At 68.3% G+C, this 55,737-nt stretch carries 55 protein-coding genes and 1 pseudogene (2 of these 56 running past the window's edge); 28 read left to right on the forward strand and 28 right to left on the reverse strand.

All coding sequences use genetic code 11. The annotated features are described in order from the left end of the window. The 3 genes in view from D472_RS0109020 to D472_RS0109030 are tightly spaced (at most 39 nt apart) and all read left to right on the forward strand, a layout consistent with a single transcriptional unit that may run on beyond the window. Nucleotides 1-1,353 carry the final stretch of a DEAD/DEAH box helicase gene (locus tag D472_RS0109020; RefSeq protein ID WP_026117518.1) on the forward strand. Its footprint begins 1,518 nt before the window's first position, so 1,353 of the gene's 2,871 nt are visible here — the last part of the coding sequence; its start codon lies off the left edge, out of view; the stop codon is at nucleotides 1,351-1,353. After that, nucleotides 1,350-2,594 (forward strand): SWIM zinc finger family protein, encoded by a 1,245-nt coding sequence (locus D472_RS0109025; protein ID WP_017604155.1) that lies wholly within the window; start codon nucleotides 1,350-1,352, stop codon nucleotides 2,592-2,594. The genes D472_RS0109020 and D472_RS0109025 overlap by 4 nt, the downstream gene beginning before the upstream one ends. A gap of 39 nt (nucleotides 2,595-2,633) precedes the next feature. Continuing rightward, entirely contained in the window at nucleotides 2,634-3,506 is an 873-nt protein-coding gene (locus D472_RS0109030; protein WP_017604156.1) for a TetR/AcrR family transcriptional regulator, read from the forward strand. On the opposite strand, the gene D472_RS0109035 is transcribed toward D472_RS0109030, so the two are convergent. Then, nucleotides 3,453-4,487, reverse strand: coding sequence for an alpha-ketoacid dehydrogenase subunit beta (locus D472_RS0109035; protein WP_017604157.1), 1,035 nt, complete (start codon nucleotides 4,485-4,487; stop codon nucleotides 3,453-3,455). The two genes, D472_RS0109030 and D472_RS0109035, sit on opposite strands and share 54 nt — an antisense overlap. A 16-nt stretch (nucleotides 4,488-4,503) precedes the next feature. Continuing rightward, entirely contained in the window at nucleotides 4,504-5,469 is a 966-nt protein-coding gene (locus tag D472_RS0109040; protein WP_017604158.1) for a thiamine pyrophosphate-dependent dehydrogenase E1 component subunit alpha, read from the reverse strand. 178 nt (nucleotides 5,470-5,647) lie between these two features. Here D472_RS0109040 and D472_RS0109045 point away from each other — a divergent pair, with 178 nt between their 5' ends. From D472_RS0109045 to D472_RS0109060, 4 genes are read left to right on the forward strand one after another with little or no spacing between them, the layout of a single operon-like run. Next, nucleotides 5,648-6,571, forward strand: coding sequence for a DMT family transporter (locus D472_RS0109045; RefSeq protein WP_239642939.1), 924 nt, complete (start codon nucleotides 5,648-5,650; stop codon nucleotides 6,569-6,571). A gap of 33 nt (nucleotides 6,572-6,604) precedes the next feature. Further along, nucleotides 6,605-7,786, forward strand: coding sequence for a cytochrome P450 family protein (locus D472_RS0109050; RefSeq protein WP_017604160.1), 1,182 nt, complete (start codon nucleotides 6,605-6,607; stop codon nucleotides 7,784-7,786). An 8-nt stretch (nucleotides 7,787-7,794) separates the two neighbouring features. After that, nucleotides 7,795-9,090, forward strand: a complete 1,296-nt coding sequence (locus tag D472_RS0109055; protein ID WP_017604161.1) for an activator-dependent family glycosyltransferase — start codon at nucleotides 7,795-7,797, stop codon at nucleotides 9,088-9,090. Continuing rightward, nucleotides 9,087-10,532 (forward strand): NDP-hexose 2,3-dehydratase family protein, encoded by a 1,446-nt coding sequence (locus D472_RS0109060; protein WP_017604162.1) that lies wholly within the window; start codon nucleotides 9,087-9,089, stop codon nucleotides 10,530-10,532. The genes D472_RS0109055 and D472_RS0109060 overlap by 4 nt, the downstream gene beginning before the upstream one ends. Here the strand turns inward: D472_RS0109060 and D472_RS0109065 are convergent. Then, complete coding sequence (locus D472_RS0109065) at nucleotides 10,495-11,571, reverse strand: Gfo/Idh/MocA family protein (RefSeq protein WP_017604163.1); 1,077 nt, start codon at nucleotides 11,569-11,571, stop codon at nucleotides 10,495-10,497. The two genes, D472_RS0109060 and D472_RS0109065, sit on opposite strands and share 38 nt — an antisense overlap. A gap of 146 nt (nucleotides 11,572-11,717) precedes the next feature. Here D472_RS0109065 and D472_RS0109070 point away from each other — a divergent pair, with 146 nt between their 5' ends. Next, complete coding sequence (locus D472_RS0109070) at nucleotides 11,718-12,314, forward strand: dTDP-4-dehydrorhamnose 3,5-epimerase family protein (protein ID WP_193373443.1); 597 nt, start codon at nucleotides 11,718-11,720, stop codon at nucleotides 12,312-12,314. Between the two features lie 41 nt (nucleotides 12,315-12,355). Here the strand turns inward: D472_RS0109070 and rfbB are convergent, their stop codons facing one another. Together rfbB and D472_RS0109080 are read right to left on the reverse strand one after the other, a co-directional pair. Further along, on the reverse strand, nucleotides 12,356-13,336 hold the full coding sequence (rfbB, locus tag D472_RS0109075) for a dTDP-glucose 4,6-dehydratase (RefSeq protein ID WP_017604165.1): 981 nt from the start codon (nucleotides 13,334-13,336) through the stop codon (nucleotides 12,356-12,358). After that, nucleotides 13,333-14,397: a glucose-1-phosphate thymidylyltransferase gene (locus D472_RS0109080; RefSeq protein ID WP_017604166.1), complete on the reverse strand. Its 1,065-nt coding sequence runs from the start codon at nucleotides 14,395-14,397 to the stop codon at nucleotides 13,333-13,335. The genes rfbB and D472_RS0109080 overlap by 4 nt, the downstream gene beginning before the upstream one ends. Before the next feature lie 206 nt (nucleotides 14,398-14,603). Between D472_RS0109080 and D472_RS25130 the strand changes: the two genes are divergently transcribed. The 12 genes from D472_RS25130 to D472_RS0109140 all read left to right on the forward strand — a co-directional run bounded on the left by D472_RS25130 (nucleotide 14,604) and on the right by D472_RS0109140 (nucleotide 24,491). Then, the gene (locus D472_RS25130; protein WP_017604167.1) at nucleotides 14,604-16,109 is read left to right on the forward strand and encodes an AMP-binding protein; all 1,506 of its coding nucleotides are present in this window, start codon (nucleotides 14,604-14,606) and stop codon (nucleotides 16,107-16,109) included. After that, on the forward strand, nucleotides 16,106-16,369 hold the full coding sequence (locus D472_RS0109090) for an acyl carrier protein (protein ID WP_017604168.1): 264 nt from the start codon (nucleotides 16,106-16,108) through the stop codon (nucleotides 16,367-16,369). The genes D472_RS25130 and D472_RS0109090 overlap by 4 nt, the downstream gene beginning before the upstream one ends. A gap of 3 nt (nucleotides 16,370-16,372) precedes the next feature. Then, on the forward strand, nucleotides 16,373-17,422 hold the full coding sequence (locus D472_RS0109095; RefSeq protein WP_017604169.1) for a hypothetical protein: 1,050 nt from the start codon (nucleotides 16,373-16,375) through the stop codon (nucleotides 17,420-17,422). Continuing rightward, nucleotides 17,419-18,285, forward strand: a complete 867-nt coding sequence (gene trpA, locus D472_RS0109100) for a tryptophan synthase subunit alpha (protein WP_017604170.1) — start codon at nucleotides 17,419-17,421, stop codon at nucleotides 18,283-18,285. The genes D472_RS0109095 and trpA overlap by 4 nt, the downstream gene beginning before the upstream one ends. Beyond that, nucleotides 18,272-18,646 (forward strand): ectoine synthase, encoded by a 375-nt coding sequence (locus D472_RS0109105; RefSeq protein WP_017604171.1) that lies wholly within the window; start codon nucleotides 18,272-18,274, stop codon nucleotides 18,644-18,646. Before trpA ends, D472_RS0109105 begins: the two co-directional genes overlap by 14 nt. Before the next feature lie 24 nt (nucleotides 18,647-18,670). After that, a complete protein-coding gene (locus tag D472_RS25135; protein ID WP_017604172.1) occupies nucleotides 18,671-19,894 on the forward strand; it encodes an acyl-CoA dehydrogenase family protein in 1,224 nt (407 codons plus the stop codon). Further along, nucleotides 19,891-20,598 carry a transglutaminase-like domain-containing protein gene (locus D472_RS0109115; protein ID WP_017604173.1) on the forward strand — a complete coding sequence of 236 codons (708 nt, stop codon included), beginning with the start codon at nucleotides 19,891-19,893 and terminating at the stop codon, nucleotides 20,596-20,598. The genes D472_RS25135 and D472_RS0109115 overlap by 4 nt, the downstream gene beginning before the upstream one ends. After that, a complete protein-coding gene (locus D472_RS0109120) occupies nucleotides 20,595-21,278 on the forward strand; it encodes a phosphoribosylanthranilate isomerase (RefSeq protein ID WP_017604174.1) in 684 nt (227 codons plus the stop codon). The genes D472_RS0109115 and D472_RS0109120 overlap by 4 nt, the downstream gene beginning before the upstream one ends. Continuing rightward, nucleotides 21,275-22,057: a beta/alpha barrel domain-containing protein gene (locus D472_RS0109125; RefSeq protein ID WP_017604175.1), complete on the forward strand. Its 783-nt coding sequence runs from the start codon at nucleotides 21,275-21,277 to the stop codon at nucleotides 22,055-22,057. The genes D472_RS0109120 and D472_RS0109125 overlap by 4 nt, the downstream gene beginning before the upstream one ends. Further along, on the forward strand, nucleotides 22,054-22,890 hold the full coding sequence (locus tag D472_RS0109130) for an NmrA family NAD(P)-binding protein (RefSeq protein WP_017604176.1): 837 nt from the start codon (nucleotides 22,054-22,056) through the stop codon (nucleotides 22,888-22,890). The genes D472_RS0109125 and D472_RS0109130 overlap by 4 nt, the downstream gene beginning before the upstream one ends. Before the next feature lie 42 nt (nucleotides 22,891-22,932). Further along, entirely contained in the window at nucleotides 22,933-23,985 is a 1,053-nt protein-coding gene (locus tag D472_RS0109135) for a zinc-binding dehydrogenase (protein WP_017604177.1), read from the forward strand. Between the two features lie 65 nt (nucleotides 23,986-24,050). After that, nucleotides 24,051-24,491 carry an ester cyclase gene (locus D472_RS0109140; RefSeq protein WP_017604178.1) on the forward strand — a complete coding sequence of 147 codons (441 nt, stop codon included), beginning with the start codon at nucleotides 24,051-24,053 and terminating at the stop codon, nucleotides 24,489-24,491. An 88-nt stretch (nucleotides 24,492-24,579) separates the two neighbouring features. On the opposite strand, the gene D472_RS0109145 is transcribed toward D472_RS0109140, so the two are convergent. After that, complete coding sequence (locus D472_RS0109145) at nucleotides 24,580-25,401, reverse strand: AfsR/SARP family transcriptional regulator (RefSeq protein ID WP_026117520.1); 822 nt, start codon at nucleotides 25,399-25,401, stop codon at nucleotides 24,580-24,582. Nucleotides 25,402-25,653: 252 nt separating this feature from the next. On the opposite strand from D472_RS0109145, the gene D472_RS29285 reads away from it, so the two are divergent. Together D472_RS29285 and D472_RS0109155 are read left to right on the forward strand one after the other, a co-directional pair. Further along, nucleotides 25,654-25,779 carry a hypothetical protein gene (locus D472_RS29285; RefSeq protein ID WP_017604180.1) on the forward strand — a complete coding sequence of 42 codons (126 nt, stop codon included), beginning with the start codon at nucleotides 25,654-25,656 and terminating at the stop codon, nucleotides 25,777-25,779. A gap of 104 nt (nucleotides 25,780-25,883) precedes the next feature. Next, nucleotides 25,884-28,175 (forward strand): TOMM precursor leader peptide-binding protein, encoded by a 2,292-nt coding sequence (locus D472_RS0109155; RefSeq protein ID WP_017604181.1) that lies wholly within the window; start codon nucleotides 25,884-25,886, stop codon nucleotides 28,173-28,175. 62 nt (nucleotides 28,176-28,237) lie between these two features. Here the strand turns inward: D472_RS0109155 and D472_RS0109160 are convergent, their stop codons facing one another. The 3 genes from D472_RS0109160 to D472_RS0109170 all read right to left on the reverse strand — a co-directional run bounded on the left by D472_RS0109160 (nucleotide 28,238) and on the right by D472_RS0109170 (nucleotide 30,599). Beyond that, nucleotides 28,238-29,125, reverse strand: coding sequence for an NmrA/HSCARG family protein (locus D472_RS0109160; RefSeq protein ID WP_017604182.1), 888 nt, complete (start codon nucleotides 29,123-29,125; stop codon nucleotides 28,238-28,240). A 111-nt stretch (nucleotides 29,126-29,236) separates the two neighbouring features. After that, nucleotides 29,237-30,094 carry an SDR family oxidoreductase gene (locus D472_RS0109165; protein ID WP_017604183.1) on the reverse strand — a complete coding sequence of 286 codons (858 nt, stop codon included), beginning with the start codon at nucleotides 30,092-30,094 and terminating at the stop codon, nucleotides 29,237-29,239. 70 nt (nucleotides 30,095-30,164) lie between these two features. Next, nucleotides 30,165-30,599, reverse strand: a complete 435-nt coding sequence (locus tag D472_RS0109170) for an ester cyclase (protein WP_017604184.1) — start codon at nucleotides 30,597-30,599, stop codon at nucleotides 30,165-30,167. Nucleotides 30,600-30,847: 248 nt separating this feature from the next. Between D472_RS0109170 and D472_RS0109175 the strand changes: the two genes are divergently transcribed. Next, nucleotides 30,848-31,708, forward strand: coding sequence for a class I SAM-dependent methyltransferase (locus D472_RS0109175; protein ID WP_017604185.1), 861 nt, complete (start codon nucleotides 30,848-30,850; stop codon nucleotides 31,706-31,708). A gap of 172 nt (nucleotides 31,709-31,880) precedes the next feature. On the opposite strand, the gene D472_RS0109180 is transcribed toward D472_RS0109175, so the two are convergent. Beyond that, complete coding sequence (locus tag D472_RS0109180; RefSeq protein WP_239642940.1) at nucleotides 31,881-32,957, reverse strand: serine hydrolase domain-containing protein; 1,077 nt, start codon at nucleotides 32,955-32,957, stop codon at nucleotides 31,881-31,883. A gap of 226 nt (nucleotides 32,958-33,183) precedes the next feature. On the opposite strand from D472_RS0109180, the gene D472_RS0109185 reads away from it, so the two are divergent. From D472_RS0109185 to D472_RS0109195, 3 genes are all read left to right on the forward strand, one after another. Beyond that, a complete protein-coding gene (locus D472_RS0109185; RefSeq protein WP_017604187.1) occupies nucleotides 33,184-33,915 on the forward strand; it encodes an SDR family NAD(P)-dependent oxidoreductase in 732 nt (243 codons plus the stop codon). A 285-nt stretch (nucleotides 33,916-34,200) separates the two neighbouring features. Next, complete coding sequence (locus D472_RS25140) at nucleotides 34,201-35,418, forward strand: sensor histidine kinase (protein ID WP_017604188.1); 1,218 nt, start codon at nucleotides 34,201-34,203, stop codon at nucleotides 35,416-35,418. Nucleotides 35,419-35,485: 67 nt separating this feature from the next. Further along, a complete protein-coding gene (locus tag D472_RS0109195) occupies nucleotides 35,486-35,797 on the forward strand; it encodes an antibiotic biosynthesis monooxygenase family protein (RefSeq protein ID WP_017604189.1) in 312 nt (103 codons plus the stop codon). 65 nt (nucleotides 35,798-35,862) lie between these two features. Here the strand turns inward: D472_RS0109195 and D472_RS0109200 are convergent, their stop codons facing one another. From D472_RS0109200 to D472_RS0109240, 9 genes are all read right to left on the reverse strand, one after another. Further along, the gene (locus tag D472_RS0109200) at nucleotides 35,863-36,837 is read right to left on the reverse strand and encodes an aromatase/cyclase (RefSeq protein ID WP_026117521.1); all 975 of its coding nucleotides are present in this window, start codon (nucleotides 36,835-36,837) and stop codon (nucleotides 35,863-35,865) included. 26 nt (nucleotides 36,838-36,863) lie between these two features. Further along, entirely contained in the window at nucleotides 36,864-37,649 is a 786-nt protein-coding gene (fabG, locus tag D472_RS0109205) for a 3-oxoacyl-ACP reductase FabG (RefSeq protein ID WP_017604191.1), read from the reverse strand. Between the two features lie 63 nt (nucleotides 37,650-37,712). Further along, a complete protein-coding gene (locus tag D472_RS0109210; RefSeq protein WP_017604192.1) occupies nucleotides 37,713-37,973 on the reverse strand; it encodes an acyl carrier protein in 261 nt (86 codons plus the stop codon). 68 nt (nucleotides 37,974-38,041) lie between these two features. Then, entirely contained in the window at nucleotides 38,042-39,298 is a 1,257-nt protein-coding gene (locus D472_RS0109215; protein ID WP_017604193.1) for a ketosynthase chain-length factor, read from the reverse strand. Between the two features lie 20 nt (nucleotides 39,299-39,318). Beyond that, complete coding sequence (locus tag D472_RS0109220) at nucleotides 39,319-40,581, reverse strand: beta-ketoacyl-[acyl-carrier-protein] synthase family protein (protein ID WP_017604194.1); 1,263 nt, start codon at nucleotides 40,579-40,581, stop codon at nucleotides 39,319-39,321. Continuing rightward, nucleotides 40,578-41,366, reverse strand: a complete 789-nt coding sequence (locus D472_RS0109225; protein WP_017604195.1) for a thioesterase II family protein — start codon at nucleotides 41,364-41,366, stop codon at nucleotides 40,578-40,580. The genes D472_RS0109220 and D472_RS0109225 overlap by 4 nt, the downstream gene beginning before the upstream one ends. Beyond that, a complete protein-coding gene (locus D472_RS0109230; RefSeq protein WP_017604196.1) occupies nucleotides 41,363-42,136 on the reverse strand; it encodes a cyclase family protein in 774 nt (257 codons plus the stop codon). The genes D472_RS0109225 and D472_RS0109230 overlap by 4 nt, the downstream gene beginning before the upstream one ends. Nucleotides 42,137-42,153: 17 nt before the next feature. Continuing rightward, a complete protein-coding gene (locus D472_RS0109235; protein WP_017604197.1) occupies nucleotides 42,154-43,716 on the reverse strand; it encodes an FAD-binding oxidoreductase in 1,563 nt (520 codons plus the stop codon). Beyond that, nucleotides 43,709-44,185, reverse strand: coding sequence for a nuclear transport factor 2 family protein (locus tag D472_RS0109240; protein WP_239642941.1), 477 nt, complete (start codon nucleotides 44,183-44,185; stop codon nucleotides 43,709-43,711). Before D472_RS0109240 ends, D472_RS0109235 begins: the two co-directional genes overlap by 8 nt. 432 nt (nucleotides 44,186-44,617) lie before the next feature. On the opposite strand from D472_RS0109240, the gene D472_RS0109245 reads away from it, so the two are divergent. Both D472_RS0109245 and D472_RS0109250 read left to right on the forward strand, forming a co-directional pair. Further along, nucleotides 44,618-45,223 (forward strand): response regulator transcription factor, encoded by a 606-nt coding sequence (locus tag D472_RS0109245; RefSeq protein WP_017604199.1) that lies wholly within the window; start codon nucleotides 44,618-44,620, stop codon nucleotides 45,221-45,223. 833 nt (nucleotides 45,224-46,056) lie between these two features. After that, entirely contained in the window at nucleotides 46,057-46,482 is a 426-nt protein-coding gene (locus D472_RS0109250) for an aminotransferase class I/II-fold pyridoxal phosphate-dependent enzyme (RefSeq protein ID WP_017604200.1), read from the forward strand. 104 nt (nucleotides 46,483-46,586) lie between these two features. Here D472_RS0109250 and D472_RS0109255 read toward each other — a convergent pair whose 3' ends face one another. From D472_RS0109255 to D472_RS0109290, 9 genes and pseudogenes are all read right to left on the reverse strand, one after another. Continuing rightward, nucleotides 46,587-47,852: a hypothetical protein gene (locus D472_RS0109255; protein WP_026117523.1), complete on the reverse strand. Its 1,266-nt coding sequence runs from the start codon at nucleotides 47,850-47,852 to the stop codon at nucleotides 46,587-46,589. A gap of 247 nt (nucleotides 47,853-48,099) precedes the next feature. Further along, entirely contained in the window at nucleotides 48,100-49,395 is a 1,296-nt protein-coding gene (gene murA / locus D472_RS0109260) for a UDP-N-acetylglucosamine 1-carboxyvinyltransferase (protein ID WP_017604202.1), read from the reverse strand. 354 nt (nucleotides 49,396-49,749) lie between these two features. Continuing rightward, nucleotides 49,750-49,949: pseudogene (locus D472_RS29025) on the reverse strand (phosphoribosylaminoimidazolesuccinocarboxamide synthase); the annotation flags it as partial. Nucleotides 49,950-50,012: 63 nt separating this feature from the next. Continuing rightward, complete coding sequence (purD, locus tag D472_RS0109265; protein WP_017604203.1) at nucleotides 50,013-51,263, reverse strand: phosphoribosylamine--glycine ligase; 1,251 nt, start codon at nucleotides 51,261-51,263, stop codon at nucleotides 50,013-50,015. A gap of 53 nt (nucleotides 51,264-51,316) precedes the next feature. Beyond that, entirely contained in the window at nucleotides 51,317-52,576 is a 1,260-nt protein-coding gene (locus D472_RS0109270) for an adenylosuccinate synthase (protein WP_017604204.1), read from the reverse strand. 217 nt (nucleotides 52,577-52,793) lie between these two features. Then, complete coding sequence (locus tag D472_RS0109275; RefSeq protein WP_026117524.1) at nucleotides 52,794-53,210, reverse strand: DUF3151 domain-containing protein; 417 nt, start codon at nucleotides 53,208-53,210, stop codon at nucleotides 52,794-52,796. A gap of 47 nt (nucleotides 53,211-53,257) precedes the next feature. After that, complete coding sequence (locus D472_RS0109280; protein WP_239642943.1) at nucleotides 53,258-53,914, reverse strand: hypothetical protein; 657 nt, start codon at nucleotides 53,912-53,914, stop codon at nucleotides 53,258-53,260. After that, entirely contained in the window at nucleotides 53,905-55,200 is a 1,296-nt protein-coding gene (locus tag D472_RS0109285) for an ABC transporter permease (RefSeq protein ID WP_017604207.1), read from the reverse strand. The genes D472_RS0109280 and D472_RS0109285 overlap by 10 nt, the downstream gene beginning before the upstream one ends. A 17-nt stretch (nucleotides 55,201-55,217) precedes the next feature. After that, nucleotides 55,218-55,737 carry the 3' portion of an ATP-binding cassette domain-containing protein gene (locus D472_RS0109290; RefSeq protein WP_017604208.1) on the reverse strand. Its footprint extends 242 nt past the window's final position, so only the last 520 of its 762 coding nucleotides appear in the window; the start codon falls outside the window, past its right edge; it ends in the stop codon at nucleotides 55,218-55,220.

A 55,737-nucleotide genomic window follows, 5' to 3' on the forward strand; every position in this document is an offset into this window, starting at 1 on the left:
TCGCTCGGGCTGAACGGCTGCCTGGCGGACGACATGGGCCTCGGCAAGACCATCACGCTCATCGCCCTGTACCTGAAACGGAGTCGCGGCTCGGCGCACGCGCCACCGACCCTGGTGGTGTGCCCCGCGTCGCTCCTGGGCAACTGGGAGCGCGAGATCGCGCGGTTCGCCCCCGGGACACCGGTCAGCAGGTTCCACGGTCCCGGCCGGACCCTGGAGGAAGCCACCGAAGGGTTCGTCCTCACCACCTACGGAACCATGCGCCTGGACGCCGAGCGCCTGGACGGGGTCGGGTGGGATCTGGTCGTGGCCGACGAGGCCCAGCACGTCAAGAACCCGCTGTCCGCCACGGCCAAGGCGTTGCGCGGGATACCCGCCGCCGCCAGAGTGGCCCTCACCGGTACCCCGGTGGAGAATAACCTGTCCGAGCTGTGGGCGATCCTGGACTGGACCACCCCGGGGTTGCTCGGCCCGCTGGCCGAGTTCCGTGCGCGCTGGGCGCGTCCGGTGGAGGAGGAAGGCGACGCCGGTACGGCGGAGCGACTCTCCCGCATGGTCGGACCCTTCCTGCTGCGTCGGCGCAAGACCGACCCGAACATCGTGCCCGAGTTGCCGCCCAAGGTCGAGACCGACCGTCCGGTGGGTCTGACCTCCGAACAGGTCCACCTCTACGAGAGCACGGTCAGTTCGGTCATGGCCGAGATCGCCGGCAGCGAGGGGATCGCTCGCCGGGGCCGCGTCCTGAAGCTGCTCACGGGGCTCAAACAGATCTGCAACCACCCGGCCCAGTACCTCAAGGAGGAACAGCCTCGGCTGCGCGGGCGCTCCGGGAAGCTCGAACTCCTGGAGGAGCTCCTGGAGACGATCGTTGCCGAGAACGACGCGGTGCTGGTGTTCACACAGTATGTGGCGATGGCCCGGCTCATCGAGGCCAGGCTCCGGGAACGCGGCCTACCAGCACAGCTGCTGCACGGCGGAACCCCGGTGTCGAAGAGGGAGGGGATGGTCCGGCGCTTCCAGGAGGGTGAGGTCCCCGTGTTCCTGCTGTCCCTCAAGGCCGCGGGCACCGGGCTCAACCTCACCCGTGCCGGGCACGTGGTGCACTTCGACCGCTGGTGGAACCCGGCGGTGGAGGAACAGGCCACTGACCGCGCCTACCGGATCGGCCAGACCCGGTCGGTCCAGGTGCACAGGATCATCGCCGAGGGGACCTTGGAGGACCGTATCGCCTCGATGCTCCGTTCCAAGCGACACCTGGCCGACGCGGTGCTGTCCTCGGGTGAGGCGGCGCTGAGTGAGCTGTCCGACACGGAGCTGGCCGGGCTCGTGAAACTGGAGGATCACACGCGATGAGCACGGAGTACGACGAACGAGCGAAGTCCTTTCCGCCCAAACCCGCTTACAAGAAGGGGAAGCGCTTCGCGCAGAGCTGGTGGGGCAACGCGTGGATCAAGGCCATGGTCGACACCGCCCTGGATCCGGTTCCGCTGAAGAAAGGGCGCCGATACGCCGCCGCCGGGCACGTCGGCACCGTCACGGTCAGCCCTGGGCGCGCGGCGGCGACGGTGTTCGACGAGGAGGGCGCACAGGAGGCCGTGGTCCTGCTGGACCAGTTCTCCGAGGACGAGTGGGGCCGCTTCCTCGAAAAGGTCGCGGTCAAGGCCGGGCACACCGCCGATCTTCTGGAACGAAAGATGCCGAAGGAGGTGGCGGAGGACGCGGAGGAAGCCGACGTACGGCTGCTCCCGGGCGTGGGCGACCTCGACCCGGAGTGCACGTGCCTCGACTTCGAACTGCCCTGTAAGCACGCCGCGGCGCTCAGCTACCAGCTGGCGCGTCTCCTGGACGAGGACCCGTTCGTTCTGCTGCTCCTGCGCGGCCGGACCGAGGACGAACTCGTCGAGGAGATCAGTCAGCTGAACGCCGCCGAGGAGGAGGGTGCCGCCGCGGATGAGAGCGTGCCCGCCGAGGACGCTTTCGCGGTGGGCGTTCCCGCCCTGCCGGAGCCGCCGCCACGACCGGAGGCGACCGCTGTCGGGACGTTCCCGTCCTACCACGGGTACGAAACGGAGGAGGCCGAACCGGCCAGGCTGGACTGGTTGGTCTTCGACACGTCGGCCCGCGCGTTCGAGGCCGTCGCCGCAGTCGACGGCATGACCTTCGAGCGGGAGCTGGACGAGTGGCGAGACGCCGTGCGGATGGTCGCCGCGAATGATGATCCGGCTCTCGCGGAACGGTTGGGAAAGAGGTTCCCAGGGGACATCGCGACGGCCGCGTCGGCGTGGCGGTACGGCGGAGGCGATGGTTTGGACGCTCTGGAGACGTCTTGGACCCCGGACCGGTGGGAAGTGGCCCGTGCGCGTACGGAAATGGAGCAGGCCTGGGATGACGGGGTCCCTGAGGAACAGCCGGACATCCAGGTCTGGCGTAACCGGTGGACGGTGAAGAACCGGGGAGTGCAGCTGCGCTACGGCCGGGACCTGAAGTGGTACCCGTACCGGCAGGAGGGCAAGGCCTGGTTCCCGGCCGGACCGCCGGACACGGACCCCGCGGCTGTCTTGGCGGAACTGCTGGCCGAGGACGGTCTCCAATGACGCGCACAGGCGACCTTCGGCGGACGGGAGGGTAAGGGTATGACGGGAAGTCCGAGGCGGGCGGCGGATCCGGCGCGCAGCCTGGCGCTCCTGTGGCGCACCGGGGAACAGGTGAACAGCAGGGGCAAACCGGGGCTGAGCATCGACCGCATCGTCGACGCGGCCGTCGGTATCGCTGATCACGAGGGCCTGGAGGCGCTTTCCATGCGAAAGGTCGCCATGAAACTGGGCGTGGGGACCATGTCCCTGTACACCTATGTCCCCGGAAAGAGCGAGCTGGTCGACGTCATGCTCGACTCGGTCCACGGCGGACTCGAAGCCCCCGAGCCGCATGTGCGGGGGTGGCGGGCCCGCCTGCACACGACCGCGCACCGGACCTGGGACCTGTATCGGCATCATGTGTGGATCCTGGAGGTGACCAGGGGGCGCCCGGTCCTCGGGCCCAATCTCGTCGCGAAGTACGAGCGAGAGCTACGGGAACTGGAGGGTATCGGGCTCAACGAGATCGAGATGGACTCGGTCGTCGGCCTCATCAACGGGTACGTCGAAGGGGCCGTCGCACGTGCGGTCGCCGGTGAGGAGACCGAACGCCGCACCGGCATCACCGACGAGCAGTGGTGGAGGGCGCACGCCCCCGCCCTGAGCAGGATCGCGGATGTCGAACTCTTTCCCACGGCCGCACGGGTGGGAGCCATCGCGGGTGCTGCGCACGGGTCCGCCTACGATCCGCTGCACGGGTTCGAGTTCGGACTGGCCCGTGTCCTGGACGGGATCGACGTACTCGTGCGCTCGCGGGCGAAGGAGGAGGAGCGGGGTGGACCGGTCGAACCGGTTCCCCCCGCCCGGGGAGACGAAGGGTCAGAACGGCCCGCTGAACCCGGCGGTGATCGGGCGCGGTGTCCGGAACTCTGAGGCATCCAGCCTGAGGGCCGTGAGGCACGCGCGGGCGATCCGTTCCGCGTCGGGGTGGAACGCCTCCTCCAGAGGGAACGACACCGGCGCGGGACAGTCCGGCGGGGTCACCCGTACCACGGGGGAACGCAGAGCGCCGGGAACGTTCTCCGCCACGATCGCCGCCACCTCCGCGGAGAACCCGAACGGCGCCCAACTGGTGTCCGCGACGACCAGGTGCCCGGTCCTGGCCACAGACGACATGATGAGGCCGCCATCCAAGGGGCGCACGCTCCGGGGGTCGAGTACCTCGGCGCTCACCCCCACGTCAGCGAGCAGGTCGGCGGCGCGCTCGGCCTCGTGTGCCATGAGTGAGGCCGCCACGATGGTGACGTCGTCGCCCCGCCGGGCCACGCGTCCCCTCCCGAAGGGGACGGGCACCGCTTCCTCGGGAACCTCGCCCTTCAACGAGTAGAGTCCGCGGTTCTCCAGCAGTACCACCGGGTCCCGGCCCTGGAGGGCGCTGATGATCAGCCCTTTGGCGTCGGCCGGGGTCGCGGGAGTGGCCACACGCAGTCCGGGGAAGTGGCCGAACACCGACTGGAGGCTCTGGGAGTGTGTCGCACCCTGCCCCCAGCCGCGTCCCACCACGCCCCGCATGACCAGCGGGACCCCGGCGGGGTCACCGTAGACGTACCGCCATTTCGAGGCCAGGTTGATCACGGAGTCCATCGCGAGGAGCATGAAGTCGGCTCTGGTGTGTACGACCAGGGGGCGCATGCCCGCCGCGGCCGTGCCCAGGGCGATGCCCGCGAAAGCGTTCTCCGCGTTGGGGACGTCGATGACGCGGGAAGGCCCGAAGGCCTCGAAGGCCTCACGCGTGGTGCCGTGTGTCCCCTTTTCGTCATCGACGTTCTGGCCCGCCACGAACACGCTCGGGTCGGCGGCCATGCACTGGACTGTGGCCTCGCTGATCGCTTGGGCGTAGGTGAGCTCGCGCATGTGAACATGTCCTTCCTCAGCTGTGGTGAACGCCGTCGAGCAGGGTCGAGGTAGAGGGGAAAGGGGCGGCTCTGGCCGCTTCCACCGCCAGACGGACCTCCTGTTCGGCCTCCTGCCTCCAGCGGTCGACGACCCGGTCAGGGGATTCGCAGCCGAGGTCCGCGGAACGGAGCGCGTTCGAGGCACGGACGACGGGGCACGAGCGTGTCCGCACGTCGGTCTCCGCGCCGTGCTCGGCGTCGCGGTCCGGATGGGGGCCCACGTGTTCGAGGAGGCGGCGCGTCGTCAGCTCCAGCAGGTAGGGTCCGCGACCACGCCGACACAGGCGTACCGCCTCGACCGCGGCGTCGTGCACCGCCTCGACATCGTTGCCGTCCACCAGCGCGGAGGACACCCCGTAGCCACGCGCACGTTCCCAGACGGTGGTGCCCCGCGGTTGGCGCGCGGTCAGCGGTGAAGTGATGGAGTAGCCGTTGTTCTCGCACACGAGAAGCACCGGAAGGTTGTGCAGCGCAGCGAAGTTGAGGGACTCGTGGAAGACGCCTTCCTCCGCCGCCCCGTCCCCGAAGAAAACCGCTGTCACCTCGTCGGAACCCCTCATCACGGACGCCCAAGCCGTGCCCGTGCCGACGGCGATGGTCTCACCGAGGATCGACGCGGCCATGAACCCCACCTTCGGGTCGATGAGGTGCATTGATCCGCCCCGACCTCCTGCGCAGCCGGTTCGCTTCCCGTGGAGCTCGGCGACCATCGCGTGCAGGTCCCCGCCCTTGGCCAGATAAGGGGCATGGCTCCGATGACCGCTGTAGACACGGTCGTCCGGGCGCAGAGCCGAGCACACCCCCACAGCGGTCGCCTCCTGGCCCACGGAGAAGTGGGTGGGAGTGCGCATCTCCTGCTTGTCCCGGTACAACTCGGCCAGTGCTGTCTCGACGGTGCGAATACGAACCATCTCGCGCAGCATCCTCATCAGCGGTGTCATCGGGCTCCTCCTCGTTACCGAGACATGCGGTGCCCGCCGATGGTCGCTCCCGCGTCTCGAAACCCGGTGGAGCCCGGCTGGTCCAGTACCGCTCCAGCGCGGCCCGAGGAGGATTCATGAGTCTGATTTCCGACGAGCGCTGGCCAAAGAGGCGCGGAGCCCAACAGGGGAGGACGTTGTGAGCGTCAGTGGAATGCTGCGCTTCGGCGTGGTCGGTCTTATGTGGGGTTCCAGCATGTTCTGGATCATGCTGGCCCTGCAAGGACTGAACACGGTGCAGTTCAGCTTCGGGAGGATCGTGATCGCCGCAGCGACACTGTCGGTGGCGTTGGCGGTGTGCGGTGTCGCGTTGCCCAAGGGTTCACGGGTATGGGGACACCTCCTGGTCCTGGCTTTGCTCTCCCATCTTCTTCCCGTGATCCTGCTGGAGATCGGGGACGCGACCGGATCGGACTCGGGCCTGGTCTCGGTGTTCAACGCCAGCGTCCCGCTGTGCGTCGTCGTGCTGCTTCTACTCGGGGGACGCACACGCGGGCTCGGTGCCCGCCTTCCGCTCGGGCTGGTGGTCGGGTTCGCGGGGGTCCTGCTCCTGTTCGCCCCTTGGGAGGCGGGCGCCGGGCGCCTGCTCACCTGGGGGGTTCTCATCTCCCTGGTGGGCGCCGTCTTCTACGGACTCTCCATGCTCTACATGGAGTGGCTGATGAACAAGGGGCTGCTGACCCCGCTGACCCTCGCGGCGGGCCAAGCCCTGCTGGGCGCCGGGTGGATCGGTCTCGCGCTTCCCCTAGGCGGCCTCGAGGTCCCCCAGCTGTCGCTCACCGTGGTCCTGGGAGTCACCGTCACCGGTGTTCTCAACACCGGTCTCGTGTACTGGCTCTTCGTGCGCCTCGTCAGGGACGAGGGCTCGACCATGGCCTCATCCGTCATGTACGTCGTGCCGATCGTGCTCATCCTCCTGAGCACCGTCATCCTCGGTCAGGAGGTCAGCGGTCGCGAGTGGGCGGGCATGCTCGTCATCCTTGTCGGCCTCTGCCTCGCCTGGTGGCCGAGCCGGATCGGCAAGCCCACGGAGCGCCGCGACTCCGCTCCGGTTCCGGTCTGAACTCCCCAAGCCAACCCACCGGGAAGGGACCACATGTCCATGCTCGACCAGGAGTTGGGGCGGCGCCTGCAGCTCGCCCATGGGCTTCACTGGCTGCGGCGCCGCACCGGAGACCCCTACGCCGCGCTGCTGTGCGGACACCCCGAGGACACGGCCTACCACCGCACCGAGGTTCTCGCCAGAGGTCCGCTGTGGCTCAGCACCACGGGTGCGTGGGTGACAGGTGACCACGCGACCGGCACCGCGCTTCTCGCGCACCGTTCCCTGAGCGCGGAGGCCGCGGTCGCCGCATCGGTACGTGATCGGCTCGTCCAGCTCAAGGGTGTCCTTTCCGAGACGGTGGTGAGAGCAGAGGAACCACCCCTTGCCACCGCGGACCGGTGGAGGGCGGCGGCAGAGCGCCTGTGCGTGCGTCGGCTCGCCGTCTTGCCCGAAGAGTTCGACCTGCTGGCCGACGTGGCCCGCCCGGTGGGAGTGGAACTGCTCGCCGAGACACTGGGCGTCGGTGAGGCGGACTTTCCTGCCCTGGCGTCCGCCTGCGAGGGGACCGAGGCGGCACTGGACGCTTCGCTCAGCCCGCAGACCCTGGGCGTAAGTCGGCGCCTGGCCGACGCCGTCGACGGGCTCGAACGGCTCTCCAGCCGATTCCATAGGCAGTCCTTGCACGGTTCCATCGGAGGCGCGCCCCGGGAGACGGGTGTGCTGTTGGCCGTGGCCGGTCTGCGGATCGCGCACGACCTGTTGGCCAACTCCGTGCGCGCCCTCCTCGGTCACTCGGGGATGTGGTCAGGACTGGCCGCCGACCCGGGCCGGGCTGGTCCGGTCATCCGGGAGACCCTTCGCTACGATCCTCCGGTGCGCGTACACACCCTGCGCGCGCACGAGGACCTCACCGTTCGGGGTGAGCGGATACCCGCCGGTGGTCGGGTGGCTGTGGTGATCGCGTCCACCAACCGCGACCCGCGGGTGTTCGACCAGCCCGACGTCTTCGACCCTGACCGAGGCGGGGGAACGGAGGCCCTGCTCCCGGGGCCACCGTACGGACTTGCCCTTCCCTTCGCGCGCGCCTTGGCCGAGGGCCAGCTACGCGCCCTGGCGGCGGTGTTCCCCCGACTGGTCGGTGCGGGGCCCGCGACCAGCCACCCCAGGTCACCACTGACCGGGCGCCTCGCGCGGCTGCCTCTGTACGCGAATCAGCCGACCGCCGAGAGTTGAGGACTTCCATGAGGGTTCTGTTCGTCTGCTTCGCGCACGACACGCACTACTTCCCGATGGTGCCCCTGGCCTGGGCGCTGCGCACAGCCGGGCACGAAGTCAGGGTCGCCAGTGGGCCGGACCTGACCGACACCATCGCCCGGACCGGTCTGCCCGCGGTCAGCGTCGGCACATCGGAGTGGTACAGCAACGACCCGTACGACCCGGAGGCGCTGGGGGAGCTGCTGGCCGAGGGCTCACCGTACGCCGAGTACTTCGACTACACGCGCCGGGACGAGGAACAGTGGACGTGGGAGGGGTTGCTCGCTCTGGAGAACATCATGGTCCCCGCCCTGTTCGCGTCGATGAACAACGATCCCACCCTGGCCGACCTGATCGACGTCGCCCGCGACTGGCGACCGGACCTGGTGATCTGGGAGACCTACAGTTTCGCGGGAGCCGTGGCGGCCCGCGCGGTCGGCGCGGCCCACGCTCGCCTGGTGTGGGGTGCGGACGTCGCGCTCCGCGCGCGCCGGGAGTTCCTGCGGTGCTCGTTGGAGCAGCCGCCCGAACACCGCGAGGATCCGACCGCGGAATGGCTGGGCTGGTCCCTTGAACGCTTCGGAGGAAACTTCGACGAGGAGGTGCTGACCGGCCAGTGGACGATCGACCCCTCCCCGGCCCCGGTACGCCTAGACCTGGGGCTGGACACGATCGGGGTCCGGTACGTCCCCTACCCGGGGCCGATCACGGTGGTGCCCGAGTGGTCCCGCGAGAAGCCCAAGCGTGCTCGGGTCTGCCTGTCCCTGGGGCTGAGCGGCACGGCGGAACGGATGGGGGCCACCCTCGGTGAGGTCCTGGAATCGATGGCCGATCTGGACGCGGAGGTTATCGCCACCCTCACCGAGGAACAGGTCGCGGCGGTGGGCACGCTTCCGGACAACGTCCGGGCGGTCGGGTTCGCCCCGTTGGACCAGTTGCTGCCGAGCTGCGCGGCGATCGTGCACCACGGCGGGATCGGCACGACGGCCACCGCTTACCTCCACGGGGTACCGCAGCTCCTGCTCTCCGGTGGCTGGGACACCGCGGTGAAGGCGGACGCGATCGAGGCCACCGGCGCCGGGCTGGGCCTGCCACTGACGGAGGTAACCCGGGACAAAGTGGGCGACGCCGTGCGACGGCTGTTGGGGGAACCCTCCTTCACCAAGGCCGCGATGACGCTTCGCGAGCACATGCTCGCCGAGCCCACTCTGAACGAGGCCATCACACTGATCGAGCGCCGGGTGTCCCAGCACAGGGCCTCGCGGGAGGCCGGGGGCTGGTGAACACGCGACGAACGCCCGGCCCATACGGTGGGCGGAGGGACGGTTCGGTCACTCCGCTGGACCTGGCCTCGTCGGCCGCGGCCCGCGACGGGATGCTGACCTCCGATGAGGCGACCCGCCGACGGCTTGTTGATCGGTTCGACCGGGCGGCCCCCATGCGGGTGACGCGGCGGCTGTTGGAGGAACTGGAAGGCTGGTCTCTGCACACCGACAGCGGTCGAATCCGTCATGAGAGCGGGCGCTTCTTCAGTATCGGTGGGGTCGCCGTGGAGATGCCGGGCGCCGACGTGCCCTTTTGGACGCAGCCGATCATCCATCAGCCGGAGACCGGGGTCCTCGGCATCCTGGTGAAGAGGTTCGCGGGGGTCGTGCACCTGCTTATGCAGGCCAAGACCGAGCCGGGCAACCGCGGAGGCTTCCAGCTCTCACCGACCGTCCAAGCAACCCGTAGCAACTTCACCGGTGTGCATCGCGGGCGCGCGGTGCCCTACGTCGACCGCTTTCTGAACGCCGCGCCCGAACGGGTGATCTCGGACGTTCGGCAGTCGGAACAAGGAACCTGGTTCGTGCGCAAGCGCAACAGGAACATGGTCGTCGAGGCCACGGACGAGGTGAAGGTCCTCGACGGGTTCGTGTGGCTCACCCTGGGGCAGGTGTACCGCCTGCTGGCCGAGGACAATCTCGTCAACATGGACGCGCGTACGGTGCTGGCCTGCCTCCTCCCCTCTGGCCCGGACCCGGGGGTGCTCCTAGGGGACGGGCACGGGTTCCGGGGGGCGCTCGTGCGGTCGGGCCTGCCCGGTTCGCGTCCTCTGCACGGGACCGACGAGATTCTCGGATGGATCAGCCGTGTGCGCTCCATGACCGAGGTCAGCGTGACCCCAGTGCCCCTCGGGGACGTGCGTGGTTGGCGTTGGGAGGGCGGCCGTATCAGCCATGAGCGCGGCCGCCACTTCGACGTCATCGGGGTGCGCGTCCAGGCCCGAGGCCGTGAGGTCGTCGGTTGGGACCAGCCGATGATCGCGGCGCGCGGAGTGGGCACGGCCGCCTTCGTGGTGGCCCGGATCCGCGGGCTGCTCCACGTGCTGGTGAGAACGAGGGTCGAGCCCGGCTACGCGGACGTGGCGGAGCTCGGTCCCACCGTGCAGTGCGGGTCCGTGTGGAGCGGCCGTCCCGAACCGCCGTTTTTCAGGGAGGTCCTCGGCGCACCGGCCGACCGGATCAGGTTCGACACCGTTTTGTCCGAGGAAGGCGGTCGCTTCTTTCACACACGCAACCGCTACATGATCGTCGAGGCGGCGCCCGGGGAGGTGTCCGAGGCACCGGGGTTCCGCTGGGTGACCCTCCACCAGTTGTCCGAATTGGTCCGGCACAGTCACTACCTGAACGTCGAGGCGCGCACGCTCATGGCCTGTCTGTACAGCCTGGCCGCGCGCCCCTGACCCGGAGGCCCGGCTCCGTCCAGTCCCTGGGGTCGGGGCGCGACCAGTTCTTCGACCGCAGACCCACCGCCTCGACCAGGGCGGCCTGCGCCAGGATCGCCGACCGGTACGGCTCTGGGTCGCTGTCTCCGTGAACGGCGCGGACGAAGGCCGTCAGCAGTGACACGATCTGGTCCTCAGGCCCGAATTCCAGGGTCCGGGACGTCCCCTCGCTCTCGATATGAACGAGCGAGGGGACGTCGCTGGGGTGCGTATAGGCGCGCCCGACACTGATGTGTCCCGCACTTCCCCAGATGCCGTAGGAGCTTCGGTAGGAGTGGACGAACCCGTAGCCGACCCGGGCGGTCAGTTCCGGAGCCGCTAGAAGCGCGTGACCCGTCACGTCCACCCCGAACTCCTCGTCGCGGCCCTCCCACGCGGCCTCCACCGTCAGCTCGGATCCGCAGAATTCCTGGACGGCCCGGACCGTGTACACCCCGACATCCAACAGAGCTCCACCGCCCAGTTCAGCGCGGTATCGGATGTCGGTAGCCGGTCGCGGGGGGATGCCGAAGTCCGCGGTGATGAGCCGGGGAACACCGATGCGGCCCTCCTCGACCATCGAGCGGACGGCCAGGTGGCGGGAGTGGTGCGTGAAGGCGAAGTTCTCCATTACGACCAGCCTCCGCTCATCGGCCAGTCGCGTCAGCCACTCGGCTTCTTCCAGGGTAGGGGCGAACGGTTTCTCCACCAGGACGTGCTTGCCTGCGCGCAGCGCGCGGGCCGCCCACTCCACATGGAGTCCGGAGGGGAGCGGTATGTATACGGCTTCGACGTCCGCTCGGTCCACCACGTTCTGGTAACCGAGCACGGGGGCACCCTCGAACTCGTTGGTGAGCTGTTCCGCCCTGCCGATGTGACGGCTTCCAACGGCGGTCACACGGAGGGAGGGGATGCCGGCCATCGTGGGGAGCATGCGGCGGCGAGCGAAGTCCGAGCACCCCAGGACCCCGATGCCGATCGGGCCGCTAGGGCGGCTGCTGGCCGGGTTCTGTCTCATAGGACCATCTTTCGCGCCCCTACCAGAGGTGACCTCGAGACCCGCTTGACGCTGGACGGCTCAAGTCCGGCTCGACCGGATGGTGCGACGGTGTTCGGCGACGGCGAGTGGGGGCGGGAGCGGTGGTCATGGGTTCGGAGTCCACGATGAACGATGAGGAAGTCTTCCCCGAGGGGGAGGGGCCAGCCCCCGTGATCCCCGATGTCTGGAGGGTGGCTCTGCGTCCTCACGAGGATGTGCGCGGCCGATTTGTGGAGAGTTTCCACCAGGAACGCTTCGCCGCCGAGAGCGGGCGGCTCATGACGGTCAGACAGGTGAACTACTCGGTATCCCGCCGGGGGGTTGTGCGAGGGGTGCACTATTTCGCGGGCCCGGGTGGCCAGACGAAGTATGTGACGTGTGTTTCAGGCGAGGTGCTCGACGTGGCGGTCGACCTCCGGGTCGGGTCGCCCACCTACGGCAGGTGGGAGTCGGTGCGGATGGACGCCTCCCGCCCGCGCGCCGTCCACGTGCCGGTGGGGCTGGGACACGCTTTCGTCGCCCTGAGCGAAGAGGCGGTGATGCTCTACCTGTGCGACTCGCCCTACGTCCCCGGACTGGAGCGGACCGTGCACCCCCTCGATCCGGAGCTCGCGCTCCCCTGGTCTGGTGACCTCGCCCCGACCCTGTCAGAGCGGGACCACGCGGCACCGTCTCTGGCCGAGGCCCGAGCGGACGGTCTCCTACCTTCCCACCCCTCCTGAGGTGTGCGGGGACCGGGTGAGCCCGGACCCCGCACACGCGGTCAGTCCGCGAACGGTCGCTCACCCGGGGTGCTCCACCACTCGGGGTGGTCGCGATACCAGGAGACCGTGCACGCGAGCCCTTCCAGGAAGGGCACCTGGGGGGCGTACCCCAACTCCTCACGGATGCGGGAGTCGTCGAGCGAGTAGCGCCGGTCGTGGCCCTTGCGGTCGGCTACCGCCCGGACGCGCGATTCTTCCGCTCCGCACAGGTCGAGCAGGGTCCGTGCCATACGACGATTGGTGAGCCCGTCACCGCCACCGACGTTGTACACCCGGCCCGCTGTCCCCTTCATGAGGACGAGGTGGATGGCACGGCAGTGGTCGTCGACGTGCAGCCACTCACGGACATGGGAACCGTCGCCGTAGAGAGTGATCTCTCCACCAGTGAGCACGTGGGTGATCGACTTCGGAACGAATTTCTCCACGTGCTGGCGCGGGCCGTAGTTGTTGGTGCAGCGAGTGACAGACGCGTCGAGTCCGTGGGTGCGGACGTAGGAACGGACGACCAGGTCGGCCGCAGCCTTCGACGCGGAGTAGGGGTTGTTGGGCAGGAGCGGGGAATTCTCGGTCCAGCTCCCCTCGGACAGGGAGCCGTAGACCTCGTCCGTGGACACATGCACCACACGCTCGACGCCACCGCCGAGACAGGCTTCCAGCAGGTTCTGCGTGCCCTGGACGTTGACGCGCACGAACGCCCCGGCCGCCTCCACGGAACGGTCGACGTGTGATTCGGCCGCGAAGTGCACGACGGCGTCATGGCCCGGGACGATGTCGCGCATCAACGCGGGATCGCACACGTCTCCCTGGACGAAGGTGAGCCGCGGGTGTTCGGCGGGCAGGTTGTCCCGGCGCCCCGCGTATCCCAGGGTGTCCAGCGCGGTGACGTCGACCTTGTCGAGCCCGGTGTAGCCACCCGCCAGCAGGGTGCGCGTGTAGTGCGATCCGATGAACCCTGCCGCCCCCGTCACGAGAACCCTCATCCGTGGACCTCCACCTTGCTGTCGTCACCGATGAAGAGGGTGCGGCGATGCGTGACGGGCGAGTCGGTTACCGAGGCGCGGCGCCCGATCACCGAGCTGTGCACACCGATGACACCGCGGACGGCGGCGCCCTCCAACACGATGGAATCCGCTACCCCCGCCCGGTCCAGGACACAACCGTCACCGACCGAGGTGTAGGGGCCGACAACGCTGTCGGAGACGACCGCGCCCGCCCCGATCACCGCGGGCCCGGCCAGGTGGGAGCGTGTGACGCGGGCGCCCTCGCCCACGACGACCGGGCCGACGATCCGGCTGTTCGGGTCCACCGCACCGAGGATCCGCGGTTTCAGGCCCGCCAACAGTTCGCGGTTACAGTCCAGCACGTCCAAGACCCGCCCGGTGTCCCGCCAAAATCCCTGGTGAACGCTGGTGCGGACATCGCCTCCCTGGTCGACCATCCACTGGATCGCGTCGGTGATCTCCAGCTCACCGCGTTCACTCGGCGTGATCGCGTCGACCGCCTCGTGCACGGCAGCGGTCAGGAAGTAGACACCGATCACCGCCAGATCGCTCACGGGGTGCTCGGGCTTCTCGACCAGCCGGAGCACACGGCCTTCGGAATCCACCTCGGCGACCCCGAACCGGCGGGGATCGTCGACCTTGCGCACGGCCAGGTGCGCGTCGCTGCGGTCGGCCCGGAAACGGTCGGCGATCTCGCTCAGACCCCCGGTGAGCATGTTGTCCCCGAGATACATGACGAAGTCGTCGTCCCCGAGGAACCGGCGGGCGATCCGCACACAGTGCGCCAGCCCGAGCGGCGCCTCCTGCCTGATGTACGTGATGTCGACGTCGTGGGACGAACCGTCTCCCAGGACCGCGCGGATGTCTTCCGAACGGTCGCCGACGACCACCGCGACCGAGGTGACCCCCAACTCTCTGACGCTGTCGATGACGTGGCCGAGGATCGGTCTGTTCGCCACCGGGACGAGCTGCTTGGGCATGGAGTAGCTGAATGGGCGCAGGCGCGTGCCCGACCCCCCGGACAGGACCAGGGCTTTCATGAAGTCCCCTTCTCGACTAAGCCGGATGCATCGTGGCCCAGCTATTTGCGCGGTCAACGGTGTCCGCGCCCGCTCGCGCCCTTGTCGAGCACCGCTGGAAAACGTTCGTGATCAGGCCGGTCCGGCGCGCGTACACCGGTTCTCTGACGCTTCTCTAGCCCGGGCGCTGAGACTTCGGTGCACCGGTACGGACTGGGAAGGGAAAGATGCGCACGTACTCGCTGGTCGAAGCGTTCCTTCGACACGCCCGCGAACGGCCTCTGGCGCCGGCCCTGGTCTGGCGGGAAGAGGAGCTCGGTTACGGCGACCTCCTCCGTCGGGCGGACTCGGTCCGTGCCCGGTTGAAGGCGATGGACGCTCCGTCGAACGAACCCGTCTGCCTTCTCGCCGCCAAGTCGCCGGAGGCGGTGGCGATGGTTCTGGCCTGCCTCATGGAGCGGCGCGCCTTTCTCATACCCTCGCTGGATCTGGGCGCCCGCGCACTCCGTGGGTTGATCGACCTCAGCGGTTGTCGCGCGGTTCTCACTCCTGAGGGCACGCCACGGAACCGTGTGCCCGCAGGTGCGGGTGGTGCGGTGCCTCCTCTGCCCGAGGACACGTCGTTCATGCTGACCACGTCCGGTTCCACCGGGATGCCGAAGGTCGTGCCTCTGAGCGCCGGGGCCGTGGACCGGTTCACCCGGTGGGCCGGAGGAAGGTTCGATCTGGGGCCAGGCTCGAGAGTGCTCAGCTACGCGCCGCTCCACTTCGACCTGTGCCTATTGGACGTGTGGGCGACCTTGGCCCACGGCGGTTGTGTGGTTTTGGCGGATCCCGGCCTGGCCGCGCGGGGTGACTATCTCCTCGACCTCGTCGCGCGCTGGGAAGTCTCCACCGTGCAGGCGGTGCCCATGTTCTACCGGTTGGTGGCCGAGGCCGCCGACACGAAACGGCAGTCCCTGCCCGGCGTGCGGCACGCGATCCTCACCGGAGACAGCGTGCCCGGACCGCTCCAGCGTCGTATACCGGACCTGCTGCCCAACGCCCGCCTCTACAACGTGTACGGGTGCACGGAGACCAACGACAGCCTCATCCACGAGATCGAATCCGAGGACGGGCTCGGCGCCCCCTTTCCGCTGGGCTCACCTCTGCCCGGGGTCACCGTCGCGGTCGTGGATTCCGAAGGCCGACCGTTCCGCGGCTCCGGCATAGGGGAGCTGTGGGTGCGTACACCGTTCCAGACCCTGGGCTACCTGGGCCGGGCCAATGACCGGACGGTCTTCGCTGACGATCCGGGTTCCGGCGGACGGAACAGCGGTCCCTTCTTCCGTACGGGTGACCTGGTCCGACGGGACGAGACGGGCCGGATCACCCTGGAAGGCCGTGGCGACTTCCACGTCAAGGTGCGCGGTGTGCGGGTCAACACCCAGGAAGTCGAGCACGTCCTGCTCCACCACCCCGACGTCGTCGAAGCCGTCGTCCTGGCCCGGCGGGATCTGGTCGCCGGTCGTCTCCTGCACCTGGTGGTCCGTAGAACACCCGGGAGCGAACTCAACAGCCTCGTGCTGCGACGCCACTGCGCCGCCAGGCTGCCCCGAGCGGCCCTGCCCTCCACTGTGCGGATCACGGACGATGCCCTGCCCCGCACCTCGACTGGTAAGCCCGACCGTGAGCGGATCGCACGGGTCTACTTCGAGCCCGATCGACCCAACGAACAAGGAGAACAGACATGAGGCACGCCGAGACCATCCGGGAGTTCGTGGTGACGGAGTTCCTCCCGGACGTGAGCGCCGGGGAACTGGAGATGGATCTCGACCTCCTGGAGAGCGGGATCGTCGACAGCCTGGGGCTGCTCAAGGTGATCGCCTGGCTGGAGGAGCGGTACGACGTCGTGGCGGAGAACGAGGACCTGACCCCCGAACGGTTCCGGTCCATCGCTTCCATCGCGGAGTTCCTCGAACAGGCGAACCGCAGCCCGTCGGAAGCGGAGTGACCCATGTCCGAGTTCATCGACGCATTCGTCAACGGGGGGCGTCCTGTGGAGGAGACGGAGTGGGACTCCTTCTGGGAGCGCCTGCGCTCCGGAAAGCCGGTCCCGGGTGAGGCCGCGGCGGTTCTGGCCGGTCTGTCGGCTCGTCGACCCGAGGCCGCGACCCTGTCCGCCCTGCTGGCCTCTTTGGACATGGAGCGCCGCCTCGAGGAGGCCGGGCCCTTCCCTGACACGGTCAACATCGTTGGGACCGGTGGCGGGCCGCGCACGTTCAACGTGTCGGTGGCGGCGGCGCTCGTCGCGGCCGCGACGGGTGTGCGGGTTCTCAAGACCGGTTCTCGGGCCTATACGAGCGGAGTCGGGTCCGTCGACCTGCTTGGCTTCTTGGGGATCCCCCTGACCACGTCCCACGCGCAGACCCGAGAGTTCCTGGACCGCCACGGCGTGGCCTTCCCCGGCGGCTTCGTCTTCCCGACGGAGCTGGCGCTCCTGGCGCGGAGCGTGTACCCGCTCGACATGCGCACGGTGGGGCGGTTCGTCAGCCGTGTCGGTCCCCTGCTGGCCGCGGTGCCCACCACGGCCCAGGTCACCGGGGTCAGCGAGCCCGCCCTGGCCGACCTCCTGCTCCACGCGGCGCGGAGGTCGGGGAGGGCGCTCTGGCTATGCTCCAACGACCTCGGGGTGGACGAGCTGCTCAGCTTCCGTACGAACACGGTGCGCGGCACCGGGGGGAACACGTACGACCTGGACGGCGGGGCCCTCGGACTCACCCCCGGCAGCCTCGACGACCTACGTCCTGTCGAAGGCCGGGAGGCGGTGGCCCGCGACTTCGTCCGGCTGCTGGGCGGGGGCAGATCGCGCGTGGCGACGGAAACCGTCTGCCTGAACGCGGCTGCCCTGGCCCGCGCGAACGGGCAACCCGGGTCTTGGCCGGACCTGGTGGACATCGCGGCCGACGCCGTGTACAGCGGCGCGGCCGTTCGCCTCCTCCACGAACTCAGGGAAACGACCGGGACACGGTCCGGGCCCCCACCTGTTCCGGAGGTCGCGTCGTGAACAGCTTCTTCACGGGCAGGCCGCCGGGAACACCCGGGCTCGTCCTGTTCCTGAACGCGGGGGATCCGCCATTGCGGAACCTGCCTCGTCTGGCCGAGGCACTCGACGCGCTGGGCGTGGACTGCCTCGAACTCGCCGTTCCCTTCCCGAACTCGGCCACCGACGGGCCCGTGATCCGCCGCTCCGCGCACAGGGCACTGTCCGACGGGGTCGACCTCGACCGGGTCTTGGCCGCTGTCGAACGGATCCGGCCCCGGCTGCGCCGGATGCGCGTCGTGCTCCTAGCCGACTGGAGCTACACCGTGCGGCCCCTGGGCATCGGCGCCTTCGTCCGGCGGGTCCGCGACCAGGGGGCGGACGGGCTGCTCGTGCACGGGTTGCCCCCTCGGGGCCGCGACGCGTACCTGGGCGCAGTACGTGAGACGGGCCTGCCCTCCGTCACGACCTGCTACGCGGGTTCCGACCCGGCGGTGGTGGCCAGGGCGGCGGCGGAGGCTACGGCCTTCGTCTATCTCGTCGCCTACTACGGCAGGAGCGGTGGCGCGGGACGTATCGATCCCCGGAGCGTGGCGGCGGCCGCGGCGGAGCTGAGAAAACGGACCGACGTTCCGATCGCGGTCGGTTTCGGAGTGTCCGGAGCCGCTGACACCGAACGTATGCACCGCCTGGGCGCCGACGCGGTGGTCGTCGGCAGCGCCGCAGTCGAGAGCGTGGAGAGGTCCCTGGCCGAACGCCGTGACTTCGTGCACGCGCTGGAAGACCTCGTCCGCCGGCTCCGCTCGAAGCCGGCGAAGTCCCCGGCCCCCGCCCGAACGGGCGCGGCTAGCTCTCAGGGAAAGGACCACAGGAATGATCATCCGTGATCTGGAAAGCGTGAAAACCGTCGAGTGGGGCAACGGACTCAGCCGCAGGCTCCTCCTCGAAAGCGACGGTATGGGGTACTCGGTCACCGACACCACCGTCCGCGCGGGCACCAAGTCCCGCTTGGAGTACCGGAGCCACCTGGAGGCGTGCTACTGCATCGAGGGCTCAGGGGAGGTCGTCAGCGCCTCGGGTGACTCCTACCCGATCACACCGGGCCGACTGTACGCGCTAGACCAGCACGAGGCGCATTACCTGATCGCGTCGCCCGACGCCGACCTGCGGCTCGTCTGCGTGTTCTCACCGGCGTTGACCGGAGACGAACAGCACGACCTCGACGCCGACGGTTTTTCCCAGTACTGAACCACCTCCGACAGGAGTGCACTGATGTTCGATTGGAGCGCCGAGCAGCGGGCCCTGCGTAAGGGCTTGGAATGCCTCGGCGACGAGTTGAGTGACGGCCACCTGGCGCGCGAGGCGGACATGCGCTTTCCCGAAGGACCCTGGAAGGTCCTGCGGGGGAGCGGACTGTTCGGCCTGCCCTTCGGGGCCCGATGGGGCGGTTCCGGCCAGGACCTGTTGACGACGATGTACGTCCTGGAGGGGCTGGGGCTGGTGTGCCGGGACCCCGGGCTGAACTTCTCCGCCGTCACTCACATGGTCAGCACCGGGGTTCCGATCCAGAGGTTCGGCTCCCGCCGTATCAAGGACGTCCACCTGCCCGGGGTGGTCGAGGGCCGCACGATCGGCGCGCACGCGATCAGCGAGTCGGAGGCCGGTTCGGACGCGCTCGCTATGACCACCAGGGCCGTTCCCGACGGCGACGGCTACGTGCTCAGCGGTGCCAAGGCCTTCGTCACCAACGGACCGGTGGCCGACCAGTTCGTGGTCTACGCCCGAATGGGCTCCGGTGGCGGCCCGCTCGGCCTCACCGCCTTCCTGGTGGGGGCCCGCACACCGGGCCTGCGTGTGGGGCCTCCCATGGAGAAGATGGGGTTGCGTACCTCGCCGCTGAGCGAACTGACGCTGGACAGGTGCTGGGTTTCCCGGGAGAACGTGATCGGGCGGCCCGGGGCCGGATTCCTCATCCTGGACCACGTGATGCGATGGGAGGTGCTGTGCTCCTTCGTCACGACCGTGGGAGAGATGCAGCACCGCCTGGACCGCTGTGTCGAGTACACCCGCACACGGAGTCAGTTCGGAGCCCCGATCGGGTCCTTCCAGGCCGTGTCACACAAGATCGTTGACATGAGGATCGGCGTGGACACGGCACGCCAGTGGCTCTACCGGACCGCGGAGCGGATGATCCGGGGCGAGGACGTCACCGCGGACGTCGCCATGGCCAAGCTCGTGACGAGTGAGAACAACATCTCCTCCGCGCTGGCCGCCGTCCAGATCTTCGGGGGCAACGGATACCTGAGCGAATCAGGTCTGGAGAAGGACGTCAGGGCCGCGGTGGCCGGGACGATCTACTCGGGTACCACGGAGATCCAGCGGTGCCGTGTCGCGGCCGTACTCGGGCTGCACGGGGGCATGGGCGGACGCGGGCTGCGGGAATCCGGACGTGAACGGCGGGAACCCGGTTCGGGAACGGGGCGTGAGCCGGCATGAACCCCGACACGTCACAGACCCCACCCTCCCCGGCGTCGCTGAGGGTGACCGATTTCCTCGACCACGACAGCACGGAGGTCGGCGCCTTCGTGGCGGCCGCGCTATCCCCCGGCTCCGACACACCGATCCGGCGTGCCGTGGACCTCTACTACGGCGTGCGAGATGGCATCCGCTACGAGGTTTACGGGGTGGACCTGTCCAGGGAGGGGCTGCGGGCGAGCAGCGTCGTCAGCTCCGGCTCCGGTATGTGTCTGCACAAGTCGGTCCTGTACGCGGCGTGCCTGCGCCGCGTCGGGGTGCCGAGCCGTCTGGTGCTCACGGATGTGCGTAACCACCTGTCGTCGCCCCGGCTCCGGAGCCTGGTTGGTGGAGACGTCTTCCACCAGCACTGCCTGACCGCCCTCCACCTCCAGGGAAGATGGCTCACGGTGACCCCGGTGTTCAACCGTGTGCTCTGCGCGCTCTACAAGATGAGGTCGCTGGAGTTCGACGGAACGGCCGATAGCGTCCATCACCCCTACCACGGCGGGGAGGGCGGGGGCATGGAGTTCCTACGTACCCACGGCACCTTCGAGGACCTTCCCTACGCGATGGTCCTCCAGGACCTCCGCGAAGCCCACCCCGGCCTCCTCCCCGGCACGGGTGATGCCGTGGCGCCGGGCAGCCTGGCGGACGAGGCCGACGCCCCCGGGCCGAGGCCGTGATCATCAAGGTGTGCGGGGCCACCACCGAACAGGACGTGGCCTCCGCCGCGGGGGCCGATCTCGTCGGCCTCTGGCACGCCGTCCCCGGCGGACACGCGAACCTCGGGCTCTCCCGGCTGATCGGTGTCGCGGCGGCCGTGCGGCGTGATCGCCGCGCATGCCTGGTCCTGGTGACCTTCGAGACCGATCCCGGGCGGTTGTTGGAGGCGGTGGCCGTCTCTGGGGCCTCCTGGGTCCAGCTGCACGGATACCAGCCGCCTGGTACGGTCCGCGCGCTCAGACGAACCGCGCCGCGGGGGACCACTCTCATGAAGGTCCTGCACATGCGGGGCGAGCAGTGCCAGGAACAGTCCCTGGTCGAGGCCTACCAACGAGCGGGGACGGACGTCTTCCTCATCGACGCGGTGACCGAGGACGGGTGTGTCGGAAGCACCGCGTCGTCCCTCGACCCAGGGGCGGTACTGGCCCTGGCCGACCGCGTTCGTCTTCCGTTCATGCTGGCGGGAGGGCTGGGACCCGCGTCGAGGGAGCGCTTGCGCGACGTGGTGGCGCACCCGCGTTTCCTTGGAATCGACGTGGACTCGGCGATCAGGGGTAGTGACGGCCGTATCCGGCGGGACCGTGTCAGGGATCTGCTGCACGCATGGCGCGAAGGCCGGAACGGGGGCGATCCGGTATGACGTCCCGGTTCATCGATGCCTTGGTCAGCGCTGACCGGCCGGTGGTGATGGAGGTCAAACGCCGTGCGTCCGACGGTTCCGAACTCTTGGACGGCCGGACGGTCGCCCAGACCGTCGCCGCCTACGAAGCAGCGGGGGCGCCGTGCCTGTCCGTGGTCACCGGCCGATGGTTCGGGGGCAGCGAGGCACTCCTGGCGGAGGTGGCGGGGCTGACCGCGTTGCCGATTCTGCGCAAGGACTTCGTCACCTCCGGAACCAGCCTGGTCAGGTCCAGGGACCTGGGAGCGTCCGCTGTCCTGCTCACCTCGGCGCTCCTCGCGTGTTCCACCCTGGGCCGCCTGGTCGACCAGGCGCTGGATCTGGGTCTCACCCCGTTCGTCGAGGTCGTGACCGAGGAGGAGGCGCTCCGCGTCCCGCGCGCCGGGGAATGCGTGGTCGCCGTGAACAACAAGGACATCCGCGTGCGCGAACGGGGAGCGGTGGAACTGGAACGCAGCAGGAACCTGCTCGCTGCCGTAAGACACGGGGGCACTCCGTGTCCCGTGAGCGCGAGCGGGCTCGAACGTCCCTCCGACGCCGCCGAGATGTTGGAACGGGGATACGCGGGGCTGTTGGTCGGTACGGGCCTGTTGAGGCGCGCGACCCCGCGGGACTGGTGCCAGGAGTTCGACCGTCTCCGGGCGGCGACGTATCCGGCGGCTTCGCCGTCGCGTCCCTGGGGCCAGGTACCGAGAACCGGCCGGTCATCCACACGACGAGATCCAGGGAGTTACCCATGACGATTCTGATCACCGGAGCCACGGGAAGAGTGGGCCGCCGGGTGGTGGACGCGGTCCTGCGTTCGGGAGAGAGAGTGCGGGCGCTGACCCGGGACCCTGAGAACGCCCGACTGCCCGTGGGCGTCGAGGTCGTTCGCGGTGACCTCAAGCAGCCGGACAGCCTGGCCACCGCGCTTGGCGGGGTCGACAGCCTCTATCTGTTCCCCGAGCCTTCGACCGCGCGGGCGGTGGTGGAGACCGCTGTCGAAGCCGGGGTCCAGCGGATCGTGGTGCTTTCCTCCTCCTCGGTGCTGGATGAGAGCGGGGACAACCACAGCGGTGAGTACCACCGGGTTGTGGAACGAGCGGTGGCGGCGTCCGGTGTCGCGTGGACATTCGTGCGCCCCGACGAGTTCGCCGGGAACGTCCTGTGGAAGTGGAGCGCCTCCATCCGCGCGGAGGGCGTGGTGCGCGCACCGCACGCCGATGCCGTGCGTGTGCTGATCCATGAGGCCGACGTGGGGGATGTCGCGGCAGCCGCCCTGCTGGAGGAGGGGCACGCGGATCGTGCCTACCTGATCACCGGACCCGAGGCCCTGACCCAGGCCGAACAGGTGCGCGTCATCGGGGAGGTGCTGGGACGGGATATCCGTTTCGAGGAGCTCACCCACGAGCAGGGGCGCGCGGCCATGCTCGGCTCGATGCCAGAACCGGTGGTTGACATGGTGCTCGGTTACCTGGCCGAGGCGGTGGACTCCCCGCCCCGGGTGTCATCCGTGGTGGAGGAAGTTCTGCGCAGGCCCGCGCGCACGTTCAAGCAGTGGGTCGAGGACCACAGGTCAGACTTCGTCTGAGTCCGCTCAGTCCTCCCCGTCACCCGAACTCAGGAAGAAGCCATGCGTACAGAAGACCACAACATCCAGGAACCCGCGGGGACCGCGGCGAACACTCAGGTCGTGGTGACGGCCATGGGGCCGCCGGAGGCCATGGCCCTGCGTCCGGCCCCCATACCCCGCGCCGGTCGCGGACGAGTCGTCGTGGAGGTCGAGGCCGCTGGGATCTCCTACGCGGAGGTGCAGATGCTCGGACGCCTGCACCCCTTCCCACCCGGTTTCCCTTTCGTTCCCGGCTACGACCTGGTCGGCCGGGTCACCGAGGTGGGGAGGGGGGTCATCGGGGTCCGTCCCGGTGACCGAGTGGCGGCCATGCCCAGGAAAGGGGCGTGGACCCGGTTCGCGGAGGTGCCGGCGAAGTGCCTCGCTCCGGTCCCCGAGGGGATCGACCCGGCGGAAGCGGTCGCGCTGGTGACCAACGGGGTGACCGCGTGGCAGATGCTGCACCGCCTCGCCCGGGTAAGGGCCAGCCAGAGCGTGCTGGTACATGGGGCCTCGGGCGGCGTCGGGACGCTGCTCACCGCCTTGGCGGCCCGGCACGGAATCCACGTGATCGGTACGGCCTCCCCCGGCAAACACGGACAGGTACGGGCCCTGGGCGCCCACCCCTTGGACTACCGCGCACCCGATCTCCCCGACCGGGTGCGCGAACTGGCCCCGGGCGGGTTGGCGGCCGTGTTCGACCACATCGGAGGCTCCGGCCTCGACCAGGGCTGGTCGATGCTGGCACCGGGGGGAGTCCTGGTCTCCTTCGACTCCTCGGTGTCCGGCTACTCCCCGGGTCAGTGGTTCCGACCGCACGTACCCGCGATGCGCCGGGCTCTCGTGTGGAACCTCAAACGCCGGTTGGGTCTGACCGGCGGACGGCGGATGTCCATGTACTACGTCCAGCCCGGAGCGGCGTTCCGGTCGGACTTGGGCGCCATGTACCGGCTGGCCCTTTCCGGGGACTTGCGGCCCCCGGTCGCCCAGCGGTACGCGCTCACGGAGGCGGGTACGGCGATGCGTCGTCTCATGGACGGCGGCGTGGTCGGAAAACTCGTGCTCATTCCCTGAGCGCGAACGCCCCTCCTCCCTTCCGTATATCTCCATCCACCAGTACATAATCACGAGGAGTCGCCATGTCGAAGACGGAAAGCAATGTGAGCGCGACCGAGCGGAACAAGGAGCTGTGCCTGAGCATGGTCGCGGCCTGGAATCGTTGGGATCTCGACGGTGTCATCAAGCACTGGGCGGATGACGTCATCCACTACTCCGAGGACCAGCCAGTGGACTCCGACGAAATGATCCAGCGAATGGAGGCAGGGCTGCGCGCCTTTCCCGATCTGCGTTTGGACGTCCGTAGCATCATCGCCGAAGGCGACCGGGTGACCTTGCGGATCACGGTGACCGCCACCAACAAGGACGAGTTCCTCGGCGAACCCGCCACCGGACGCGGGGTCCGTTGGTTCATGGTCGAGGAGCTGCGATTCGTGGACGGGAAGGTCGTCGAGCACTGGGACGTCTTCAACTACCTGCCCATGCTCAAGGACCTCGGAAAGGTACCCGCCGATCTGATGTGAGGCACCCGGGCTCCGACGGGGAACGCCGCCTGCCGATTTCCGTGGCGACAGGTTGCGTTCCCCGCACGTCCGAGCCTCTCCTGGCCACTCAGAAGGCCAGGTGCGGTTCGGCTTCCTCACGTCGCGGCTTCGGCATGATGTCGAGAGCGGGGTCGGAGGCCAGGACGGCCTGGTGGAGTCTCCGCAGCCGCGGAGACGGCTCCAGGCCGAGTTCGTCTATGAATCGGTCACGCAGCGCCTGGTAGATCTCCAGCGCCTGCCATTGGCGGCCCGATCGGCACATGGCCACGATGTGGTGGGCGTGCAACCCTTCGTGTAGAGGGTGGCGTGCCGTCAGCGCGGTCAGCTCGGTCAGTAGTTCGGCGTGGCGCCCGAGCCGCAGGTCAGCCTTGATCCGGTGCTCCAGGGTGCTGAGCCTGCTCTCCTGGAGGCGCATGGCCTCGATCTCCAGAATCGGTCCTTTGCCGACGTCCACGAGCGCCGCCCCCCGCCACATGTCCAGAGCACGGTCGAACAGCTCCGAGGCCTGGACGTCCTTCCCCGCTTCGGCCGAGCCGAGGCCCTTCGCTACCAGCTGCTCGTACCCGCGTACGTCCACTGCCGAGGGGTCGATGTTCAACCGGTAACCGCCGTGCTGGGTGACCAGAACGCTCTTGGGGCTCAGTTCCGACCGTTGGTCCAGGGCCGATCCGAGGTGGCGCCGAATCTGGAGGATATAGGTCTGGAGTGTGGTCAGGGCGCTGCGGGGGAGTTCTGTTCCCCACAGTTCTTCCATGAGAGTGGAGGCGGTGATGACCTGGTTCGGATTGAGTGCGAGTGTCGACAGCACCTGTCGAGGTTTTCCCGCAGTCGGAAGAAATGGTTTCCCATTTATATTGGCCTCCAGAGGGCCAAGGACCCTTATTTCCATGGCTTTCTCCTGTCAGATCTGGCTGCCCTGTAATAGATAAATGTGCCACCCGGGGCATGGCAGAGTCCAGAGACCTATGAAGGAGTCCGGCAGGAGACATTACCTGCCTTTCATATGAAAAATTCATGAGAGGATGAGTGCGGTCGCACTTGTCTTCCCGTCGCGGCCGGTCAATGATTCTGGTACGACTCAGCCCTCGCCGAACGGCCGGGGCAGCACTCATAACGAAGAGAACGAGATGGGAGCGGCACCATGAACCCGATCGAACCGTACGTTGAGACCGGCGAACTCTTGATCGAGAACCTTGACGAGAGCGCCTACGACGAGGCCACGAGCGGTATCTGCATCTGTTGGAACGAGGCTGTTCTGGACGGTTGACCGCATCGGTCCGTCCTCGGATGACGTTCACCGCCGTCGCTTTGGAGCCGCCCATGACGAACAGACATCTCCCACCGGGATCACTGACTGACGAGGGGGCGGCCGTGCCGGACCGAAGCGGGCCAGGCATCGCCTTCCTGCCCCACTTCCAGCCCGAGGTCGTGCCGGGGGAAGGGGTGTATCTCGTGTCCGAGGATGGGACCACCCTCCTGCGCGGCGCCGGTGTCACCGAACTGGTGGTGCTCCTGGACGGGAGCCGCGACAGGACCGCACTCGTCCGGGACGCCGCGTCGGCGATGTCCGCTGAGGCGGTCAACACCGCGGTGGACCAGCTAGTGGCGGCGGGGGTCGTCTACGAGCCGAACACACCGGGCCCGGGGTGCGAATCGGGCCCGGTGGCCGCCGCTGAGCACGCCTACTGGTCACTGGCCGGGCTGGGCACGGTCGGGCCGTCCGCCCGGACGCTCGGCCCCGAGGTGGAGGTCACGGCCCTAGGAAGGACGATCGGTGAAGAGGAGCTCCGGGCCGCGTTGCGTGCTTCCGGAGTGCTGGCGGAAGGTCCCGCGTCGGCGGGGGTCGAGCTGACAGTCGTGCTCTGCGAGGACTACCTCAGTCCCGGTCTCGGGGAAGTGGACCGGGAGCACCGTGCGGCCGGTCGCCCCTGGCTCCTCGCCCGGCCGGGCGGTGCTCGTCCGTGGATCGGGCCGGTCTTCCAACCGGGGGAGGGCCCGTGCTGGTGGTGCTTGGAACACCCCTTGCGCCACAATCGGCCGACGGAGGCGTACCTGCGTTCGGTCCTCGGCCGGGCCGAGCCCGTCTCGGGCCCGCTCACCGGACTCGCCCCAGTGTCCGTGGCCGCCGCTCAGCTGACGGCCGCGGAGGCACTGAAGTGGGTGGCGGGATACCGGTATCCTGGGCAGAACGCGGTCTGGACGCTGGACAGCCTGTCTCTCACCGGTCGCCGCCACGAGGTTCGGCGTCGGCCACAGTGCGGCGCGTGCGGCGATACCGGTCTGATCGCCGAGCGCGACCGGTCACCCATGACGTTCGTCTCCCGTGCCAAGAGGTACCGGGAGGCCGGGGACCGGTCTCTGACCCCGCAACAGCTCCTGGACCGTTACGAGCACCTGGTCAGCCCGGTTACGGGCGTGGTCCGCGACATCCAGCGAGACCGGAGGGGCCCGCGGTTCCTGAACTGTTTCCACGCCGGCCACAATCCCGTGGTCGGTTCCCCGACCCTCGGAACGGTCCGGGCGGGGCTGCGCGGCCGAAGCTCGGGCAAGGGAGCGACCGAGGTCCAGGCACGAGTGAGCGCCCTGTGTGAGGCGGTCGAACGGCACAGCGGGTTCTTCCACGGTGACGAGGTGACGGTGTTGGGCGACTACCGTTCCCTCGCGGGGGACGCGGTGCACCCGGACGAGGTCCAGTTGTTCCATCCCCGGCAGTTCGCCGGGCGCCGGGAGTGGAACGCCGCACACAGTGCCTTCCACCAGGTCTGCGACCCCTTCGAGGAGGACCAGGAGATCAGCTGGACCCCGGTGTGGTCGCACACCGCCCAGCGGCACCGGCTGTTGCCCACAACCTTGCTGTACTACAACGCGCCCACCCATAACGGACGCAGGTACTGCTGGGCGCACTCCAACGGCACCGCGGCGGGGGCGTGCAGGGAGGAAGCCGTCGCGCAGGGGTTCCTCGAACTCGTCGAGCGCGACGCCGTGGCCCTGTGGTGGTACAACCGGGTCCGGCAGCCCGGGGTGGACCTGGGTTCCTTCAAGGATCCCTGGATCGACGAGCTGGTGTCCGTACACCGTGACCTGGGCAGGCGCGTCTGGGTACTGGACCTCACCAGCGACCTCGGTATCCCGACCATGGCGGCACTCTCCCGGCGGGTCGACAAACCGGCCCAGGACATCGTGCTCGGCTTCGGCGCCCACTTCGACGCCGGAACCACCCTGCGGCGCGCTCTGAGCGAGCTCAACCAGATGCTTCCCCCGGTGGCGCAGGCGCGCGAGGACGGTTCCGGATACGCTCCGGTCGACCCCGACGTACTGAACTGGTGGCGGAAGGCGACCGTTGAGAGTGACCCCTACCTGATCCCCGATCCGGGGGAAGACGCCAGGACACCGGACCACTTCCCCTATGAACCCCGCGATGACCTGCGAGACGACGTGGACGCGGCGGGTGAGCTCGTCCAGGGGCTCGGTATGGAACTGCTGGTCCTAGACCAGACCCGGCCCGACATCGGTCTGCCAGTGGTCCGGGTACTGGTACCGGGGCTCCGCCCGTTCTGGGCCCGGTTCGGCCCCGGCCGCCTGTACGACGTCCCGGTACGCCTGGGACGTCTGTCCGGGCCGACGGCCTACGCGGACCTGAACCCCGTCCCCCTTTTCATGTGAGGACCGGGTCGGCTCCAGTGAGCCGGACCGGACCCCGACACGATCGGGGCCCGGAACCCGGTTCAACCAACCGGTGCCGTGTGACCCACTGCCTGGAGGTATTCCTCGAACGTCAGCAGCGAGGGCCTCCGGGCTCGGAGTGCGGACACGTCGGCCTGGTAGCCGAACTCCTGGAACCACTCGAACATGAGAGCGATCTCGCTGGAGTAAGGGATATGGGGATTGGCTGCCACCGCGTCGGCGGGCAGCTCCTCGAATCTCGTCGGCTCCCCGGTGACGTGTTGAAAGACCCGGGCGATCTGATCGGCGGTCAACTCGTCCCCTGCCAGTTCCACACTGGCGCCTAGGTACTCCTCCGGGTTCTCGAAGGCGTCGGCCACGAAGACACCGATGTCCTGTGTGGCGATCAGCTGGACCCGGGTGTCAGGGTGAAGGGCGAGTGAGAGGACGTTGCCGTCCTCGCTGCGGCGGGGCCCGTTCTGGACGAAGTTGTCCATGAAGAACGTGGGTCGCACCACTGTCGTGGGCACGTCCAGCGACCTCAGACACCGCTCGATGGTCCACTTGGACTCGAAGTGCGGGATGCCGCTGCGGCGCTCGGCACCTCCCACCGAGCTGTAGACCACGTGGCCCACCCCGGCTTCCTTCGCGGCCCGGGCCACGGTCTTGCCCTGGCGGATCTCGCCGCCGATTCCGGATGGCGTCATGAACGTCTGCACGCTGAACACCCCGTCCACACCGGTCATCGCGCGGATGACCGACGAAGTGTCGTCAAGGTCGCCCCGGACGACGTCGGCCCCGGCCGCGGAGAGCCGTCGCGCCGCCTCCGATTCCGGGGTCCGCGTGAGCACGCGGACACGGTGCCCCCGGCCGAGGAGCTCACGCGCTGTCGCCCCGCCCTGGAGCCCGGTCGCACCGAGGACGAGGACGGCCATTTCCCTACTGGTCATGTGGCCCTACCTGCTTTCTTGGGTTCTGCACTGGTCAGCCTTGGCCACCGTGGCCTTGGCGGCTCCACATCAGCATGAGGAAGTGTCTTTCTCCCATGGCTTCGTCGCCGGTCATCGGAAGAGGCCGGCGTTGTCCCGCACCCACTCCCGAAAGGCGCGCGGTGGGCGACCGGTGAGCCGCTCGACCGTGTCCTTGGCCTGGGCCCAGGGGACCTGAGGGCTGTGCAGGGCGCGGACGTTGGTGATCGCCGCCTCCCGGTCACCCGTGATCGAGGTGAAGACGTCCACGACCCGCTCCGGCGGGGCGACCTCGAAGCCCAGGTCGCGATCGAGCACATCACCGATGACGGCGACCTGTTCAGCTGAGGTGATGACCTCCGGGCCGGTCAGCTCGTATGAGCGGCCCCCGTGTCCTTCGCCGGTAAGGACGGTCACCGCGGCCGCGGCGATGTCGGATTCGTCGATCGGGGCGCCCGGCTGATTGCCGATGAGACAGCGGGCCACTCCCGTCTCCCTGATGCCCTCGGCCCACCACGTCGAGTTGGAGTGGAACGGGCCGGGGCGTAGGAAGGTCCAGGGAACCCCGATATCGCGGACGGCCTCCTCGGCACGGCGGTGGTCGTCGGCGATGCCGTGCTCCAACGGATGCAGGACGGAGGCCGAAGACAGCAGGACGATGTGCTCCAGACAGCCTTCCCTGACGGGGGCGGAACCGGCGACCGCTTCGGCGAGGGCGGCGGCCTGGCCCGCGACGTCACCGCTCAGGATGACGAAGACCGACCGCACGCCCTCCAGCGCCGCCACGACCCGGGCTCCTTCGGAGACCGATCCCTGGAGCACCTCCACCTTCTCCGGCAATCCCGCGTGTTCGGGCGTGCGGCTCAGTGCTCGGACCCGATGGCCCTGTTCCACCAGCTCTTCGACGACGGGGCGGCCGACCGTGCCGGTCGCGCCCAGGACCAGGATCATTGTTCTCTCCCTCGCGAACGGGCCCGGGGCACCGTTGCCCCAGGAGGATTACCACCGGTTCTCGCGGTGCTCACGGACGCCAGCCCTGCGGCTCGGGCCACGGGGAACCCAGCTGGCGGTAGGTGCCCTGGTAGTCGGGCCAGTCGCGGTGGTCTCGGATCTTGCCGTCCACGAACCGAATCAGGTGGATCTGCTCGCCGGAGAACACCCGTCCCGTGGCGGGCATCCCGACGAGGTTGCCGATATGACGTCCGTACAGCACCAGGTTCGCGCGCACCCAGTCGCCCCGCTCCTCCAGGGAGACCTCCTCCAGGCGGGCCTCCTCGGAGAAGGTCATCCGCAGCCACTTGACCGCCATGGCGAAGGAGTCGGGGCCGACGAGGTCCATGTGCTCGATGGACGCCGGGTTCAGGTACTCGGGGTGGATGTACTCCGCCACGTCGTGGGTGTCGCCCGTGTTGTATGCCTTGACCATGCGGCGTACCGCGTCGAACTTCTCTGACATCTTTTCCTCAATTCGTGGGGGGATTTCTTAATGAGATGCTGGGGCCCAGTGGATTCGAAAGCAAGGGGGTTGCTGCCTTCTTTTTTCTCCTTCCAGCGGCGCATTAATGGGGTTCTATCATCCCTCCGTCCGGGCTCTACTGGGGGACAGGTTTCTTCCCGGAAGATGGCGCATGGAAAAGAATGGGTATTCAATTTTGGCCAGGTGGCCGCATTGTTCTTTGGTGTCCCGAGATTTAGGAGGAAGACGTGGACAGGGCGACGTACAAAGGGGAAGTCACCAGCGCGTTCAATGAAGCGGCTGCGCGCTACGACCGCCTCGGGGTCGAGTTCTTCACCCCGATGGCGAGGCGGTTGGTCGACCACGCACGGCCCGAGCGGGGGGACCGGGTTCTCGACATCGGGTGCGGCGCGGGTGCGTCCGTCTTTCCTGCCGCGGACCGGGTCGGCCCCCAGGGGAGTGTTCTGGGGATCGACATCGCGTCCGCGATGGTGGAGCAGACCGTGGAACAGGCCCGTGCCCAGGGCCGGGACAACGTCACCGCGCGCGTCATGGACGCCGAGCACCCGGACCTGCCGGAGCGCTCCTTCGACGTGGTGATGGGCGGCTACAGCGTCATCTTCCTGCCGGACGCACCGGCCGCCCTGAACCGCTACGTCCCCTTGACGGCTGACGGCGGGCGGCTGGCCTTCAGTACCCCAGTCTTCGACTCCGACACCTTCCCGTTCCTGCCCCCGGTTTTCACCGACCTCATCCCACGGTCGCTCCTGCGTGACCTTCCACCGGAGTGGCGGCCCGAGCGGCTCCAGCAGCGCTTCAACTCCTGGTTGGAGGACCCCGAGGACCTGATCCGGGCGGTGGAGGCGGCCGGCTACCGCGACGTGCGTGTTGTCGACGAACCGATCGACATGGTCGCGCGGTCGGGGGAGGCCTGGGTCGACTGGTCGCACACACAGGGAATGCGCCTGCTGTGGGAGCACCTCGCCGAGGCCCAGAACCGGGAGTTGCGACGGACGTTGATCACTGGGCTGGACGCCATGCGTTCCGGCGACGACCCCTTGACGATCGAGGTTCCGGTTCGCTACGTCACCGCCCGCGTGCCGAGGTAGACGGGGCCGGCTGTCCGCAGCGAAGAAGGCCCGTCCGCCCCGGTCCCTCGTCCGCCCGTGCTGCGGGCGACGCGACACGGGTCCCGGAGAAGACGAAGAAGACGGAACGCGGCCTCCGGACGGCGAAACCCGCCGTCCGGAGGCCGCGTTCTGCTTCCTCCGGACTCTGGCGTCAGTGACAGATCCCGACGTTCAGCGCACGGATCACTGCCTTCTCCTGGGCCTTGTCGAACTCCTGGTCCAGGGTGATGGAGCACTGGATACGCCGGGCACCGTCCCGCGTCGTGGCCACGAACGTCGCGTAGCCGGGGATTCCGGCGCCGTGTCCCCAGAGGTCGAGATCGGTGTCGTTGGCCAGGCGCATCAGCCCCAGGCCGTAGCCGATGCCCATGGGCAGGTCGTGGATCATCTCCGCTGGCAGAGGTGTGGTCATCTCGGAGAGCTCGTCGTCGCCGAGCAGGGTTCCGTCGAAGAGGGCCACCAGGAAACGGTCCAGGTCGCTCGTCGTGGAGATGATCTCGCCCGCGCACCCGGCCTCGGACGGATTCATGACAGTGACGTCCACGGATGAGCCGCCGATCTGCATGTAGCCGCGCGCGTGCGGCTCGGGCACGTCCGCGTCGTCACCGGGCAGGTGAGTGTCGCTCAGGCCGAGCCGGTCGATGACACGCTCACGGACCTCCGTGGAGTACGAGCGGCCCGTCAGCTTCTCGATGAGGAGCCCGATGACGAAGTAGTTGGTGTTGCAGTACTGGAACTCGCTACCGGGCTCGAACTCCAGTGGCTTGCCCGCTGCGATGGCGATGAGGTCTCGGGGGTCGTAGTGGTTGTGGCGGTCGCGTAGGAAGCGGTCCCCGGGCTTTTGGAAGGCGTCGGAGTAGTTGTACAGTCCGCTCGTGTGCTGGAGGAGGTTCCGGACGGTGATTCGGTGCCCCTCCGGCAGAAGCTCCGGCAGGTGCTGATCGACCTTGTCGTCCAACTTCAGGAGCCCTTCGGTGACGAGCTGGAGGACCACGGTGGACACGAAGGTCTTGGTGATGCAGGAGATACGGAAGTGCCCGTCGGCGGGGACCGGTTCGTCGGTACCCAGCTTCGCAGTGCCTGAAGTGACCGTGAACTGATGGTCCCCCTTGGTGACGCGGAACTGCACGCCGGCGGCGCCGGTCGCCACGATCTCGTCGATCGCGCGCTGTGTGGCCTCTTTGTGCGTGATCGTGTGCTGCTCCGTGCTCGTAGCTGCTATCGCCATGTTCCGGCTCCTGTTCGTCGGTTGCGGCCCGGTCCCGCCCGCCTCAGCGGGGGCGGACGGGGCCGACGATTGCTTCAGGCAAGGATCACCGCGGCTTCTGGAAGGTCGGCAGGGAAACGCTGGAGCCTCGAAGGCACGTGTCCTGACTGGGCTCGACCCTGTTTCAAGCGCCGCGACCTAGCTTCTGGGCATGGGTACTTCTTCTGACAGAACACAAGCTCGGGCCGTGATCGTCACGGGCGGAGGAACCGGTATCGGCAGGGCGGCCGCGCGCGCCTTCGCAGAGAGGGGAGACCGTGTCCTGGTCGTCGGGCGCTCCGAGTTGACGCTCCGGGAGACAGCCGACACACATCCCCGAATTCTGCCCTTGGTGGCGGACGTCTGTGAGCCGTCGGGACCGGAGGTCATAGTCAATGCCGCCCTGGAGCACCTGGGCGGGTTGGACATCCTGGTCAACAACGCGGCGACCGCGAGTTTCGCCGGTCTCTCGGAATTGGACCATGAGAGTGTCCGGGCCCAGGTGCAGACCAACCTGGTGGGCCCGATCCTGCTCACCCAGAAAGCGCTCAAAGCCCTGGAGGCCTCTGGGGGAGTGGTGGTCAACGTCGGCTCCGCTGGGGCACTCGGTTTGCGCAGTCTGGCGGGCAACGCCGTCTATGGTGCCACCAAAGCCGCTTTGGACCACCTGACCCGTACCTGGGCCGTGGAATTGGCGGACCGGGGCGTACGCGTGGTGGGTATCGCTCCGGGCCTGATCGACACGGGTGTCGGTGTCCGAGCTGGAATGACCCAGGAAGCCTATGACGACTTCCTGGCGGAGATGGCGCTGCGTATCCCGTCAGGCAGGGTCGGTGAGCCGGAGGAGGTCGGGAACTGGATCGTCCGGTTGTCGGAGCCCGAAGCCTTCTACGTGAACGGCACGGTCGTGACCATTGACGGGGGGCTGTCAGTGACCTGACCTGGGACAGGGAGGAACGGAGACGTCGGGCGGGCCCGCGGTGCCCGGGGGAAGGATTTTCAGGCACACTCCCGATGGTATTCCCGTCGGTGGTGTATTGGTGGATGCTTGGGTGCTGAAGCACCGTTTCCGGTGTGCAGAATTCGGTGTCCGCCCGCCCCGGACACACCTCAGGGCTATTGACATGGAGGAACCTTGAGCTCCATTCCCTTGTCTACTGACAGAGGAACACCGCACAGGCCTCAGCACCATGGGATTGCGCGTGGGACGGAACCCGAACCCCGTATGGCGAAGGCCATCACCATGGTGGTCATTTTCGGTTTCTTCGGTGTGGCGGTCTCCTATCTTCCGAGTGGAGACGTCCCCTCGGGAGGGGCCTCCGGGGGGATCACCGCGGCGCTGTTGTTGCTCGCCCTGCTGTTGTGCCTCCAGATGCTGCACTCCTTCCCTTCGCTGGCACCGCGGCTGAGTCACTACCGGTACCTGACACTGGGCGCCCAGGCCCTGCTCACCTACCTCCCGTTCCTGGTATTCGGGGAAGCATGGCTGGGGATGCCCGGTTTCCTCGCGGCCTCGGTCCTGCTCATCCTGCGCGCACCGCTCTCATGGATTCTGGTGGGAGCCGCCACGCTCAGCGTGCAGGTGATTCACTTCCTGCTGGGCTTCTCCCCCGGGGAACTCGCTTACAGCACGGTGTCCACGTTGATGACCTGTATGGTCGTGTACTCGTTGAGCAAGCTCTCCGATCTGGTGACGGAGACGCACAAGTCCAGGGCCGACCTGGCCCACCTGGTCCTGATCCAGGAGCGGCTGAGATTCGCCAGGGACCTCCACGACCTGCTGGGGTACAGCTTGTCCAGCCTGACCCTGCAGTGTGAGCTCGCCTCCCGCCTGATCAGCACGCAACCCGAGCGCGCCCGCCGCGAACTCGCCGAAGCCCTCGAATCCGCACGAGGCGCTCTGGCCGATGTCCGGTCCGTCGCGGAGGGCCTCCGTAGCATGTCCCTGGACTCGGAGGTGGCCTCGGCCGCCTCGATCCTGGCGGCGGCCGACATACGGTCGACGATTTCCATGGATGTGCCCGCGGGGAGTCTCACCGACCGTAGTGAGACGGTCCTGGCCATCATCCTCAGGGAGGCCGTCACCAACGTCCTCCGCCACAGCCGGGCCGAGAGCTGTGAGATCCGGGTCGAGTGCTCAGAGGGCCGTGCCCGTCTGTCCGTCGTCAACGACGGCCTGGCCAGCCGGGACCTCAATCACCTGAACGAGGACCGGGGCGACAACAGGCACCTCGGCGGTACCGGGATAGGCAACCTCACCGCACGGGTGAAGGTCCTGGGCGGGACCCTGACAGCGGAGCCGTGTGGCAGCGACACATATCGGCTGTCGACGGAGCTGCCCGCGGCCCCGCGGTACCGGCGGTCAGTGGTCTCCGGGACCAGCCTGTGTGAGATGACCGGACGGGGCCCATCGGGAACGAGCGCGCGTCCGTTCGTCTTCTAGCGGGGGTCCAGGCCCGTGGTCCACCGTCGAAAGGGTTCTCGCAGGATCGACGGTTCCAGGAGAGGTCATGGTCACTTTCGTCAACAGGTTCGAGGTCAGTGGTCCGGCGGCGGAGTTCGAGCGCGCCTTCGAGGCGACCTCGGACTTCTTCCGCGCACAGCCCGGTTTCGTCAGCCACCGGATGCTCCGGCACCTGGAACGCCCCGGTCACTACGTGAACCTGGCCGAGTGGCGGGACGTCGATTCCTTCCAGAAAGCCGTGGGGCACCCCGACTTCGAACCACACGTGCGAACCTTGCGCGCCCTCGCCACGAGCGACCCCGGCCTCTACACGCCCTTCCTGGAGAGGACGGCTGCGGATTCGGAGAGCCGAGGCTGAACCGCTTCCGCCGGTCCCGCGGTCCCGCCAAGAGGGCGGGACCGCGGGACCTCGGCTGTCCGGTCTCAGGCCGGGGCGGTGGCCGAGCCCGACCGGGAGCGCCCCTCCGCGAACTCCTTCGCGCACGCCAGGGTCATCCCGCTGTTCCTGCTCAGGGCCTGGCGGACGAACGAGCGGGCGTCGGCCACGGTGGCCTTCTCCCCCAACACGTTCGCGACGGCCTCAGCCCGGATGATGACGGAGTGGCGGGAGGTGACGTCGACCCCGCCCTCCGGTGCGCGCGTGATCCTCCACTCACCCGTGTGCGCCCTGAGGAGGGCCGGGGTGAGGGTCTGCTTGTAGACGATCCGATCCTCGTCGCGCAGACACACGCGCACGGACTCCGTGGTGTGCATGGAACCGTCCGCCGTGCGTGTGTCCATCGACATCCTTTGGACACCGGACCCGTCCTCGCTCAGCTCCAATCGGCTGACGTGTTCCAGGCGCGTCGGCCACAGGTCGGCGCGGTCCAGGAACTCCATGATTTTCGCGGCGGCCCCGTCGATCCGGACGGTGTCCTCGAACGAGAATTCCAGTTCGGCCAGGTCGTCGCCTGACTCGGCCAGGGACTTGGCGGCACCCAGCTCGGATTCGCTGTTGCGGTCCACGGCCTTGGTGATCCACTCGGTCAGTTGAGGGTCGTCGTCGACCGCGGTGAAGCCATGGTCCAACCAGAGCTCACAGCGCTCGTCCGTCACCGGGACGACCCTCCAGGTACCGCCCATGGACGCGACCGGGGCCTGGGAGACCTCCTGACGGAAGGCGATGGTGAGGCGATCTGGATCCAACTCCCGGCGCGAGGTCCACGACTTCACCTCGCCGTTGGCCGTAGCCCAGATCCGGACGCGTTCTTCGGTGTCACTACGCGCCAGGATCTCGACGTGCACGTTCGGTGCGAAGTACAGGGGCCATGACTCGATTGCGGAGATGAGTTGGTAGACCCGGGCGGCGGGCGACTCGACGGTGATGCTGTGGCTCATGTGCTGTTCCACTGTGGACACGGGGATCTTCCTTCCGGAGGTCGGGATCAGTAGTTGCCGAGGCCGCCGCAGACGTTGAGCGCCTGAGCGGTGATCGAGGCGGCGGTGTCGGTCGTGAGGTAGCCGACCAGGCCGGCCACCTCTTCGGGGGTCGAGTAGCGGCCGAGCGGGATCTTTGCCTGGAAGCGACGGAGTATCTCCGCCTCGTCCGTTCCCAGAGCGGAGGCGTAGCCCTGGCGAACCCGTTCGGCCATCGGGGTCTCCACATAGCCGGGGCAGACCGCGTTCACAGTCACCCCGGTCGTGGCCAGCTCCTTGCCCAGCGCTTTGGTGAATCCGATGACACCGTGCTTGGAGGCTGAGTAGGGGGCACCCAGCTCGACACCCTGCTTGCCGCCGGTCGAGGCGATGTTGACGATCCGCCCCCACCCGCGCTTACCCATGCCGCTCTCGTTGAGGACAGCCCGGGTGACTAGGAAGACGCTGTTGAGGTTCGTGTCGATGACGTCGTACCAGAGGTCGTCCTGGATTTGCGCGGTCGGTCCGCCACCGCTGCGCCCGGCGTTGTTCACCACAACATCGATCCGCCCACGGCTCGCGACTACGCCCTCCACCAGGGCACGGACCTGATCCGGGTCGCGCACGTCAGCCGGGGCTCCGTCGATGTCCAGACCGTCGGCGCGCAGTTTCGCGATGGTCGTGGAAACCCGGTCCGCGTCTCGCGCGCAGATGTGGACCAGCATGCCCGCTTCCGCGAGGGTCCGCGCCGTGCTGAGACCGATTCCGCTGGTCGCGCCGGTGACCAGCGCGACCTTCCTCTCCTCGCCGTTCATGATGTGTGTTCCTCTCCGCGGTTGTTCGGCCGCCCGCTTCGGACGGCAGGGTGGGATCGCTGGTCAGAGGCTCTCTACGGCCATGCTTTGGTTGATGGTTGCGAGGAGTTCCCGAGGGGTGGTGGCCGTCGCGACGGCTTCGTCCTCCAGGCGCACGTTGTGTTCGCGCTCCGCCATGCCCGCGGCCTGGAGCAGCGCCAATGAGTCGTAGCCGAGCTCCTCGAAGGGCACATCGGCGATGTCGCCCTCGAAATCAACGGATTCGTCCTGTCCCGCGCAGTCGCGCAGGATGCGCATGAGTTCGGTCAGAGCCATGATGGGCATGTCCTGTTCTCCTTGTCTGTCATGTTCTTTGTTGGGGAAAGTCTTGTCGGGGAGGCCCGACGTCCGTGTCAGAGGTCAGCGGCCCGCACGACGGCCGCGGCGTTGAACCCGCCCTGACCTCGGGCGAGCACGAGCGCTACGTCGACCCGGCCGTACCGGGGGGTTCCGGTCACCAGGTCGAGGCAGATACCCTCCGCCTGCCTGCCGACGTCGGCGGTGGGGGGCAAGACACCCTCGTGGACGCTGAGCAGGGCTGCGGCCAGGTCGAGTGAGGCGCCGCCCGCGCACAGCCGGCCGGTCAGGGTCTTCGGAGCGGTGACGGGCACGCCCCGGGAGCCGAAGACCCCGGAGATGGCGTCGGCCTCCGCACGGTCGTCGTCGGGTACCCCGCAGGCATCGGCGAAGACCACACCAACCTGGTCCGGTGTCACGTCCGCCTCGTCGAGGGCCTGTTCGATCGCGTATCGGAGACCGGGCTCGCCGCCAGCGCCGGGTGCGGGGTCGAAGGTGGCCGCGTAACCGGAGAGGGCGCCGTAGGCACGCGCGCCGCGCGCTCGGGCGGACTCGGGGGCTTCCAGAACGAGGAGCGCACCACCCTCACCCACGACATGCCCCCGAGCGTCGGCGCTGAAGGGCAGATAGGCGTGCTCCGGGTCGTCCGACGTGCTGAGCCGACCCGAGGAGAGCAGAGCCGTCCACCCCCAGGGGCAGAGGGAACCGTCCACCCCTCCGGTCAGCATGAGCTCGGCGTCCCCGCGCAGCCGCCTTCGAGCCTGAGCGACCGCGTCGAGACCTCCGGCCTCACCGGTCACCAGCACCCCGCTCGGCCCGCGCAGGCCGTGCCGGATGGAGATCTGCCCGGTGTTGACCGCGTAGAACCACGCGAACGACTGGTAGGCGCTCACGTGCCGGGAGCCCTTGCTCCACAGGGCCTGTAACTCGCGTTGGCCGAACTCGAAGCCGCCCGCCGAGGCCGAGGTCACCACTCCGGCCGCGTACTCGGGTAGAGCGGACGTGTCCACACCCGCGTCGGCGAAGGCCTCCGCCGACGCGGCCAGTGCCAGCCGCGTCATGTGGTCGGTCTGCGGGATCAGTCGGCTGGGCAGGTGCTCGCTGGGGTCGAAGTCGCGGACCTCCCCGGCCATTCGCGCGGGGTAGGAGTCGGCGTTGAACCGGGTGATGGGGGCGATGGCGCGCTCACCCGCCAGGGTCGCCCGCCACCATGGACCGGTGCCGAGCCCGTTCGGGGCGGCCACGCCGATCCCGGTGACGACCGGTGCGGTCGCCCCCGGGACTCCCCGGTCCAGCCCGGCCGCCTCCGCCATCGCTGTCCGAACAACCATCGTCATCCCCTCTTCGGCTTGCTCAGGAGCATGGCGCTCTGGAAACCGCCGAACCCGCTGCCGACGGTCAGGACGGTGTCGACCCTGGTCTCCCGCGCCGTGATCGGCGTGTAGTCGAGGTCACACTCCGGGTCCGGTTCGTGCAGGTTCGCGGTGGGCGGCACCACCCCGTTCTCGATGGCCAGGGCGCTGGCGGCGATCTCCAGAGAACCGATGGCGCCGAGGGAGTGGCCGATCATGGATTTGATCGAACTGATCGGCACCCGGTACGAGTGCTCGCCCAGGGCGCGCTTGAACGCGGCCGTCTCGTGCCGGTCGTTCTGCTTGGTGCCGGAACCGTGGGCGTTCACGTAGTCCACGTCGGTGCGGTCCAGACGCGCTCGGTCCAGGGCGGCGCGGATCGCCTCGGCCATCTCGGAGCCGTCGGTGCGCAGACCGGTCATGTGGTAGGCGTTGGAGCGCGAGGCGAAGCCCGTGATCTCGGCGTAGACGTGCGCGTCTCGCCGCCGCGCCAACTCCATCTCCTCTAGGACGAAGACTGCCGAACCCTCGCCCAGGACGAAGCCGTTCCGGGTGCGGTCAAAGGGGCGCGAGGCGTGCTCGGGGTCGTCGTTGCGCGGCGAGGTCGCCCGGATCGCGTCGAAGCAGGCGAGCGTGATGGGTGAGATGGGCGCGTCGGTCGCGCCGGCGACCATGGAGTCGGCGGCTCCCTCCCGGATCAGTTCGACGGCGTGGCCGACGGCGTCCAGGCCCGAGGTGCACCCGGTGGAGACCACGGAGACCGGCCCCTGCGCGCCCACCTCCCAGGCGATCCTCGCCGCGAAGGAACTGGGGACGAGGTGGTCGTAGAGGTTCGGGGTCGCATGCTCGTGGTCCACGAGCCATCTCGCCCCGCGATCGCTGACCACCGAGTACTCGGTGTCGAGACTCATGGTGGCGCCGACGGCGGTGCCGATGGTGACGCCGGTCCGGTGGGGGCGCCGGGGAGGGTGCACGAACCCGCTGTCAGCCAGCGCCTGGCGTGCGGCGACCACGGCCAACTGGGTCGCCCGGTCCATTTTCTGGGCCTGGTGTTCGGGCAGGCCTTCCGTCGCCGGGTCGAAATCGCACTCGGCCGCTATGCGCGAGCGGAAGGGTGTCGCGTCGAACAGCGACACCGCTCGCGTCGCGGTACGGCCCGCGGTCAGTGAGTCCCAGAACTCCTTGGTGTTCCTTCCTCCGGGAGCGACCACTCCGATACCCGTGATGACGACGCGCCGGTTCATTCCGCTCTCCCTGTTTTCAGGCGTATCGCCCGGACTTTCGTTCGGTCTCGCGATTCGCCCACCGCGCCGGTCATCCCGGCTTCCTCCGCGATCAGGGCGGGGACCCGTGTGTCGTGGGCGAAGAAGTGGCCGCCCCGTACCGTGCGTTCCGTGAAGCCCGCCCGGGTGCGGTCGGCCCAGCCGGCCATCGCCCCCGGGGGCACGAGGGGGTCGTCGAGCCCGCTGACGGCGAGGATCGGGCTCGATATCGCACCTTCCGGAAAGGGAGGGGTGGCGTCGGCCAGAGCGATGGCCAGCCGAAGGTCGGCGCGCAGGACCGGCAGTACGAACCTGCTCCAGATGCCTTGGTCGACCGTGGCGCCGTCGGTTGGGGTCCTGAGCGACGCTATGAACTCCAGTAACGTCGCGTCGGTCAGCTCGGTGCCGCTCAGTGGTGGTCGCGGCGGCGACGGGGACACCGCGCCCAGGGCCACCAGGTCCGGTGGCCGGTGGCCTTCGGTTTCACGGCGGAGGGTCCACCGGTGTGCCACGAGGCCGCCGAGGCTGTGTCCGTAGAGCACGTGGGGACGATGACCCACCAGCGGGTCCAGCAGGTGTTTCAGGTACTGGTCCAGGTCCGAGGGGTTGGTGATCCTCGGTTCCCGGAAGCGCGGACCTCGTCCGGGAAGCTGGACCGGTAGGACCTCGGCAGCACCGTCGAGCACGCGTGACCAGCCCGTGAACGCGGAGGGGCCGGCACCCGCGTGGTGGAAGCAGAGCAGTACGGGCCGTTCCCGGGCGCTCATCGGTCCACCCAGGCGACAGCTCTGGTCCAACCCGCTCCCGCACCGGAGATCCGAACCGGTAGCGCGCTGACCGTGAACCCGTGGGGGGACGGCAGGTCCTCCAAGTGGGACAGGCGTTCGATCTGGCAGTAGGGGCGGTGTCGGCCGACCAGGTGGGCCGGCCACAGGACGGAGGGGTCGCCGGTTTTCTGGTATGCGCCGATCATGTGGGTGAAGGGCGCGTCGAGGCTGAAGGCGTCGGTGCCGATGACGCGGACACCGAAATCGAGCAGGAACTCGACGGCGGGACCGTCGAGTCCGACGAAGTCGGTGAAGTAGCGCTGGGTGCCAGCGTGGCGGTCGGCTCCGGTCCGCAAGAGGACGATGTCCAGGGGAGAGGGGGTATGGCCCGCCTCCTTCAGCCCCTGTTCGAGCCGATCGGGGCCCACGGTCCCGACGCCGGCGTCCGAGATATCGAGGACCACCCCCGGCCGCACGAACCAGTCGAGGGGCATCTCGTCGATGTCGGCGGGACGGCCTCCATCCTCGGGGGTGCCGTAGTGCGAGGGGGCGTCCACGTGGGTGCCGGTGTGGCTCGTCAGGCTGATCCGGTCCAGGGACAGCAGCTCGCCGCCGGGCAGCGTGCTCGGGTCGAAGTCCACCCCGAAGTGCTCGCGCATCTCCCGCGCCATGTGGCGGGCTCCTTCCTTCGCCGACACGATCTCGTGTGTGACCGGGTCCGGCTCCCACCCTGCGGCGTCGATCGCTGTGGACAGGTCGATGAGGCGCATGGATCCTCCGTCGGTTGTCAGGGGCCCAGACGGGCCGGGCTCACGGACATCGCGTGGTGGAAGACGTTCAGGGGGTCGTACCGTGCCTTGACATGTCGCAGGCGGTCGTAGCCGTCCCCGTAGTACAGGCGGCTCCAGGGGACCCCGGAGGTATTCCATTCCGCCGAGAGGGTGTCGCTGTCCGGGAAGTTCACGAAGCAGCCGTCGTTGGCCTCACCGGGTGCCGGGACGCCGCCGGTGGCGGCGTGGACGTCTCGGTAGAGCTCGCGTATCCAGGCCAGGTTGGCCGTGTCGAGCGCCGGGTCGTGCCAGGCGTTGATGAAGAGGGCCTTGAGGACGGAGTCGCGTTGGGGCAGGGCTGTCGCGTGTGAGGGCACCGAGTTGACGCGGCCCCCGTAGGACTGGAGGGACACGGAGGCGCTGGCGGCACTGTGCTCGGCTCCGCGCAGCCGGTCGTAGAGAGTGTCTATCTGGTCCCGGTCGAAGCCGCGCCGGAGGTGGGACGCCTTGATCTTGAGCCGGCCGGTCTCGTTATCCTGTGCGTCGGCGAGGGACCGGACCGAGGGGAGCCAGGCGAGCGTCTCGGTGGTCGAGGACAGGTGTGCGGCGGTGACCCCGTCGGTGAGGGCACGGAGGTGTTCGTCGAGCAGTCGGCGGGCGTCGGGGACGTCGGCGTCCATGTGGGCGAACGCGGCGGCGGCCAGGGGATTACCGTCGGTTCCGCGGCCGAACAGCACCAGCCCGCTGAAGAGCCCCGTGTAGGGCGAGTCCGGCGCGCTGTTCAGTTCGTGCCAGCGGCCGTGGTTGCCGACCAGCGCGCGGAAGGAGTCGCGGTCCATGTCCTCGCCGGCCCACAGGGTGCTGTGGGTCAGCACCCAGGAGGGAGGGCGGGGCAACAGCAGGGACGGGTCCGCCCCGGTGGTGCCGGGGGTGCGGAACCAGTACCTGGTCACGACACCGAAGTTCCCCCCTCCACCTCCGGTGTGGGCCCACCACAGGTCGTGGTGCGGGTCGTCCTCCTCACGTGAGGCGACGACGGCCCGGGCCCGCCCGGAGGGGTCGACCACGACCACCTCGACGGCCTGGAGGTGGTCCACGACGGTTCCGTGGCTTCGGGAGAGCGCCCCGTAGCCGCCGCCCTGAACATGGCCTCCCATGGCCACGGATCTACTGGCCCCTCCCGGAAGCGTCACGCCCCAGCCGTCGTGGAGCTTCTCGTAGACGTCGAGCAGGCGGGCCCCGGGGCCGACCTCGAACGCCCCTCGCCCGGAGTCGAAGGAAACGCCGTCCATCGCGGAGAGGTCGATGACCGTATGGACGGAGGAGTCGGAGACGAAACCCTCGTAGCAGTGGCCGCCGCTACGGACCGTGACGCGCCGCCCGGCTGCCACCGCCTCTTCCACCGTGCTCACCACGTCCTCCGTGCGGTGCGCCAGACGGAAGGCTTTCGGGCGGCAGGGGAAGCGTCCGTTCGCGGAGCGCTGAGCCAGCGGTTCGTAACGGGGATCGTCGGGTGTGATGGTCTCGACGCGTCCGGATCCGACCGGGTCGGTCGCGGAGGAGACGGTTCGCTCAGGCAAGGTCGTCCCTCGTCACCTTCCGGGAACGGACGAGGAACGTCTCTCCTTCGACGACCAGGACGTCCTCACACACGCAGATCCTGTGGATCCACGTCCTCCCGCCCTCCGGGCCCTCTCCGACAGTCGAGGCGAGGACCTGGGTGTAGGCACGGACCCACAGCGTCCTGTCGTTTCGGGGCTGGACGTCTATTACGCCCTGCCAGTGGCGGTGCCTCTGGCCGCTTTCGGCCAACTTGCGCCGCCCCTCACGGACGGAGGCGATGAGATCCTCCCTGCCCCGCGCCGGTTTCGGCAGTGTGGGAACGTCGAACACGGCGTCCTCGGTGAATTGCGCCGCCCATTCTTCGGCTCTTCCTGAGTCCAGGAGTTGCATGTGCCGGGCGTAAAAACCCTCGACACGTGCGTGGAGCTCTCCGAAGGGGAGATCGATAAGGCTCTGTAGTCGGGTGATCTCTTTCTGTATTCGCATGGTCACTCCGATCGTCTGCGTTGCTTCAACTCTTCGCTCACACGTTCTGGCCAGGGATTCGAGTCGCGTTGGAGATTCGCTAGAAATCCGGTCCAGGGCGGCTTCGGTCGGAGTCCCCCGGCGGTGTGCGTTGTCTAGGCCGCCTGCTTGTGGGGTTCTTACGCTCTTGAAATGGACTTGCTACTCTTGCCGTCAGGTCGAGAAAGTTGGACATGGGGAGGTCGTTGAAAAATCGACCGGAGGTGATCTTGACAAGTTCGTTCAGCTGCTTCGGTTGAGCCGGAAGTCCCGTTCTCGTAGGTCTGGGTGTCGAAGATCTCGTGGGTCGCCTTGTCCTTTGCCACCTGCGATTAATTGTGGTCGTGGAGTCTGTAGTCATGGAAAGGCGGCGTGAATGTCTATCATTCATAGAGATACGTTCGGGGAGGCGGAATGATTCGTGTCCTGCTCGCCGAGGACATGCGCTTACTCCGGATGGCACTGACCTCACTCCTGGAACTGGAGGAGGGCATCGAGGTGGTCGCGAGTCTGGAGAGGGGTGACGCGATTCTCCCCGAAGCTCTGGGGGCCAAGCCCGACGTGGCACTCCTGGACATCGACCTCCCCGGTATCGACGGGATCAGTGCCGCGGGGCAGCTGCGCGAGCAGTTGCCGTCGTGCCGGGTCATCATCCTCACCAACCTCGGCCTCCCGACGAACCTGAGGCGCGCGTTGAACGCCCGGATCTCGGGATTCCTTCTCAAGGACATCCCCCCGGGCCGCCTGGCCGCATCGATCCGCGCGGTGATGGAAGGTGAGAGGGTGATCGACCCCCAGATCGCCTTGTCCGCGCTCGAATCGAGGGAGAGCCCGCTCACGGAGCGGGAGACACAGGTGCTGCGGCTGGTCGCCGAGGGGGTCGACGTCCCCCAGGTCGCCCGGCAGCTGTTCCTCACCCCGGGGACGGTCCGGAACTACCTCACCACCGCCGTGAACAAGCTCAGGGCCCGCAACCGCATCGACGCCGTACGCATCGCCGAAGAAGAGGGCTGGCTCTGACCTCGCACACCTGTTGGTGACCCAGCGTGCCCCAACCCCGGGGGCAGGCGGGCACGGCCTCGATGACGCTGACCACACGTTCGGTGTCGGCGCCGACCCGCTCCGCGCTTACCCCGAAGGTCAGCGGCTCCCCGGACATCACGTCGGCCACCCCGACCACGCGCTGTACTAAGCAGCACGGCTCGATTCCCTTCAGACACAGGGGGTGCAAAGGTGCACCTTGTGCGCTCTCTTTTGGCGGCGCGGGTCGGCCGGAGTGCGGTGGGCGGCGCTTGGACAGCGGGGGCTTTACCAGTGCTGGGGACACGCTCTTCTAGAGCACGCCAGTGGCCCCGGCGACGCGTAGCCCCGGAGGACGAGCGCCAAGGCGAGCAGGGCCAGGACGGCAGCCTGGCGGAGGAGTGCGGGCATACGGCGGAAGAGCCCCGGAACCAGGAGGCCTCGGCTGCGGCGCCGTGGCGGTTCCACCTGGGTGGGGCGAGTTCGGCGGGTGAAGGGTGTCGTCGGGGGTTTCCGGCCCTCGGGGGAGTGGGTCGGGCTCATGGCGCTTCCTCCTGGCGGTCGGTGCGGGTTCGGGTGGTGCCGATCTTCGCCCGGGGACGCGACCGGGGAGAGGGCCGAGCGGTTGCGGACAAGCCGGATCACGGCCGCTTGGGGCGGGGTGTGCGCGGGGTCGGGGGAAAGCGCGGAGGGGGCCGGTCGGATTTCCTTGGGAAGTCGCGATCCGAATACTTGTACGAATCGGCCGCACGCAAAGCACCGAGGGCGGCTGCCGGTGGCTGGCGGGTCGGGGTCGAAAATCGGCGCCCGGTTGAAGCGCTTCGGAGAACCTGGTGGCCAGGTTGGATTCGGCCGGTGCGGTACCCAGTCGGTGCGGTGCTCGGCTGGCGGTGGGTTCAGCTGGTGGTGTGGTCAACAAGACCCTTGTGCCCTTCGCGGTCAACCACCTCGCCCAGGCGGCCGGTATCGCCTCCCTGGACGCGCAGGAGGAGCTCTTGGAGCGGGTGGCCACCACCGTCAAGGAGCGTGAGCGCGTCCGTGAGGCCCTGCTGGCCTCCGGGTGGACCGTGCCCCCCACCGAGGCCAACTTCGTGTGGCTGCGTGCGGGTGAGGACACCCTGGACTTCGCCGCGGCCTGCGCGGAGGCCGGTGTCTCGGTGCGTCCGTTCGATGGCGAGGGTGCTCGCATCAGTATCGGCACCTCTGAGGAGAACGACGTGTTCCTGTCGGTGGCCACCACCTACGCCAAGCGTCGCTGACCCTCGTTCCACCGGCCGGGCGTGACACAGGGGTCACACGCGAACGGGGGCGGGCTCCCATCGGAGCCCGCCCCCCGTGGACGGCTGGGTGTGAACGTGGGGGACTACTTGCCGGCCGCGTCCTTGTCCAGTTTCTCCACGATCAGTCGGTAGAGCTGGCGAGGGCGGCCGGGCTGCAACGTGCGGTTGGGTGGCAAGGGCCAGGCCAGACCCTCCTCCACCAGGGTGCGCAGCAGGCGACGCGCGGTCCGGGAGGTGACCCCGAGCATCCGCCCGGCGTTCTCCGCGTCGACGACCAGGGGACCGTCCTCCTCGGCGATCTTCTCCGAGAGCCGGACGAGGGTCTCGCGCCCCTTGGTGCGCAGGGGCTCGGAGGACTGCCGTGCGGGGGCGCGCTGGGCCGGGACCAGGGAACGACCCTCACGGTCCACCGCGAAGCTCTGTCGGGAGGCCTGAGCGCGGTTCAGGGCCGCGCGGGCGTGCGATTCCGCGTCCTGGGTGGTCCGACCCATGCCGATCCCCACCTCGATCGCGATACCGAGTTCCGCCTTGATCCGCTCCACGAACGGTGGCTGCCGGAACCCCTCGGTCGCGGTGACCAGGGAACCGCGGGTGGCCGTGATCATGAACGAATGATCGTCCAGCCGGTGCGCGGTCGCGTTGATCCGATGCGCCTCTTGGAGCAGGAGCCGATGCAGGGACAGCCGCAACTCCTCACGCCAGTAACGAGGCGTGGAACGACGAGAGGAATCGCGCAGCGTGGGCACGTCGACCACGACGACGCCCAACTGGGCCTCCTCCAGACGGTGGTGGGCCCCCAGCAGCCCCGCGGTCTGCAGCGCGCTGCGGACCCCGGCGTTGGTGGGACGCAGCCGGATCACCGGCACGCCGATGGCCTCCAACCGCTCGGCGACCCCACGTACGCAGGTGATCGCCATCCGGGTGGCCTTACGTCGCCACAGTCCCTCGTGGAACGAGGTGAGCTGGGCGGTATTGGTCAGTTCCTCGTGCACGTGGATACCGTCCACGGGCAGGTCGACCTCGGAGTAGGCCTCCACCACGTCGGTCCGACCGAGCACGTCCAGACTCGCTCGGGTCGGATCGAAACGGTCGTCCAAGGTCGCTCGGAGCAAGGCTTCGTGCAGGCTGGCCCCGCCGAGCGGCACGAAGGTCGCGGGCATGGTCAGAACGCCCGCCTTCCGCGCGAACTCGTAGGGGACGGGGCTGGCGAACAGATAGGCATCGATCGCCGACCCCAGCCTGACGACCTTGTCCGTCGCCTCTTGCTCATCTCGGTACGCGGCGGCGATGAGTCTGGCGTTGAGGGGTCCTGTTGACCCAGGCCCCATGAGCATGACCCGCTCGACCACCTCATGGGGACCTATGACGCCGATCGTCAAATCGCCAGTACGCTGGGCACTCACCTCGGGTTGCTCCCCGCTACCATTCCACGCTCTTCACTATGTGCGCCCACTGGTTTTCCCGACCCGATCTCTGTCACGGCATTGCCGAGATCGTACCCATTGTGCGGGGCCAAAGAAGATCGTTTTCCGTATCAACGCCGAAAGCCGGAGTGGGAGGAAGCCCCCACCCTGGCTTGAACTGCGCTTATGACTCCTACGAGACGTCGACGCGTTCCACGTCTCCGCCCAGTGCGGCGAGTCGCTGCGCGAACTGAGAGTGACCACGATCCACCAGATAACCGGGCGCGACGATTGTCTCACCTTCGGCGACCAGTCCGGCGAGGACCAGAGCGGCACCCGTACGCAGGTCGTGTGCGATCACCTCGGCGCCGCGCAGGTTCGTGGAACCGTGCACGATGGCGCGGGTGCCCTCGACCTCGATCTTGGCGCCCATCTTGTTGAGCTCGTCCGCCAGTGCGAAGCGGCCATCGTAGATGGCCTCGTGGATGTAGCTCTCACCCTCGGCCAGAGTGGCCAGGGCCATCAGCGGAGACTGCAGGTCCGTGGCGAAGCCGGGGAACGGCGAGGTGACGGCGTTGATCGGGCGCAGTGGCACCGAGGGGTCCCTCTGCACGTGCAGGACGGCACCCTCCTGGGAGAAGCCCACGCCCATCTGCTCGAGTTTCCAGCGGGCCACGCCCAAGTGGTCCAGGTTGGCGCCCACCAGGCTGACCTCACCACCGGTGGCGGCGACGGTCATCGCGAACACACCGGCATCGATGCGGTCGGACATGATGGTGTGCTCGACCGCGGTGAGCTCATCGACCCCCTCGACGGTGATCAGTCCGGTGCCACCACCGGTGATCTTGGCTCCCATGGCGCTGAGGAACTCGATGACGTCCAGGACCTCGGGTTCCAGGGCCGCGTGTTCGATCACGGTGGTTCCGGGAGCCAGCACGGCCGCCATGATGAGGTTCTCGGTGCCGGTGTGGGACGGGGTGTCCAGGTACAGACGACCGCCGCGGAGCCTGCTCGCCTCCACGTTGATGTGGTTGCGCTCGGGGTCCTCGGTGACCTCCGCTCCCAGCCGGGCGAAGCCCCGGTAGTGGAAGTCCAGGTTGCGACTGCCCAGGTTGCAGCCGCCGACGCCCTCGATACGTGCGCGGCCGGTGCGGTGCATCAAGGCCGGGACGAAGAGCACCGAGCCGCGAAAGCGGGCCGCGATATCGGCGGGGGGGAGGGCACGTTCCGGATCATTGAGACGAGAAGCGTCGATCACGACCGTGCGCTCGGCCTCATGGAAAGCGACCTTGGCGCCCACGTGCTCGGCGAGCTCGAGCGCGCGGTACACGTCCTCGATGACGGGGACGTTCCGCAATACGGTACGTCCCTTGGACGCCAACAGGGCGGCCCCGATCATCGGCAGGACGGCGTTCTTCGCGCCTTGGATGAACGCCGTTCCGCTGAGGGGGCGCCCGCCGCGGACGCGGTAACGAACCTCCTGGCCCATGCTCATGTGCTCCTTTGTGAGGCAGATGTGAAAAAAGGTGACCCTTGTCGGGTTTCGCCTATGTCGGTTTTAGACGCGGGTTTCCCCTGGAACGTTGCGATCATCTTGCGTTTGACCTGCGCGGCCGATGAACCGGTAGGTTCGCGAAGACTCTATAGCAAAGGCCGATGTCGACCGGCCCGAAACGTGGTATACCCGCAGATCGTGGATGGAGTCCCGCCGAACGACCAAGGAGGCGTTACACCTGAGGGGGAGACCAAGGGTCATGCGTATGCCTAACCGTTACTCCGGTATCGCACACGACTCCCCACCATACGCGCTCTCACGGCCCGGTCGACGACCGCGTGTGTTGAATCACTCGTGAGTCCCACGTCGAAGAGCCGGCTTCGTGCCGGTCAGACGCTCGTAGATCTCCTTGTCGCGGGACAAAGTGCGTTCCACCACGTCATCCGGAAGTCCCGGGGCGGGGTGCTCAAGGCACGGTCCCATCCTGAGGCGGGCGAGGTCCACCGGTCGCGAAGCACCTGTTCGTGGAAGGAAGGCCGGGCACCACCGGCCTTCACTCGGTCTCCATGCCTTCGGTGTGTCGCCGAGGGGCACTGAGCTTCCAGGACCGCTCAGAGCTCGGCCGCGGCGCGTTCGGCGATGTCGGTGCGGTGGAAGGAACCGCGAAGCTCCACCCGGCCCACCGCCGCGTAGGCGCGCTCACGGGCCTGGCGCAGGTCCGTTCCCGTTCCCACCACGCTCAACACACGGCCGCCGTTGGACTTGACGTCGCGCACCCCGTCCCAGGCGGTACCGGCGTGCAGGACGTAGGCGCCCTCCAGGGCGTTCGCGGCGTCCAGGCCACCGATGACGTCACCCTTGACCGGGTCGCCCGGGTAGTTCTCGGCCGCGACCACGACGGTCACCGCCGCACCGGACTTCCACTGCAGTGAACCGATCGCTCCCAGGTCACCGGTGTCGGTGGCCTGCAGGACCCCACCGATCGGGGTGGCCAGCCGGTCCAGTACGACCTGGGTCTCCGGGTCGCCCAAACGCGCGTTGAACTCCACCACGCGCGGGCCGCGCGAGGTCAGGGCCAGACCCACGTAGAGAAGCCCCTGGTAGCGCTGGCCACGGCGGTTCATCTCGGCCAGGGTCGGTCGTACGACCGTCTCCATGACCTCGTCCACCAGACCGGTGGGTGCCCACGGCACGGGCGCGTAGGCGCCCATGCCACCGGTGTTGGGCCCTTGGTCGCCGTCGTAGGCGCGCTTGAAGTCCTGGGCCGGTAGTAGTGGCAGCGCGTGCGTGCCATCGGTGAGCACGAACAGCGACACCTCGGGGCCGTCCAGGTACTCCTCGATGACGACCCGACCGCACTCGCGCGCGTGCCGCTCGGCCGAGGCGCGGTCCTCGGTCACCACGACGCCCTTGCCCGCGGCCAGCCCATCGTTCTTGACCACGTAGGGCCCGCCGAACTCGTCGAGGGCCTCGGAGACCTGGCCTGCGGTACGACAGACCCGGGCCTTGGCCGTGGGCACCCCCGCGGCCTCCATGACCTCCTTGGCGAAGGCCTTGGAACCCTCCAGCCGGGCGGCCTCCTTGTCGGGGCCGAACACCGGGATGCCACGCTCACGCAGGGAGTCGGACACCCCTGCCACGAGTGGAGCCTCCGGTCCGATCACGACCAGTTCGGCGCGGATGCGTGCGGCCAACTCGGTCACGGCGAGCCCATCCGTCACGTTGATGACGTGGTTCTCGGCCAGGTCCGAGATACCCGGGTTGCCGGGAGCACAGTGGAGATCGGTGACGCCCGGATCGAGGGACAGGGCGCGGACGAGTGCGTGCTCGCGGCCTCCGCCGCCGAGAACGAGCGCTTTCACTGAAGGGGGCCTCTTCTTTTCTTCTGGCTGGAGGAAGGACGTTGGTCGACGGGTCAGACCAGGGATCGCAGCGCGAGGGTCTCGTCACGCCCGGGGCCGACACCGATGGCGGAGATGGGAGCGCCCGCCATCTCCTCCAGAGTACGCACGTAGGCCTGAGCGTTCTTGGGGAGATCATCGAATTCCCGGACGCCGGTGATGTCCTCGGACCAGCCGTCGAAGTACTCGTAGATCGGGGTGGCGTGGTGGAAGTCGGTCTGCGTCATCGGGATTTCGTCATGGCGCACACCGTTGACGTCGTAGGCCACGCACACGGGGATACGCTCCAGACCGGTGAGCACGTCGAGCTTGGTCAGGAAGAAGTCCGTCACGCCGTTGACGCGGGTGGCGTAACGAGCGATCGGAGCGTCGAACCAGCCGCAGCGGCGGGCACGGCCGGGGGGNCGCAGCCACTCGCCCTGTTCGTCGAGGAGCTCGGTGGGGAACGGGCCGGAGCCGACACGGGTGGTGTAGGCCTTCAGGATGCCCACGACCTTGCTGATGCGGTTGGGGCCGATGCCGGCACCGGCCGCGGCGCCCCCGGCGGTGGGGGAGGAGGAGGTGACGAAGGGGTAGGTGCCGTGGTCGATGTCCAGGAGAGTGCCCTGGGACCCCTCCAGGTAGACGGTCTTGCCCTCGTCCAGGGCCTTGTTGAGGATCAGGGAGGTGTCGGCGACGTAGGGGCGCAGCTGCTCGGCGTAGCCCAGGTACTCCTCGATGATCGGCTCGGCCTCCAGGGCCCGCCGGTTGTACACCTTGGTGAGGAGCTGGTTCTTGTCGTTGAGGGCCAGTTCGATCTTCTTGCGCAGGATCTTGGGGTCGAACATGTCCTGCACCCGCACGCCTTGGCGGGAGACCTTGTCGGCGTAGGCCGGGCCGATCCCGCGACCGGTGGTGCCGATCTTGCCCTTGCCGAGGAAACGCTCACTGACCTTGTCCAAGGCCCGGTGGTAGGGCATGATCAGGTGCGCGTTGGCGGAGATGAGCAGCCGGGAGGTGTCCACGCCCCGGTCCTGCAGGCCACGCAGCTCCTCGAACAGCACCCCGGGGTCGATGACGACACCATTGGCGATGACCGGGACCACGTTGGCGGAGAGGATGCCGGACGGGAGCAGGTGCAGGGCGTATTTCTGGTCGCCGATGACCACCGTGTGGCCGGCGTTGTTCCCGCCTTGGTAGCGGACTACGTAGTCCACCTGCTCACCGACCAGGTCGGTGGCCTTGCCCTTGCCCTCGTCGCCCCACTGGGCACCCACGAGCGTGATCGCCGGCATTGGTCTCTACCTCTTCGCTCGACACCTGAACAGGGCTTTCCCACCCCGAACATGGATCAGCCCCTGGCGCAAGGCAGCGACAGGGGCCGTTGCGTATTGAGCGTACACGAACTGGGACTCCCGGTTGAGGGGGCTTCGGGGCCCCGTGGTGGGTGTGCGGGGCGGCGGGCCGGGGGAAAAGGACGCCGTGCCCTTCTCCCCCGGCGGTGGGCGGGGCTCAGCCGTTCAGGGCCTTGTCGGCTTCGGCGCTGGACTCGCGCAGGAAGCTCGCGCAGCGCTCGGCCTCCTCCGTGTCACCGATCGCCTCGGAGGCCTTGCCGAGGGCATGCAGCGCGCGAAGGAAACCACGGTTGGGCTCGTGTTCCCACGGGATCGGGCCGTGTCCCTTCCAACCGGAGCGACGCAGCTGGTCCAAGCCCCGGTGGTAGCCGGTGCGGGCGTAGGCGTAGGCGGCCACCGGGCGTCCGTCGGCCAGGGCCAGTTCGGCCAGGCTCGCCCAAGCGGCGGAGTAGGACGGGAAACGCCCGGCGACCGGTGTGGGGTCGTCGCTGGCGGCCAACGCCTCACGTGCGTCGACGTCGTCGGCCAAGCGCGTCTCGGGCGGCTCGTTCAGTAGGTTCTGGTGCAGGTTCATGTCTCCCATCCTGCCACCGGGTCGCTGCGTGCCCAGGAAGGCCGGACTCACTCCGCGTCCGTTCCACGCGGTCGGGCCCCAGGAGTGGAGCCGTGGGTGATCGCGTGAGCTCCCACCGCCATCACCGCCAGAGTGATCGCCAGTGCCCATATCGTCGCCCCGGCCAGCAGCTCCGGAGCCGTCCACCCCTGGCTCCCCACGTACGCGTACGGCACCACTCGGTACAGCCCTGGCACCATGTTGCAGGCCACGGCTCCGAGAAAGATCCCGGTGAGCACCACCAGACCTGAGGGCACCGCCCCCAGAAAGGGTGCCAGCAGGTACACGGTGGAGGTCGCCAACAGAACGTTCGTCACCAGGAGCCAGGTGTTCTCGGTCCCCGAAGCGGACGAGAGCAGGACCAAAGCCACGGCCACCACGGATAGCACGCCAAGGGTGGCCACCATGGCCGCCCGAACCCGGGTTCGCGTGCCCCCCAGCCGGTCCCACGTCCACAAGCGAGGACGGTTCGACCAGGCGCCCACCATGGCCGCGCACACGCACAACAGTTCGGCGATGGGAATCCGCTGTTCCTCATGGGGCCAGTCGAACACCGCGACCGGCACCACGGTGCCGGCCGTGGCCAGACCGAGTGCCACCGCCACGATGGCCGAGAGCATCGTGCCGAGCATCGGAAGCAACGAGGGGCGTAGTGCTAGGACCACCAAGGCAACTCCTCCGGTTCCACCTCGCACACCGCCAGGCGGTCCTCGTTCCGGTGGATCCAGGTACGGACCTCGTCAAGGTCGGCACCGGCGAACAGACCGTCTTCGTGGTCACCGTTCTCGAAGGCCCGTGAGGCCAACCACGCTTGGAGTCCCGCCAGTACGGCCGCTCGGCGCTCCTCCGGCTCGGCCTCATCGTCCATGAGCGCCACGCCCTCGGAACCGCACACGAACAGATCGGGCACCAGCCAGGCGGCCGCCACCTCGGGTATCTGCTGATAAGGATCCCAGCCCGGATGGACGCGCACCCACAGGACGCCGTCGTCGATCCCCCCGAGCACCTCCTCGTCCGTTGTGGCCAGGCTGTGGTCACGAACCTCGTCGGGGATGGCGTCGGACGGTCCGTAGGCGGTGAAGACCGGGGCGGCGAGTTCGATGATCGGGGCGAGTTCGTCCGTGTGTCCCTCGTGCACGCAGTAGCGGACACCTCCACGCTCCGCGCAGACCTCGCCCCCGTCCTGGGAGTAGGCCATGAGCGGGAACGTGTGCAGGTGGGGCGGGATTGCCGCCGCGACCACGACGATGATCGCCATCGAGTGGAGGGGGGAGAGCCGACGAGGAGCACGGAGGAAACAGGTGACGGTCCACGTGATCGCGGTCGCCAGAAGAAGGAAGAATCCCAGGCGGTAGAAGCCGAGCGCGGTGCTCTCCCGCATACCCAGGGAGGGGGCGAAGGGGAGCTGGAGAGCCAACGCGGTCCAGGGGTCGGCGACCAGGGGCAGGCTGGTGATGACGAAGACCGAACCGATCGCCACGGGCACGGCGAGCAGTCCGCGCACGATGACCCCGCAGAGGTAGCCGAGGAGGACGAGGGCCACGAACCCGGTCAGGGAGCCCAGGATGGCCACCGGGTTCACCATCCCCGCGCCGCGTACGGTGACGGCGACCGTCAAGGGGATCAGTCCCACCAGGTAGGCACCCAGGCACCAGCCGGTGATCACCAGCGCGTGTCGTAGGGGGAGTTCCCGTTCCAGACGAGGCTGCCAGGGTTGGGCGAACACCAGACTCGGCCGGGTCAGGCGAGCCGCTACCAGGGCCGCCGCTCCGGTCGCCACCACGACCGGTAGCCGCGCCTGGGCCCCCACCTGTCCGGAGAAGTGCACCCAGTCCAGGGCTCGCCAAGAGAGTTGACTCCAGGTTCCGGCGAGGGTCAGAGCCAGGATCGAACAGGCCGGGAGCAGGACCATGAGCGGTGGTAGCGGCCAGAAGGGGGCGGAGGCCGCCATTCTGCTCCAAAGCGAACTCACCGATGTCCTCCGACCCGCTCGATCAGCCGGTCATAGGCCCGTTCGAAACCGGATCCGTAGGGGCTTCCCCCAGAGGTGTCCTCGATCAGGGCCTCCAGCTCCGGAAAGGTGCCGTGGAACTCGATCCGTCCACCGACCAGCACCCCGACGCGAGAACACAGGTGCGCGACGTCTTCGATGAGATGGGTGGAGACCAGTACGGTCCGTTCTTCGCCCAACCCGGCCACGACCTCGCGTACTCGGAGCCGCTGCCCCGGGTCGAGTCCGGCCGTGGGCTCGTCCAGGACCAGGATTCGGGGGTCGTGCGCCAGGGCCGCGGCGATGCCGACGCGCTGGCGCTGTCCACCGGACAGGGTGCTCGTGCGCTGATCGGCGAATTCGGACAGGTCGACGGATTCCAGGGCCCACCGTGCCGCCCGCGCGCACCGGTCTCGGGCCAGCCCGTGCGCCCAGGCCGCGTAGGCGACCGTGTCCGCCACGGTCAGCTCCCCCGCCAGTGAGAAATGCTGTGGGACG

Origin of the sequence: Nocardiopsis alkaliphila YIM 80379 (genome assembly GCF_000341005.1) — a bacterium.
Lineage (GTDB): Bacteria > Actinomycetota > Actinomycetes > Streptosporangiales > Streptosporangiaceae > Nocardiopsis > Nocardiopsis alkaliphila.

What these genes read in the sequence shown, in the direction of transcription:
- D472_RS0109105 (WP_017604171.1), top strand. Translation starts at nt 18,272, where the DNA reads ATGATCATCCGTGATCTGGAAAGCGTGAAAACCGTCGAGTGGGGCAAC.
- D472_RS0109040 (WP_017604158.1), bottom strand. Translation starts at nt 5,469, where the DNA reads ATGACACCGCTGATGAGGATGCTGCGCGAGATGGTTCGTATTCGCACC.
- D472_RS0109140 (WP_017604178.1), top strand. Translation starts at nt 24,051, where the DNA reads ATGTCGAAGACGGAAAGCAATGTGAGCGCGACCGAGCGGAACAAGGAG.
- D472_RS0109050 (WP_017604160.1), top strand. Translation starts at nt 6,605, where the DNA reads ATGTCCATGCTCGACCAGGAGTTGGGGCGGCGCCTGCAGCTCGCCCAT.
- D472_RS25130 (WP_017604167.1), top strand. Translation starts at nt 14,604, where the DNA reads ATGCGCACGTACTCGCTGGTCGAAGCGTTCCTTCGACACGCCCGCGAA.
- D472_RS0109195 (WP_017604189.1), top strand. Translation starts at nt 35,486, where the DNA reads ATGGTCACTTTCGTCAACAGGTTCGAGGTCAGTGGTCCGGCGGCGGAG.
- D472_RS29285 (WP_017604180.1), top strand. Translation starts at nt 25,654, where the DNA reads ATGAACCCGATCGAACCGTACGTTGAGACCGGCGAACTCTTGATCGAG.
- D472_RS0109125 (WP_017604175.1), top strand. Translation starts at nt 21,275, where the DNA reads ATGACGTCCCGGTTCATCGATGCCTTGGTCAGCGCTGACCGGCCGGTG.
- D472_RS25140 (WP_017604188.1), top strand. Translation starts at nt 34,201, where the DNA reads ATGGCGAAGGCCATCACCATGGTGGTCATTTTCGGTTTCTTCGGTGTG.
- D472_RS0109230 (WP_017604196.1), bottom strand. Translation starts at nt 42,136, where the DNA reads ATGCGCCTCATCGACCTGTCCACAGCGATCGACGCCGCAGGGTGGGAG.
- D472_RS0109145 (WP_026117520.1), bottom strand. Translation starts at nt 25,401, where the DNA reads ATGGAAATAAGGGTCCTTGGCCCTCTGGAGGCCAATATAAATGGGAAA.
- D472_RS0109065 (WP_017604163.1), bottom strand. Translation starts at nt 11,571, where the DNA reads ATGAGACAGAACCCGGCCAGCAGCCGCCCTAGCGGCCCGATCGGCATC.
- D472_RS0109035 (WP_017604157.1), bottom strand. Translation starts at nt 4,487, where the DNA reads ATGCGCGAGCTCACCTACGCCCAAGCGATCAGCGAGGCCACAGTCCAG.
- D472_RS25135 (WP_017604172.1), top strand. Translation starts at nt 18,671, where the DNA reads ATGTTCGATTGGAGCGCCGAGCAGCGGGCCCTGCGTAAGGGCTTGGAA.
- D472_RS0109090 (WP_017604168.1), top strand. Translation starts at nt 16,106, where the DNA reads ATGAGGCACGCCGAGACCATCCGGGAGTTCGTGGTGACGGAGTTCCTC.
- D472_RS0109170 (WP_017604184.1), bottom strand. Translation starts at nt 30,599, where the DNA reads ATGTCAGAGAAGTTCGACGCGGTACGCCGCATGGTCAAGGCATACAAC.
- D472_RS0109025 (WP_017604155.1), top strand. Translation starts at nt 1,350, where the DNA reads ATGAGCACGGAGTACGACGAACGAGCGAAGTCCTTTCCGCCCAAACCC.
- D472_RS0109130 (WP_017604176.1), top strand. Translation starts at nt 22,054, where the DNA reads ATGACGATTCTGATCACCGGAGCCACGGGAAGAGTGGGCCGCCGGGTG.
- D472_RS0109240 (WP_239642941.1), bottom strand. Translation starts at nt 44,185, where the DNA reads ATGCGAATACAGAAAGAGATCACCCGACTACAGAGCCTTATCGATCTC.
- D472_RS0109095 (WP_017604169.1), top strand. Translation starts at nt 16,373, where the DNA reads ATGTCCGAGTTCATCGACGCATTCGTCAACGGGGGGCGTCCTGTGGAG.
- D472_RS0109030 (WP_017604156.1), top strand. Translation starts at nt 2,634, where the DNA reads ATGACGGGAAGTCCGAGGCGGGCGGCGGATCCGGCGCGCAGCCTGGCG.
- D472_RS0109285 (WP_017604207.1), bottom strand. Translation starts at nt 55,200, where the DNA reads ATGGCGGCCTCCGCCCCCTTCTGGCCGCTACCACCGCTCATGGTCCTG.
- D472_RS0109070 (WP_193373443.1), top strand. Translation starts at nt 11,718, where the DNA reads ATGAACGATGAGGAAGTCTTCCCCGAGGGGGAGGGGCCAGCCCCCGTG.
- D472_RS0109225 (WP_017604195.1), bottom strand. Translation starts at nt 41,366, where the DNA reads ATGAGCGCCCGGGAACGGCCCGTACTGCTCTGCTTCCACCACGCGGGT.
- D472_RS0109115 (WP_017604173.1), top strand. Translation starts at nt 19,891, where the DNA reads ATGAACCCCGACACGTCACAGACCCCACCCTCCCCGGCGTCGCTGAGG.
- rfbB (WP_017604165.1), bottom strand. Translation starts at nt 13,336, where the DNA reads ATGAGGGTTCTCGTGACGGGGGCGGCAGGGTTCATCGGATCGCACTAC.
- D472_RS0109165 (WP_017604183.1), bottom strand. Translation starts at nt 30,094, where the DNA reads ATGATCCTGGTCCTGGGCGCGACCGGCACGGTCGGCCGCCCCGTCGTC.
- murA (WP_017604202.1), bottom strand. Translation starts at nt 49,395, where the DNA reads ATGGGCCAGGAGGTTCGTTACCGCGTCCGCGGCGGGCGCCCCCTCAGC.
- D472_RS0109080 (WP_017604166.1), bottom strand. Translation starts at nt 14,397, where the DNA reads ATGAAAGCCCTGGTCCTGTCCGGGGGGTCGGGCACGCGCCTGCGCCCA.
- D472_RS0109275 (WP_026117524.1), bottom strand. Translation starts at nt 53,210, where the DNA reads ATGAACCTGCACCAGAACCTACTGAACGAGCCGCCCGAGACGCGCTTG.
- D472_RS0109055 (WP_017604161.1), top strand. Translation starts at nt 7,795, where the DNA reads ATGAGGGTTCTGTTCGTCTGCTTCGCGCACGACACGCACTACTTCCCG.
- D472_RS0109220 (WP_017604194.1), bottom strand. Translation starts at nt 40,581, where the DNA reads ATGAACCGGCGCGTCGTCATCACGGGTATCGGAGTGGTCGCTCCCGGA.
- D472_RS0109215 (WP_017604193.1), bottom strand. Translation starts at nt 39,298, where the DNA reads ATGGCGGAGGCGGCCGGGCTGGACCGGGGAGTCCCGGGGGCGACCGCA.
- D472_RS0109160 (WP_017604182.1), bottom strand. Translation starts at nt 29,125, where the DNA reads ATGACCAGTAGGGAAATGGCCGTCCTCGTCCTCGGTGCGACCGGGCTC.
- D472_RS0109135 (WP_017604177.1), top strand. Translation starts at nt 22,933, where the DNA reads ATGCGTACAGAAGACCACAACATCCAGGAACCCGCGGGGACCGCGGCG.
- D472_RS0109180 (WP_239642940.1), bottom strand. Translation starts at nt 32,957, where the DNA reads ATGGCGATAGCAGCTACGAGCACGGAGCAGCACACGATCACGCACAAA.
- D472_RS0109245 (WP_017604199.1), top strand. Translation starts at nt 44,618, where the DNA reads ATGATTCGTGTCCTGCTCGCCGAGGACATGCGCTTACTCCGGATGGCA.
- D472_RS0109210 (WP_017604192.1), bottom strand. Translation starts at nt 37,973, where the DNA reads ATGCCCATCATGGCTCTGACCGAACTCATGCGCATCCTGCGCGACTGC.
- fabG (WP_017604191.1), bottom strand. Translation starts at nt 37,649, where the DNA reads ATGAACGGCGAGGAGAGGAAGGTCGCGCTGGTCACCGGCGCGACCAGC.